The 57,671-nt window shown below is 73.7% G+C and carries 35 protein-coding genes and 2 pseudogenes (1 of these 37 running past the window's edge); 27 read left to right on the forward strand and 10 right to left on the reverse strand.

Annotated elements, in window-relative coordinates:
- Positions 1 to 94: 94 nt before the first annotated feature.
- Both AB0H83_RS41765 and AB0H83_RS41770 read right to left on the reverse strand, forming a co-directional pair.
- Positions 95 to 784 carry a hypothetical protein gene (locus AB0H83_RS41765; RefSeq protein ID WP_360105916.1) on the reverse strand — a complete coding sequence of 230 codons (690 nt, stop codon included), beginning with the start codon at positions 782 to 784 and terminating at the stop codon, positions 95 to 97.
- A 26-nt stretch (positions 785 to 810) separates the two neighbouring features.
- The gene (locus tag AB0H83_RS41770; protein WP_360105919.1) at positions 811 to 1,173 is read right to left on the reverse strand and encodes a hypothetical protein; all 363 of its coding nucleotides are present in this window, start codon (positions 1,171 to 1,173) and stop codon (positions 811 to 813) included.
- A 190-nt stretch (positions 1,174 to 1,363) separates the two neighbouring features.
- Between AB0H83_RS41770 and AB0H83_RS41775 the strand changes: the two genes are divergently transcribed.
- On the forward strand, positions 1,364 to 5,089 hold the full coding sequence (locus AB0H83_RS41775; RefSeq protein ID WP_360105922.1) for a hypothetical protein: 3,726 nt from the start codon (positions 1,364 to 1,366) through the stop codon (positions 5,087 to 5,089).
- A gap of 316 nt (positions 5,090 to 5,405) precedes the next feature.
- Here the strand turns inward: AB0H83_RS41775 and AB0H83_RS41780 are convergent, their stop codons facing one another.
- Positions 5,406 to 5,735, reverse strand: coding sequence for a hypothetical protein (locus tag AB0H83_RS41780; RefSeq protein ID WP_360105925.1), 330 nt, complete (start codon positions 5,733 to 5,735; stop codon positions 5,406 to 5,408).
- A 108-nt stretch (positions 5,736 to 5,843) separates the two neighbouring features.
- On the opposite strand from AB0H83_RS41780, the gene AB0H83_RS41785 reads away from it, so the two are divergent.
- From AB0H83_RS41785 to AB0H83_RS41795, 3 genes are all read left to right on the forward strand, one after another.
- The gene (locus tag AB0H83_RS41785; RefSeq protein ID WP_360105928.1) at positions 5,844 to 6,704 is read left to right on the forward strand and encodes a GntR family transcriptional regulator; all 861 of its coding nucleotides are present in this window, start codon (positions 5,844 to 5,846) and stop codon (positions 6,702 to 6,704) included.
- Complete coding sequence (locus AB0H83_RS41790; RefSeq protein WP_360105931.1) at positions 6,701 to 7,501, forward strand: GntR family transcriptional regulator; 801 nt, start codon at positions 6,701 to 6,703, stop codon at positions 7,499 to 7,501. The genes AB0H83_RS41785 and AB0H83_RS41790 overlap by 4 nt, the downstream gene beginning before the upstream one ends.
- A gap of 324 nt (positions 7,502 to 7,825) precedes the next feature.
- Positions 7,826 to 12,043, forward strand: coding sequence for a hypothetical protein (locus tag AB0H83_RS41795; RefSeq protein ID WP_360105934.1), 4,218 nt, complete (start codon positions 7,826 to 7,828; stop codon positions 12,041 to 12,043).
- Positions 12,044 to 12,050: 7 nt separating this feature from the next.
- Here AB0H83_RS41795 and AB0H83_RS41800 read toward each other — a convergent pair whose 3' ends face one another.
- A complete protein-coding gene (locus AB0H83_RS41800; RefSeq protein ID WP_360105937.1) occupies positions 12,051 to 12,368 on the reverse strand; it encodes a transcriptional regulator in 318 nt (105 codons plus the stop codon).
- The gene (locus AB0H83_RS41805) at positions 12,365 to 12,844 is read right to left on the reverse strand and encodes a hypothetical protein (RefSeq protein ID WP_360105940.1); all 480 of its coding nucleotides are present in this window, start codon (positions 12,842 to 12,844) and stop codon (positions 12,365 to 12,367) included. Before AB0H83_RS41805 ends, AB0H83_RS41800 begins: the two co-directional genes overlap by 4 nt.
- A 159-nt stretch (positions 12,845 to 13,003) precedes the next feature.
- On the opposite strand from AB0H83_RS41805, the gene AB0H83_RS41810 reads away from it, so the two are divergent.
- A complete protein-coding gene (locus AB0H83_RS41810) occupies positions 13,004 to 13,657 on the forward strand; it encodes a hemerythrin domain-containing protein (protein ID WP_360105943.1) in 654 nt (217 codons plus the stop codon).
- Here the strand turns inward: AB0H83_RS41810 and AB0H83_RS41815 are convergent.
- Complete coding sequence (locus AB0H83_RS41815) at positions 13,623 to 16,106, reverse strand: helix-turn-helix domain-containing protein (protein ID WP_360105946.1); 2,484 nt, start codon at positions 16,104 to 16,106, stop codon at positions 13,623 to 13,625. The two genes, AB0H83_RS41810 and AB0H83_RS41815, sit on opposite strands and share 35 nt — an antisense overlap.
- Positions 16,107 to 16,245: 139 nt before the next feature.
- Here AB0H83_RS41815 and AB0H83_RS41820 point away from each other — a divergent pair, with 139 nt between their 5' ends.
- The 10 genes and pseudogenes from AB0H83_RS41820 to AB0H83_RS41865 all read left to right on the forward strand — a co-directional run bounded on the left by AB0H83_RS41820 (position 16,246) and on the right by AB0H83_RS41865 (position 23,120).
- Entirely contained in the window at positions 16,246 to 16,662 is a 417-nt protein-coding gene (locus AB0H83_RS41820; protein WP_360105949.1) for a hypothetical protein, read from the forward strand.
- Between the two features lie 51 nt (positions 16,663 to 16,713).
- Complete coding sequence (locus AB0H83_RS41825; protein ID WP_360105952.1) at positions 16,714 to 17,154, forward strand: hypothetical protein; 441 nt, start codon at positions 16,714 to 16,716, stop codon at positions 17,152 to 17,154.
- A gap of 58 nt (positions 17,155 to 17,212) precedes the next feature.
- Positions 17,213 to 17,617, forward strand: coding sequence for a helix-turn-helix domain-containing protein (locus tag AB0H83_RS41830; RefSeq protein ID WP_360105955.1), 405 nt, complete (start codon positions 17,213 to 17,215; stop codon positions 17,615 to 17,617).
- A pseudogene (locus AB0H83_RS41835) lies at positions 17,614 to 17,742 on the forward strand (hypothetical protein); the annotation flags it as partial. The gene AB0H83_RS41830 and the pseudogene AB0H83_RS41835, both read left to right, overlap by 4 nt.
- Positions 17,743 to 17,812: 70 nt before the next feature.
- A pseudogene (locus tag AB0H83_RS41840) lies at positions 17,813 to 17,962 on the forward strand (RICIN domain-containing protein); the annotation flags it as partial.
- 155 nt (positions 17,963 to 18,117) lie between these two features.
- Positions 18,118 to 18,849 carry a response regulator transcription factor gene (locus AB0H83_RS41845; RefSeq protein ID WP_360105958.1) on the forward strand — a complete coding sequence of 244 codons (732 nt, stop codon included), beginning with the start codon at positions 18,118 to 18,120 and terminating at the stop codon, positions 18,847 to 18,849.
- Complete coding sequence (locus tag AB0H83_RS41850; RefSeq protein ID WP_360105961.1) at positions 18,850 to 19,869, forward strand: HAMP domain-containing sensor histidine kinase; 1,020 nt, start codon at positions 18,850 to 18,852, stop codon at positions 19,867 to 19,869. It abuts the gene before it with no gap.
- Between the two features lie 252 nt (positions 19,870 to 20,121).
- Complete coding sequence (locus tag AB0H83_RS41855; protein WP_360105964.1) at positions 20,122 to 21,372, forward strand: hypothetical protein; 1,251 nt, start codon at positions 20,122 to 20,124, stop codon at positions 21,370 to 21,372.
- Positions 21,373 to 21,506: 134 nt separating this feature from the next.
- A complete protein-coding gene (locus tag AB0H83_RS41860; RefSeq protein ID WP_360105967.1) occupies positions 21,507 to 22,142 on the forward strand; it encodes a hypothetical protein in 636 nt (211 codons plus the stop codon).
- A complete protein-coding gene (locus AB0H83_RS41865) occupies positions 22,143 to 23,120 on the forward strand; it encodes a hypothetical protein (RefSeq protein WP_360105970.1) in 978 nt (325 codons plus the stop codon).
- 10 nt (positions 23,121 to 23,130) lie between these two features.
- Here the strand turns inward: AB0H83_RS41865 and AB0H83_RS41870 are convergent, their stop codons facing one another.
- From AB0H83_RS41870 to AB0H83_RS41880, 3 genes are all read right to left on the reverse strand, one after another.
- On the reverse strand, positions 23,131 to 26,175 hold the full coding sequence (locus AB0H83_RS41870) for an AAA family ATPase (protein ID WP_360105973.1): 3,045 nt from the start codon (positions 26,173 to 26,175) through the stop codon (positions 23,131 to 23,133).
- Positions 26,176 to 26,189: 14 nt separating this feature from the next.
- Positions 26,190 to 28,658, reverse strand: a complete 2,469-nt coding sequence (locus AB0H83_RS41875) for a hypothetical protein (protein ID WP_360105976.1) — start codon at positions 28,656 to 28,658, stop codon at positions 26,190 to 26,192.
- A gap of 70 nt (positions 28,659 to 28,728) precedes the next feature.
- Complete coding sequence (locus AB0H83_RS41880) at positions 28,729 to 29,880, reverse strand: hypothetical protein (RefSeq protein WP_360105979.1); 1,152 nt, start codon at positions 29,878 to 29,880, stop codon at positions 28,729 to 28,731.
- 260 nt (positions 29,881 to 30,140) lie between these two features.
- On the opposite strand from AB0H83_RS41880, the gene AB0H83_RS41885 reads away from it, so the two are divergent.
- The 3 genes from AB0H83_RS41885 to AB0H83_RS41895 are packed head-to-tail and all read left to right on the forward strand — an operon-like array spanning position 30,141 to position 32,637.
- Entirely contained in the window at positions 30,141 to 30,830 is a 690-nt protein-coding gene (locus AB0H83_RS41885) for a response regulator transcription factor (RefSeq protein WP_360105982.1), read from the forward strand.
- A gap of 11 nt (positions 30,831 to 30,841) precedes the next feature.
- Positions 30,842 to 31,465, forward strand: coding sequence for a helix-turn-helix transcriptional regulator (locus AB0H83_RS41890; protein WP_360105985.1), 624 nt, complete (start codon positions 30,842 to 30,844; stop codon positions 31,463 to 31,465).
- Between the two features lie 11 nt (positions 31,466 to 31,476).
- Positions 31,477 to 32,637, forward strand: coding sequence for a S8 family serine peptidase (locus tag AB0H83_RS41895; protein WP_360105988.1), 1,161 nt, complete (start codon positions 31,477 to 31,479; stop codon positions 32,635 to 32,637).
- A gap of 12 nt (positions 32,638 to 32,649) precedes the next feature.
- On the opposite strand, the gene eccCa is transcribed toward AB0H83_RS41895, so the two are convergent.
- The gene (eccCa, locus tag AB0H83_RS41900) at positions 32,650 to 36,615 is read right to left on the reverse strand and encodes a type VII secretion protein EccCa (RefSeq protein ID WP_360105991.1); all 3,966 of its coding nucleotides are present in this window, start codon (positions 36,613 to 36,615) and stop codon (positions 32,650 to 32,652) included.
- Positions 36,616 to 36,777: 162 nt separating this feature from the next.
- Between eccCa and eccD the strand changes: the two genes are divergently transcribed.
- The 9 genes from eccD to AB0H83_RS41945 form a co-directional block, all read left to right on the forward strand.
- Positions 36,778 to 38,193, forward strand: a complete 1,416-nt coding sequence (eccD, locus tag AB0H83_RS41905) for a type VII secretion integral membrane protein EccD (protein WP_360105994.1) — start codon at positions 36,778 to 36,780, stop codon at positions 38,191 to 38,193.
- A 6-nt stretch (positions 38,194 to 38,199) separates the two neighbouring features.
- Entirely contained in the window at positions 38,200 to 39,600 is a 1,401-nt protein-coding gene (eccB, locus tag AB0H83_RS41910) for a type VII secretion protein EccB (protein WP_360105997.1), read from the forward strand.
- Between the two features lie 78 nt (positions 39,601 to 39,678).
- A complete protein-coding gene (locus tag AB0H83_RS41915; protein WP_360106000.1) occupies positions 39,679 to 40,014 on the forward strand; it encodes a WXG100 family type VII secretion target in 336 nt (111 codons plus the stop codon).
- Between the two features lie 37 nt (positions 40,015 to 40,051).
- Positions 40,052 to 40,348 carry a WXG100 family type VII secretion target gene (locus AB0H83_RS41920; RefSeq protein ID WP_360106003.1) on the forward strand — a complete coding sequence of 99 codons (297 nt, stop codon included), beginning with the start codon at positions 40,052 to 40,054 and terminating at the stop codon, positions 40,346 to 40,348.
- 127 nt (positions 40,349 to 40,475) lie between these two features.
- Positions 40,476 to 40,877, forward strand: coding sequence for a hypothetical protein (locus AB0H83_RS41925; protein ID WP_360106006.1), 402 nt, complete (start codon positions 40,476 to 40,478; stop codon positions 40,875 to 40,877).
- Positions 40,878 to 40,905: 28 nt separating this feature from the next.
- Entirely contained in the window at positions 40,906 to 42,684 is a 1,779-nt protein-coding gene (locus AB0H83_RS41930; RefSeq protein WP_360106009.1) for a hypothetical protein, read from the forward strand.
- Positions 42,685 to 42,707: 23 nt separating this feature from the next.
- Complete coding sequence (locus AB0H83_RS41935; RefSeq protein WP_360106012.1) at positions 42,708 to 43,148, forward strand: YbaB/EbfC family nucleoid-associated protein; 441 nt, start codon at positions 42,708 to 42,710, stop codon at positions 43,146 to 43,148.
- A complete protein-coding gene (locus tag AB0H83_RS41940) occupies positions 43,133 to 43,474 on the forward strand; it encodes a hypothetical protein (protein WP_360106014.1) in 342 nt (113 codons plus the stop codon). The genes AB0H83_RS41935 and AB0H83_RS41940 overlap by 16 nt, the downstream gene beginning before the upstream one ends.
- 18 nt (positions 43,475 to 43,492) lie before the next feature.
- Positions 43,493 to 57,671, forward strand: the 5' portion of a protein-coding gene (locus AB0H83_RS41945) for a hypothetical protein (protein ID WP_360106017.1). Its footprint extends 3,191 nt past the window's final position; only the first 14,179 of its 17,370 coding nucleotides appear in the window; its start codon is at positions 43,493 to 43,495; the stop codon falls past the right edge of the window.

Below are 57,671 nucleotides of genomic sequence, written 5' to 3' on the forward strand. Positions count from 1 at the left end.
GGTTCGTCCGGGAGAACTCGCTCGGCCTGGTGTTCGGGGTGCTGTTCGCGCTCGCCCTGATCGGGCGCCGCGGCGCACGGGGACCGGCCGGTGATCAGGCGACGACGCCGGCGCCGAAGAGGGCCTGCACGCCGTAGTACGCCGAACCGAACTGGAAGCTGCCGCTCTCGTTGAAGTTGACGCCGGTGATCCGGCCCCAGGCGCAGCTGCGCATCTGGATGTTGTTCCAGCTGTGCGTGGTGCGCCAGGTGTCGCTCGTCGTCGTCGACCACTGTTGCGTGCCCTTGCCCGGCGAGAAGGAACCGCCGGGCGGGTAGCTGATCGTGATCGACACGCCGATCGAGTCGGTGTCCCAGGTGTCGGTCTGGGTCACGCTCGTCGCGTTGAACGGCTTGGACCCGGTCCAGGACACCGTCGAGGAGCTGTTGCGGTAGTTGACCTGGCACGGCACGCCGTACGGCAGCGGCCGGGTGACGTCGGCGGTGGTGCTGCCGTACGCGTTGATGTTCCCGGTCGTGCCGCCCGGCGGGGTGATGCTCCTCGACGCGCTCGGCGTGAGCGCGCAGTTCGTCACGCAGAGCGCCTGCGTGCCGACCGAGGGGCCCGGCGCGGCCGGCTTGTCGCCGGTCCACGACGGGTCCGCCTTCGTCACCTGACCGCCGGCCTGCTGCGCCACGACGACCTGGCCGTCCGGCACCGCCGCCGACGCCGGCGCGCCGAGCGTGGCGGCGAACACCAGCGCCAGCGTCACGACCGCGCCGTAGGCGGCCGACCGCACTGTCATTCGTTGGGACAAGGTCACTCCAATCATCACTTGCAGACCACTGCGGCCTGGTACCTGTGCGTGCACATCAACGTGCCGCGGTAGTACGTCTTGACGCCGCCGAAGCGGTACGAGGTGCCCAGCGTGCACTTGGCCGTGGAACCGGTGCGGTCGCCCGCCCACCGGTACAGGCCGAAGTACTCCGTGCTGCCGCTGGACTGCGCGGCGCAGTTCACGAAGCCGCGGTACTGCCAGTCCGGTCCGTTGCCGTCACACCAGCCCCCGTATTGCTGCGGATGGCACTGCCCGATCCAGCCCTGGTCGGCGTGCGCGGCTGGCGCGCCACCCATCACCGCCAGCGTGGCGGCCGCGACCGTTGCCAGGCACATCGCTGCGATCCGTCGACGCATCACCACTCCCTTCGTTGTTGTCGGCCGGGGTCCACCGTGGACGGCCGGCGCGTTGACCGACAGGCCACCGGGCGCCGGACAAACAACGCCGGACAACCGGGCGCCCCCGGCGCGCGGCGGCGGCCCGCGCGCGGCGATACTTCCCTGACCCCGGTCGATGACCGGGCGGCAGGCGCGTGAAGGGGGAAGCGTGGGCCGTCCCGAGAAACCCGTCGATCCGCAGGCCGGGCCGGTGCAGCGGCTGGCCTGGCAGCTGCGCCAGCTGCGGGAGGGTGCCGGGAGCCCGAGCTACCGGGCCCTGGCCCGCCGCGCGCACTACTCGGCGAGCACCCTCGCGGACGCCGCGAAGGGCGACCGGCTGCCGTCGCTGGAGGTGACCCTCGCCTACGCCGAGGCGTGCGGCGGCGACCCCGGGCAGTGGCGGGCGCTGTGGTCGGCCGCCGCCGAGCCGCCGGCGCCGCGACCGGCCGAGGAGCACTGCCCGTACCAGGGGCTGCGGGCCTTCCAGCCGGAGCACGCCGAGTGGTTCTTCGGCCGCTCGGCCCTGGTCGAGCGGCTGCTGGACAAGGTGGAGCGGCTACCGGTGGTCGGGGTGTACGGCGCGTCCGGCAGCGGTAAGTCCTCGCTGCTGCGCGCCGGGCTGCTCGGTGCCGTCGCCGCCGACGAACGGCTGGCGGCCCGGTGGCGCACGATGCTGCTGACCCCGACCGAGCACCCCCTGGAGGCGTTGTCCGACCTGGTCGCGAAGTTGTCCGGCGCCGACCGGCAGCGGGCCGGCGCCGAACTGGCGGCCGATCCGGCCACCTTGGACATCGCCGTGCGCGGCGCGCTCGCCGCCGGCCCGCCGGACACCCGGGCGCTGCTGGTCGTGGACCAGTTCGAGGAGGTGTTCACCCTCTGCGCCGACCGGCAGGAGCGCCGCCGGTTCGTCGCCGCGCTGCTGGACGCCGCGCTGGGCGAGGGGCGGCGCACCACCGTCGTGCTCGGGGTGCGCGCGGACTTCCTCGCCCACCTCAGCCAGGACACCACGCTGCTGGACGCGCTGCACGACGAGGCGCACCTGCTCGTCGGGCCGCTGACCGGCGCGGAGCTTCGCGACGTCGTCACCCGCCCGGCGGCACGGGCCGGCACCGGCGTGGAGCCGGACCTGGTCGGCGCGCTGCTCGCCGACGCCGCCGACGAGCCCGGCGCGCTGCCGCTGGTCTCGCACGCGCTGCTGGAGACGTGGCAGCGCCGGGACGGCGCGGCGCTCACCCTCGCCGCGTACCACGACAGCGGCGGCGTGCGGGGCGCCATCGCGCAGACCGCCGAGCGGGTCCACGCCGGGTTCGACGCGGCGGGGCGGCAGGCGGCCCGGCGCATCTTCCTGCGGCTCACCGCGCTCGGCGACGGCACCGAGGACACCCGCCGCCCGATCGCCCGCGCCGAGCTCGACGGCGTCGCCGGCGCCGACGTCACCGCCCGGGTCCTCGACGAGCTGGCCGAGGCGCGGCTCGTGGTGCTCGGCGACGGCACCGTCGAGGTCGCCCACGAGGCGCTCATCCGGGCCTGGCCGCGGCTGCACCGCTGGCTCACCGACGACCGGGCCGGGCTGCTCGCCCACCGGCGGCTCACCGACGCCGCGCACACGTGGGCGTCGCTGCGCCGCGACCCGGGTGCCCTGCTGCGCGGCGTCCAGCTCGCCGCCGCCCGCGGCCTCGCCGAGGACCGCCCCGGCGAGCTCAACGACCTGGAGTCGGCGTACCTGCGCGCCAGCGAGGACCTCGCCGAGGCCGAGCAGCTCGGCGCCCGCCGCCAGGCGCGGCTGCTCAAGCGGCTCGTCGCCGGCATGGCCGGGCTGCTGGTCCTGGCGCTGCTCGGCGGCGGGATCGCGGTCCGGCAGCGGCAGGACGCCCGGCGGCAGCAGCTGGCGGCGCTGGCCGAGGAGGTGTCGCTGCGGGCCCGGTCGCTGCTGCCCACCGACCCGGAGCTGGCCGGCCTGCTCGCCGCCGAGGCCGAGCGGCTGCACCCGGACGTGGAGACGCGCGGCGGCGTGCTGAGCGCGGCGGCGGCGCCACGGCGCACCGAGCTCAACGCCGGCGGGCCGTCGGTGTACGGCGTCGCGTTCAACCCGGACCACACGCTGCTGGCCGCCGCGGCCGGCGACGGCACCGTCGGGCTGTGGGACCCGGTCCGCGGCACGCGGGTCGCCGCCCTGCCCGGGCACCCCGGCCGGGCCGCGGGCGTCGCGTTCAACGGCGACGGCACCCGCCTCGCCTCCGTCGGCGTCGACGGGGCGAAGGGCACGGTCATCATCTGGGACGTGCCGGCCCGGCAGCCCGTCGGCCGGTACGAGGAGACCGACCCCGGCTCCTCCGTCGCGTTCAGCGCCGACGGCACCCGGCTCGCCACGACCACCACGACCGGCGGCATCGTGCTGCGCGACCTGCGGGCCGGGACCCGTACCGTGCTCGCCGCCCGGGCCCGGCCCGTGACGTCGCTGACGTTCAGCGCCGACGGCACGCTGCTCGCCTCCGCCGACGGGCACGACGCGCCGAAGGTGTGGGACGTGGCCTCGGGCACCCTCGTCGCCGAGCTCGCCGCCGAGCGCGTGGTCTCCGTCGCGTTCGACGCCACCGGGTACGTCCTGGCCGGCTCCGCCGACGACCGCGGCGTGCGGCTGTGGGACCTCACCGGCCGCCGCCCGGTGCCGCTGCCGCCGCTGCCCCTCGCGGGCCGCTACGCGTGGACCATCTCCGCGCCGGCCGGGGACCGCATCGCCGTCGCCGACGAGAACGGCGCCGTCACCGTCTGGGACCACCGCCGCGGCGTGCCCCTGCAGACGTTCCAGGACCGGGGCCGCACCGAGACGGTGTCCGTCACGCTCAGCCCGGACGGCACGTTCCTGGCCTCCGCCGGCTTCAACGGCACCATCGTCGTGCACGACCTCGCCGGTACGCCGTTCGGCGGGTTCACCGCCGAGGTGAAGGACGTGAAGGCCAGTCCCGACGGCACGCTCGTCGCCTCGGCCGGCAGCGACGGCACGGTCCGGCTGTGGGATCCCGCCGGCCGCCCGGCCGGCACCCTCGGCGGCCACCCCGACGAGGTCCAGGCCGTCGCGTTCAGCCCCGACGGGCGCCTGCTGGCCAGCGTCACCCGTACCAACCTGGTCACCGTCTGGGACGTCCAGCGGCAGCAGCCGGTGGCGCCGCGGCTGACCACGACCGGCGCGGGCGTCTCCACCGACGTGGCCTTCGACGCCACCGGCACGGTGCTCGCCGCCGCCACGCTCGGCCAGTCGCTGTGGGACGTGCGCGACCTGGCCCGGCCCGCCGACATCACCGCGCGGTTCGGCGCCCGCATCGTCACCTCGCTGGCCTTCAGCCCCGACGGCCGCCACCTGTACGGTGCGAGCGCCGGCGGCTACCTCAACGTCTGGGACGTCGCCACGGGCCGGCAACTGCGCCGCGCCGGCACCGGGCAGAGCGCCGTGCAGGACATCGCGGTCAGCCCCGACGGCACGGTCCTGGCGACGGCCGGCGACAGCCGCACCGTGAAGCTGTGGGACGCCGCCTCCGGCGCGGAGCTGGCCACCCTCGGCGGGCACACGGCGCCGGTGCAGGTCCTCACGTTCAGCCGGGACGGCGGCCGGCTCGCCTCCGCCGGCGACGACCACACCGTCGTCGTGTGGGACCTCACCACCCGCCGGCCGCTCGTCACGCTCTCCGGCCACGGGGCACGGGTGCGCGGGCTCGCCTTCACCGCCGCCGGCACCCTGATCTCCGGCGCCGAGGACGGCCGGCTCGTCAGCTGGTCCTTCGACGCGGCCGCCGCCCGCGCCCGGCTGTGCGCGGGGCGGGCCCTCACCCGCGAGGAGTGGGCGACCCACCTGCCGTCGGTGCCGTACCGCCCGACCTGCGGCACCCCGCCCCGCTAATGCCCTGGTCACGCCCGTTCGTGGTGTCGGCCGGGACGCTGTTGACGTGCGCCGGGGCACGACACCATCCCGGCGGCCGGCCTGGCTCGATCCGCCGCCCGGCAAGGCGTCGGGCCGGCGCGCCGCGGGTCGCGGGTCGCGGCCGATCCCGTGCCGGCCGCGACCGGCTCGCTTCGACCTTGCCCTGTTGATCGAAGTCGTGTCGTGGTCGCCCGGATGGCCGGGCCGCGACTTGGATCACCGCAACCGTCCGGCTGGTGGGGCGGCGAGCGCCGGATCCCGTGCCGGCCAGGCCCGGCCGCGGCCGGGGGCATCGTCACGGGCCGCGGAGCATGTCGCAGGCGTCGAAGACGCCCAGCACGACGAGGCCGATGAGGGCCGGCACCACCCAGGTGATCTCCCAGCGGATCTCACGCTCGGTCCGCCGCGCGACGCGGAGCACGACGAACGGCACCACGACGGCGAACACCAGCGCGGACAGATCCACGGCGATCGCCGCCGCGGTGTCGTGCCCGAGGGCGAACTCGACCAGGAGCAGCAGCCAGATGACCGGCGTGCACACCCACGCCGTCAGCGCGGCGTGCAGCGCCACGGTCAGCGACGCGCGCCGCCAGGACCACGGCAGCGGATCGCGTCCGACGGCCACGCGGGCAACGGTAGCCACCGTACGCAAGTCCGCCCGCCACGCGCCGGACGGGACCCGCCGCGCGCCGGACTAGACTCTGCGCACCGGTACGGCGGGGGAGGCAAGGGCGTGGCACGTGTGGCGGCGGGCGTTGTCGCTGAGGTGTGCCGGCGCATCGCCGCCGGGCAACTGCGGCCGGGTGAGCCAGTGCCGTCCGCGAAGGACCTCGCGGGTGAGCTGGGCGTCACGGCCGGCGCCGCCGGTCACGCGCTGGTGATGCTGCGGCAGGACGGCCTGGTCGAGGACTCGCCGGGCGGGCCCGTGGTCACCGGGCGGGCTCCCGGGCTCGCGTCCGGGGCGCGGGCGGGCGTCCGGCGGCGCGGCTCGGCGCGGGCGGACGAGCGGCTCGTGGCGTTGACGGTACGCACGGCGATCGAGCTGGCCGACGCCCACGGGCTCGGCGAGACGTCCATGCGGCGCGTCGCCGGCGAGCTGGACATGGACTTCACGGCGGTGCGCAAGCACGTGCCGGACCGGGCGCGGCTGGAGCTGCTGATGGCCGACGCCGTCTTCGCCGAGCACCCGCCGCCGGAGCCGGTCGCCGGCGCGGACCCGCGGGCGCGGCTGGAGGCGCTGTGCCGCGCGCAGCTGAGCATGTACCGCAGCCACCGCTGGCTCGCCCAGGCCGTGTCGTTCAAGGAGCCGCAGCTCGGCCCGCACGTCGCCGCGCACCTCGGGTCGGCGGTGCGCGCCCTGGAGGGCGAGGAACCGCAGACCGCGCGGCGTCTCGCCGTGACCGCCGCGAACTTCGTCCGCGGGCACGCGATGCGGCTGGCCCAGCAGGAACAGGAGCAGGCCCAGAAGCAGGCCCAGGACGAGGAGCAGGCGCAGGACGAGGACGGCGCGCTGTTCGAGTTCGGCCTGCAGCGGCTGCTGGACGGCTTCGCGCGGCCGGTCCCGGCCCGTGGCGGCAGCAGGGGGCGGCAGTGACGCTGACGGCGGCGGACATCGTGGCGCTGCTGCGCCAGCGCATCGTCACTGGCGAGCTGGAGACGGACGACGAGCTGTCCTTCAGGGACATCATGGGCGAGTGGGACGTCTCGATGCACATCGCGTTCAAGGCGCTGCGGCTGATGCGCGACGAGGGCCTCATGATGAAGGTCCCCGGCATCCACGGCCTGGTCGTCACCGAGGACGCCTTCGACATCGCCCTGACCTGGCGGCCGGCGCCACCGCCGCCGGTCGTGTCGGAGGCCGCGGCCCGGGTGGTCCGCACCGCGATCGAGCTGGCCGACGCCGAAGGGCTCGCCAACGTGTCCATGCGGCGTATCGGCGAGCAGCTCGGCATCGCCACGATGACCGCGCACCGGCACGCGGGCAGCCGCGCCGGCCTGGAGACCATGATGGCCGACGCGGTCTTCGCCGGGCACCCGCCGCCGCAGTCACCGCCCGTCGGCTGGCGGGCCCGCCTGGAGCTGCTGTGCCGCGCGCAGTGGCAGATGTACCGCGACCGCCCGTGGCTGGCCAGGACGGTGTCGTTCCAGCCGTCGAAACGCAACCCGCACGTCGTCGCGCACACCGCGTGGGCGGCGGGCGTGCTGGAGGGCCACGGCGTGGCCACGCGGACCGCGGCGCAGGTCGCCGCGACCGCCGCCGACTTCGTGCGCGGGACCGCGATGGACCTGGAGCGGGAGCCCGTGGACGCCGACGAGGACACCGCGCTGTTCGAGTTCGGCCTGCGCCGCCTCCTGGACGGCTTCGCCCCGCTGGTCCCGCCGCACCTGTGAACCCGCGGTCCCGCCGCACCCGTGAACCTGCGGTCCCGCCGCGCCCGTGAGCCCCGCGGGCCCGCCGGCGGCGCGGCCTTCAGACGTATAGGTGTATTCAAATTACCGCGGAGGACGGCAGCTCGGTACTCCGCCGGCCCGGGTTCGATGACGCACGTGCGATATGGCGACGGCGGCTGACCGGAGGATGGGGCGGTGCCCGTTCGGCGCCGGGTTGACGGCCACCCGCACGGTCTTCGATGCGCCGGTTCCTGCGCGGCGGCCCGGCCGGTGACAATGGCGGTCCGAGGTGGGCGTCGCACGGTCGAAGGAGTAGCCCCGGCGGTGGGTATCGACCCGGCACGGTTGGCGGAGGTCGTGGTCACGTGCGCTGGCGGGGTGCGCCGCCGCGGCTCCGGCTATCGGGTCACCGGCACCGGCGTGCTGACCGCGGGGCACGTCCTGGCCGGTGCCGTCGCCGTCGAGGTGCGGTTCGACGCGGGGCTGCCGTCGGCCTGGACCGTGCAGGCCTCGGCATGGGAGGCATTCACCGGCGTCGACCTGGCCGTGGTGACCTGGGTCGCCGCCGACGCGACCGTGGTGGCGCCGGTGCTGCTCGGGGCCGTCGGCGACCGCGCCGCCGTCCTCGACGTGCAGGTGGCGGGCTTTCCCCGGTGGAAGCTGCGCGGCCCGGGGCCGTCCCTGCACCGTGAGCCGGCGCACGAGCCGGGTGCCGTCGCGGTGCTCGCCAACCGGCGCGAGGGCACCCTGCAGATCACTGTCGCGCCGCCGGCGCCGGCCGGCGACCCGGGTACGTCGCCGTGGGAGGGCATGTCCGGCGGTCCGGTGTTCGCCGGGGACCGGCTGGTCGCGGTCGTCACCAGCCATCACCCGGCCGAAGGGGCGAACCGGCTCACCGCGACGCGCCTGGACCGCCTGGACCCGGCCCAGCGCCTGCGGATCGGTGTCCCGCCGGCCGGCGCGCCCGTGGACGTCGTGCCGGCGACGCCCGCGGAGCACGTGCACTCCGCCTACCACGAGCAGATCCGCGACATCGCCCCCGCAGCGGGGCTGCTCGACCGGGCCGGCGAGCTCGACGAGCTGACCGCGTTCTGCGCCGGCGACGAGCGGTACCTGTGGCTGCAGGCGGGCCCGTGGGCGGGCAAGACGGCGCTGCTGTCCACGTTCGTCCTGCATCCCCCGGCCGGCGTCCAGGTCGTGTCGTTCTTCGTCACCGCGCGGCTGGCCGGGGAGACCGACAGCACCGCCTTCACCGAGGCGCTGCTGGAGCAGCTCAGCGCGATCACCGGCGAACCACCGCCGGCCACGCCGTCGGCCACCGGCCGCGACGCCCACCGCCGCCGGCTGCTCGCGTCCGCCGCCCGGCAGGCCGCCGCCGACGGCCACCGCCTGGTGCTCGTCGTGGACGGCATCGACGAGGACACGGGCACCGGGTCCTCGTCGGCGGTGCCGAGCATCGCGTCGCGGCTGCCCAAACACGACGTGAAGGTTGTGCTCGCGGGCCGCCCGCACCCGCCTGTCCCGGCCGACGTCGCCGCCGATCATCCGCTGCGCAGCTGCCGGGTCCTGCGGCTGCGTCCCTCCGCATGGGCCCTGGAGGTCGGCCGCGACGCGCAACGGGAGCTGGGCCGGCTGCTGGCCGCGGGCGGGCTGCGCCGCGACGTCGTCGGGCTGATCAGTGCCAGCGGCGGCGGCCTCGCCCTCGACGACCTGGAGCAGCTCACCGGCCGTCCCCGGTTCGAGGTCCGGGAGCTGCTCGGCGGGGTGTTCGGGCGCACCGTCCACGGCCGGGCCGACCCCGGCACCGACGACCCGCGGCAGGTGTACCTGTTCGCGCACGAGACCCTGCGGGTGGAGGCCGAGGACGCGTTCGGCCCCGCCCAGCTCGCGGCGTACCGCGAACGGCTGCACGGGTGGGCCGGCCACTGGCGCGCGGCAGGCTGGCCGGACGACAGCCCGCCGTACCTGCTGCGCGCCTACTTCAGGATCCTGCGGCCGCCCGGGGATCTGCCGCGCATGATCACGTTGGCGACGGACCACGCGCGGCACGACCGGATGCTGCAGTGGTCCGGCGGCGACAGCACCGCACTCGCGGAGATCACCGCAGCGCAGGAGGCGGTGCTGCGCCAGGCGGACCCGGACCCGGCGATGATGGCGCTGCTCGCCGTGCACCGCGACATCCTCGTACACCGCTCCGACAGCATCACCCCGGAGCTCGCGGCGCTCTGGGCGAAACTCGGCCAGGTGCGCCGGGCGGAGGCCCTGGCCCGGTCGGTCCCGCAGCTCCAGCGGCGCGACGAGGCGATGCGCGCTGTGGCGCGGGAGGCCGCGGCGGCCGGCGCGGCGGAGGCGGCGGCCGGCATCGCCCGCTCGATCACCGACCCCCGGACCCGGTTCCACGCCGTGCTGGAGGTGGCGTCGGCGGCGTCCGGACCTCTGGCCGTATCCATGGTCGACGACGCGGAGCGGCTCTGCCGCGCGATGACGGACGTCGCGGAACGCCGGGAGGCCAACCTGCTGATCCTGCGGGCGGCGGCCGCCGGCGGACACCTGACCCAGGTGATCTCGGCCGCCCACCTGATCGGCCCGGCGGACGCGCGGATCGCCGCGCTGTCCGAAGCGGTCGAAGTGGCCGCCTGGTCGGGCGACCTCGAGTTCGCCGAGCGGCTCGCGCGGTCGATCCCGGCCCTGTGGCGACTGGCGCTCGCCCCCGGCGCGTCCAGCGCCCCACCGGAGCGGCACCGCGCTCCCGGGCGGGCGCTGGAGCCGTTCCGGACCTGGGTGCCCGGCCCGGGCACCGCGGCGTTGCTGACCGTGCTGCGCATCGCGGCGTTCACCGGCGACCTGGACCGGGCGGAGCGGCTGGCCCGCGCCGTGCAGGACCCGGGGGCCGCCGACGCCGCGCTGCTCGACGTCGTCCACCTTCACGCCGCCAACGGGACCCGGGACTCCGCGGAGGCGGTGGCGGGCCTGATCCGCGACGGCATCGCACGCGCCGCGGCGCGGGAGGCGACCGACGGCACGGGCATGCGGATCGGGGCGGTCAGGCCTGAGCTGTGGCGGTGGTTACCGTCGATGTTTCCATCGACGAGACAGTGGTTCCGCCGCCTCGTCGAGGTGCTCATTGCCGGCATGATCGCTCATCCACTCGTCAGGACCGCCGACATACCGCTCGGTGACCTGCTCGCGGACGTCCAGGAGGCGCAGCGGCTGGTCGAGTCGATCCGCGCCGCCCCGGCGCTGGACCGGGTCCAGCGGATCGCGATGCTCGGGTTCCTGGCGGACTACGCCGCCGGATCCGCCCGGGCGGACGTCGGCCGGATGATGGCCGAGGCGCAGGCCGCGGAACGGGTCGCTCCCGACGTCGCGTGGCAGTCGGACGTGCTGACCACGGTGGTCCGGGCGACCCTGGCCGCCGGCGACCTCGGCCTCGCGACGCACGCCGCGCTGGCGGTCGCCGACCCGGGCCGCCGGGACGCCGCCGCCGTCATGGTCCTGAGGGCCGCGGCGGACGCCGGGGACCTGCCGCGGCTGCTCGCGCTCGCCGACGTGGTCGGCGCCGGCCACGCGACGGATCCGATGCTGTCGCTGCTGCGCGACGCCGTGGCCCGCGGCGACACCCCGGCCGCGGCATGGTTCGCCGCCGGCCTGTACCCGCTCACGGACGACCATGGCGGCCGGATCGAGTGGCTCTGCACCGCGGCTGGCGAGGCGGCGGCCGCCGGCGACCAGGAGACCGCCGGGACGCTCAGGGACGCGGCGATCACCATGGTGCGGGCCGTCGACGATCCGCAGCGCCGGGACTGGGCGTTGCCCGCGGTCGTCCGGGCGGTGCTCACGACCGGCGACATCGACCTGGCGGAGCGGGTGGCCGGCCTCGCCACCCACCCGGACCGGCAGGCGGCGGTGGCGGCCGACATCGTGCGCGCTGCCGCCCGGGCACACGACTTCGAGCGCGCGGAGCGGAGCGCGGCCGGTATCGCGGATCCGTACCGGCAGGCTGACGCCCTCGCCGACCTCGCCGGGCTGCTGGCTGTCGCCGAGCAGTGGGACGACGCCCTCGCGGTCGCCCACCGCATCCGCTTCCCGATCGTCCGCTCGACCGCGCTGACGGGCATCGTGTGGGCGGCGGCCCGCGCCCGGCGCCTGACGTTCGCCGCCGAGGTCGCCGGCGCCGTCCCCGACCCGGACCAGCGCGCCTGGGCCCTGCGGTGCGTCGCCATGGCGGCGGTCCCTCCCGCGGCGGCCGACCGGCCGGCGGCCGCCGCGCCGCGCTTTTACCTGGGCAGGGCGCCGGCGGCTGCCGAGCCGACGCCGGCCGAGGCCGAGGCCGCCGCCCGCGGGCGCGCGGACCCGGCCGAGCGCGCCGCGGCGCTCCTCGCCGCGGCGCTGCGGGTCACCGGGCCGCACGCGAGGCGCCTCACCGTGGAGGCGATCCGCGACGGCGGCGGCATCGCACTGCTGGAGGCGCTGGCCGCCGTCCACCCGGCCGCCGTGCGCGCCGCTGCGGCCGAACTCGTCGCCGTGCTCGCCGCCGGCTGAGCCGGACCTACGCCGGGCCGGGGAGGATGGTCTCGCCGGCCCGGGCGACGATCTGCTGCAGCGCGGCGACGTGTTGGCTGAAGGCGCCGCGGCCGGCCGGGGTGAGCCGGACCGTGGTGCGGGGGCGTTTGCCGACGAAGCCCTTGCGCACCTCCGCGTAGCCGGCCTCCTCAAGGGTGCTCAGCTGCTTGGACAGGGCGGAGTCGGACAGGTCGACGGTCTCCTTCAGGTACCGGAACTCGGCCCAGTCGGTGGCGGCGAGCAGCGACACGATGGCGAGCCGGGTCGGTGCGTGGATGAGCTCGTCGAACCGGGCGGCGGTCACCGCAGCGCCTTCGCGGCGGTGTCGCTCATGATGCGCTGCAGCCGGCGGCCCAGGAGCGGGCCGAGCAGCGCCATCGCGACGGCGACGGCGACGTTGGCGACCGTGCCGGGCATCGGGGCGCCGGCGGCGCGCAGGGCGAAGGCGAGGCCGATGCCGAGGGCGACGAGCGCCGCGACGAAGCCGCCGATGGCGAGGCCGCCGCGGGCGCCGAGCAGGTCGTTGCGCAGCTGGAGCGGGCGTTTGCGGATGGAGACGACGATGATCGCGCCCAGGCCGGCGGCGAAGGCGACGGCGCCGGTGGCGACCATGGCGGGGTGGCCGGTCTCCACGGCGGCGGTGAAGGCGACGTTGAGGGCGCCGAGGCCGGGCCAGAACCAGCCGGGGAAAGGCGGGGTGATGAACACCTGCTCCTGGTGCAGGCGGACCTGTTCGAGCGCGGCGGCGGCCTCGTTGGGCCTGATCTCTGCGGCGTTCACAGTTTCCTCCTGGATGAGTACTTGCCTACTAGGAAAGTAGCGTGCACTTTCCCGGTAGGCAAGTACTGTGGGCCGAGTGTGCCGGTGCTGTGGGTGGGGCGGGGCGGCACGGGTCAGCAGGCTGGACGCACCAGATCCGTCCAGCCACGAGGAGCCGACGTGACCACCCTCACCCGCCCCGACGTCCACGAGATGGTCGTCGTCCACCGCGCCTTCCGGCGGGAGTTTCCCGCTGTCGCCGCCCTCGTCCGGGGTATCCCCGCCGGCGACACCCGCCGCGCGAAGGTCGTCGCGGACCACCTGCGCCTGTGCACCGCAGGCCTGGAGATGCACCACACCGGCGAGGACGTCGTGCTCTGGCCGCTGCTGCTGGAGCGGGCCGCGCCGTCGACCGGGCTCGTCGAGACGATGCAGGCCCAGCACCACGGCATCGACGCGCACGTCGCGGCCATCATCCCCGTGCTCGCCGCCTGGGAGGCCGCCCCGACGGCGGCGGCCGGCGAGCACCTCGCGACCCTCTGCACGCGGTTCACGGCGGCCCTGCTGGAGCACCTCGACCTGGAGGAGCGCGAGATCCTGCCGCTGGCCTCGCGCCACGTCACCGCCGCCGAATGGAACCGGATGGGGCAGCACGGTAAGGACTCGATGACCGCGAGCCAGCTGCCGATCATGTTCGGCCTGGTGCTCCAGGACGCCGACGCCGAGGAACGCGCCCGGATGCTGGGCAACCTGCCGCTGCCGGTCCGGCTGCTGCTGAGGACCGCCGGCGCGTGGCAGTTCAGCCGGTACGTGCACCGCCTGCGCGCGTCGTGACCACCGCGGCACGGGCCTGGATCTCGGTGCCGCTCGCGGCGCGCCCGGCGTCCCACTCGCGGGTGAACCGCGGCTCGCCGAGGGCGGCCCGGGTGGCGTCCAGCCCGCGGTCGGACAGTGCCCGCGACACGGGGAACGTGGGGTCGACGGCGTCGGCCGCCGAGATCGAGGCGCCCGCCCCGAAGAGCCAGGCCGCGGACCCCGGGTCGCCGACCCGCTGGGCGAGGCTCGCCAGGGCGGGCAGCGCGTAACCGAGGGTCCAGCTCATCCGGGCGGCGAGCGACACGGCCACCGCCTCACCGAGCAGCGTCGCGGTCGCCGGCTCGTCGCCGAGCAGCTCGGTGAGCGTGGCGTGCACGTTGAGCGCGGTGGCCAGGGTGAACGCGTTGCCCGCCGCGCGGGCCGCGCGCACCACCTCCGGCAGGTGCCGCCCGGCCGTTGCCAGGTCGTCCGCGACGAGGGCGAGCTGGCACTGCGCGAGCCGGGTGTGCACGGCCACCCAGCGGCGGCCGGCGGTCTCCGCCTGCGCCAGGGCGCGGGCCAGCAGTGCCTCGGCGTCGTCGAGGGCACCGGCGAACACCGCCGCCTGCCCGGCCAGGGCCAGCACCTCGCACGTCACGGCCGGCTCCGCCACCCGGTCGGCCAGGGCCACCGCGTCACCGGCGTCGCGCCGCATCCCGGCCGTGTCGCCGGCCAGCAGCCGCAGCCCGAGCCGGCCGGCCAGGGCGCGGCAGCGCGCGGCGTCGGAGGCGCCGGGGCCGACCCGCTCAAGCCACGCGAGCCCCTCCCGCGCGTGGCCGCGCAGCGCGAGGTACAGCCAGACGCTGCCGGCGAGCTCGGCGGCGTCGCCGTCCCGGTCGAGCTCGAGCAGCCGCAGGAACGCCGAGCGCAGGTTGGCGTGGTCGGCGTCGAGCCGGTCGAGCACCGCGCCGAGGTCCGGCCCGTCGAGCCGCGCGGCCGACGCGGTGGCCAGCGCGTGGAAGTGCGCGGCGTGCCGGTCGGCGGTCGCGGTGGCCGGCCCCGACGCGTGCAGCCGCCGCATCGCGAACTGCCGCACCGGCTCGAGCAACCGGAACCGTGGCTGCCGGTCGGGCGACGGCGCCCGCAGTACCAGCGAATGCTCGACGAGCACGCCGAGGGCGGGCAGCACGTCGGTGCCCTCCGCGGTGACGGCCTCGACCGAGTCGAGGAAGCACCCGCCGCTGAACACGGCGAGCCGCTCGAACAGGGCGACCTCCTCCGGCTCGAGCAGATCCATGCTCCACTCCAGTACCGCGGCCATCGTGCGGTGCCGCTCGGGCAGGTCGCGCGGGCCCGCGCCGGGACCCTGCCGCTCCAGCCGGGTGAGCAGCGCCCACGGGGAGAGCAGCCGCAGGCCGGGCGCCGCCAGCTCGACCGCGAGGGGCAGCCCGTCGAGCCGCCGGACGATCGCCGCGAGGGCGGGCGCGTCGGCGCCGGTGACGGCCGTGGGGGACCCGGCGGCCGCGGCCCGATCCAGGAGCAGGGCGACCGCGGGCGAGGCGGCGACCGCGTCCACGTCGTCGGCGGCCGGCGTGCTGAGCGGCCCCAGCACGTACTCGTGCTCGGCGCGGACCCGCAGCGGCGCCCGGCTGGTCGCCACCACGACGAGGTCCGGGCAGCGCGCCACGAGCTCGGCGAGCACCGGCGCCGCCCTGGTCAGCTGCTCCAGGTTGTCGAGCACCAGCAGCATCCGCAGGCCGGTCAGGTGCGGCACCAGCGCGTCGAGGGGTTCGACGCCGACCGCGTCGGGCAGCCCGAGCGCCGCGGCGATCGCCGGCACGGCCAGCTTCGGCTCCCGTACCGCCGAAAGATCGACGACCTGGGCACCGCCGGGGAACCCCGGCGTGGCGAGGCGCAGCACGTGCATCGCGAGCCGGGTCTTGCCCACCCCGCCCGGCCCGGTGACCGTCACGAGCCGGCGTTCTCCCGAGCCGACGAGGGCCAGCAGCTCGGCGACCTCCCGATCGCGGCCGATGAGCGGCGTCGTCGGGCTCGCGGTGGCGTGGCGGGGACCGCCGGCGCCGCCCTCGGTGACCCGGGTGGCTGCGTCCGCCGGTGCGGCATCCTGGCCGGGGAGTGCGGTGTTCTGGCCGGGCGCTGTGGCGTTCTGGCCCGGTAGTGCGGCGTATTGGCCGGGCACTGCGGTGCTCAGGCCGGGTGGTGCGGCGTTCTGGCCGGGTGGTGCGGCGGTCCGGGCGGGCACCGCGGCGACGAGCGCTGCCCGGTCGCCGTCGTCAAGGCCGAGCCCGTCGGCGAGGGCGCGCACGGTGTGCGGGTAGGGCCGGCGCCGCTCGCCGCGCTCAAGGGCGCCGATCGCCTTCGCCGTGAGGCCGGCCCGCTCGGCGAGCTCCTCCTGGGTCAGCGACCTCGACTCGCGCAGGCGGCGCAGCACGACGGCGAAGTCACCCGCTGCCGGTCCCGCCTCCACGGCTCAGATGCTAGCCCTCACCTCGGGCCGGCGGCCTGCTGTGGTGCCGGTGTGGGCCCGCTGTGGGTGGGCCGGCGCGCGTCCCGGCCCGAAGCTGGTCGTCGACGGCGTCCCGGCCGTCACGACGAGAGGACGGGCCATGACCACACTCCACGACACCATCAGCGCCACCCGCACGGCAACCCACGGCCGGCACATCAGCAACCTGCTCGTCGCCGCCTTCACCCTGTCGGCCGGGCACACCGTGTACGCCCGCCTCGAGGGCATCGAGGACCCGACCTTCACCGTGACCACCCCACTGGCCTGGGCCTTCTACGCCGTGGGTTTCGGCTCGGCGGTGCTGGCCAGACGCCCCGGCCGCCCGGCCCAGGTGTCGCTGCTGGCCTACCTCACGGCGCTGTTGTGCATCTCCGTGTTCTACTACCCGACGACGTTCGGGCCGCAACAGCAGACGACGTTCGGCTGGTTCGAGAACGACGTCTATGTCGGCCTGCTCATCACGGCGACGTACCTCGCCGTACAACGCCTGCGCCGCACGGCACTCACCCCGCAGTGACCGCCGTCCGGGGTTAGGCTCGGCGGCGACGCAGTTCGCTGGAGGTGCTGCATGGCCGCCGCTGTCCACGGAGCCTCGTTCGATGATCTGGCCGCGTTCCTGCGGCGGGCCGAGCCGGGTGGTCATCCGGTCGACGAGGTGCGGGAGTGCGTGTGCCGGTCGTGTGCCGGGCGGCGGTTCCAGGTGCAGGTCGCGGCGATCACGTCCGCGGTTCGGCGCACGTGCCTGGACTGCGGGCAGCAGGCGTTCGTCGCCGACAGCGTGGAGTGGTGGGACGACGACGCCGAGGTCGGGTCCTGCGCCTGCCTCTGCGGGCAGGAGGCGTTCGCCGCGGCCGTCGGGTTCTCGTTGCACGAGCCGGACGAGCAGGGCGGCCGGGACGTGCGGTGGGTGGTCGTCGGGGCCCGATGCCTGGCCTGCGGGCTGCTCGGCCTCTACGAGGACTGGAAGGTCAGGTGGGGGCCGAGCGGCTACCTGCTCGACCAGGCCTGACCCCGGCCGGCCGCCGCGCGACCGCAGCGGTGGCGGCCGCTCTGGCAGAATCGGCGCCGTGACCCTCGGCGTGCGGTACACGACGCGCGATCTGCGCCGGCGTAACCGGGCGATGCTGCTCTCGCTGATCTACCACCAGGGCGCGGCGAGCCGGGTGGAGCTGATGCAGGCCTCGGGTCTGAGCTCCGGCTCGGTGAGCAACGTCGCCGGGGACCTGGTCGAGGCCGGGATGGTCGCCGAGGTCGGCCTGGCCGGCTCCGACGGTGGGCGCCCGCGGACCCTGCTGCAGGTGCGTCCCGGGTACGGCGACGTGGTCGGCGTCGTCATCGCCGAGACCAACATCCGGTGGGGCCGTTCGACTGGAAGCTGCGCCGCAAGGCCGCCACAACCGTCGCCGTCACGGAGCGGCACCTGCGGCCTGAGTCGGCCGTGCACAAGGTACAGGCGGGCATCGCGGCGGTGACCGCGGAGGCCGGGGTCGACCCGGAGCGGCTGCTCGGCGTCGGGATCGGGGTGCCGGGCGCGGTCCGGCCGGCCGGGGACGGCACCGCGGTGCACGCGCCGACGCTGGGGTGGTCCGGCGTGCGGCTGGACGAGATGCTGCGGGCGGTCACCGGGGTGCCGCTGTTCATCGACAACGTGGCCCGGCACCAACGCCCAGCGCTTCACCCTCACCGCCGCCGGCGACCTGGTCAACGCCGGCGCCAACAAGTGCGTCGACGTCGTCAATCGCGGCACCGCCAACGGCTCGCAGCTGCAGCTGTGGGACTGCACCGGCGGCACGAACCAGCGCTGGGCCAGAGCCTGACCCCAGCCGGCCGGACCGGGCGGTTCCCCGCGGCACCAGCCGTGCTGCGGGGAACCGCGCCTGCGCCCGAACTCGCGGGCCGGCCGCCTGGCGGCCGGCCGCTACGATGACTGCGCTGTGCGCACCGGTGCGCAGGACACGTGCGGGGCGGTCGGTTGAAGGTTTTGCTCGTCGAGGACGACCTGCGCTTCGCGCGGGTGCTGGGCACGGCGCTGCACCGGGCCGGATATGAGCTGACCCATGTCGGCACGGCCACGCAGGCGCTGGCCGCCGCGCCGGCCGACGTGGTGCTGCTGGACCTGAACCTGCCGGACTGGGACGGCCTGCACGTCTGCCGCCAGCTGCGGGCGCGCAGCGAGGTGGTGATCATCGTGTTGAGTGCCCGTTCCGACGAGGGTGAGCGTATCGCCGGGCTGCGGGCGGGGGCCGATGACTATCTGGTCAAGCCGTTCGGCTTCGGGGAGCTGCAGGCGCGCATCGAGGCGGTGCTGCGCCGGGCCCGGCCGCGCCCGGCCGGCGTGCGCGAGATCGGCACGCTGCGCGTCGACCTGGACCGCCACGAGGCGTTCGCCGGCGGTGACCGGCTGCCGTTGAACCGCAAGGAGTTCCAGCTGCTGGCGCTGCTGTCCGGCGAGCCGGGCACGGTGCTGCGCCGCGACCGGCTGATGATCGAGGTGTGGAACACGCCCTGGCCCGGGACGGCCCGTACGCTCGACGTGCACATCGCCCGGTTGCGGGCGAAGCTCGAGGGCGCCGCGCACGTCGAGGCGGTCCGGGGGGTCGGTTACCGGCTCGTGCCGGCGTCCGGTACCGGTGACGCGGGGCGGTCCGGCGCCGGTGACGCGGGGGCGTCCGGCGTCGACGAGCCGGACGCGGGGGCCCGATAGATGCTGCGGCGGATACTCGCGGTCCAACTGGCCCTGGTCGGGCTCGCCGCGGTGGGACTGGGCACGCCGCTGGTGTTGCTGCTGCTCTCCCGGCCGGGCGGGACACCGCCGGCCTGGTGGATCTCGCTGGCCTGGTTCGTGGTGCTGCTGGTGGCCGGCGCGGTGCTGGCGGCGCGCCGGCTGGCCGGCTGGCTGGGGACCCCGGTCGAGACGCTCGCCGCCGAGGCGCGCGCCTGGCGCGACGGCACGTCGCAGCGGTCGGTGCGTCCGTCCGGCCCGGCCGAGCTGCAGCGGCTCGCCGAGGCATTCAACGAGCTCGGCAGCCGGATGACGGTGCTGCTGGACCGGCAGCGGGCGTTCGTGTCCTACGCCAGCCACCAGCTGCGGACCCCGCTGGCGACGCTGCGGCTGGGCGTCGACAACCTCAGGCCGCGGCCCGGCACCGGCGACGAACAGCAGGAGGAGCACGACTTCCTGGTCGATGAGATCGACCGGATGACCCGCATCTGCGATTCGCTGCTGGCCTATGCCCGGGCCGAGGCGACCGCCGCGCACGCGGTCGAGCTCGACCTGTCGGCGCTGGTCGCCACCCGGGTGGAGATGTGGGAGCCGGCCGCCGCGCTGGCCGGCGTGCAGATCGCGCGCGGCGGCGCCGACGGGGTCGTCGCGTGGGCCGCGGAGGCCGCCGTCAGCCAGTGCCTGGACGCGTTGATCGACAACGCGGTGAAGTATGCGGGACCCGGGACGAAGATCGTGGTCGCCGCGTTCCGCCTGCCGGACGGCTGGGCGCAGCTCGACGTGATCGACAACGGGCCGGGGCTGGTCGGCGAGGAGCTGTCCAGCGCCAGGCAGGCGTTCTGGCGCCGAGCCGCCGATCAGAACCAGCTCGGCTCCGGGCTCGGCGTGACCATCGCCGAGACCCTGATCACCGCCTCCGGTGGCACGTTGACGCTGATGCCGGCCCGGCCGCGCGGGCTGCGCGCGCACATCCGCCTGCCGGCGGACGCCCGCCACCGCTGACGCGGGCCGCCGCCGCGCACCGGCGGTGATGCCCGCAGCCGGGTGTGTTGATCGGCCCGTATCCTGGTCCGGGTACACGGCCGGCGCATCGCCGAGCTGGCCGTCCACGGTGGAATGAGCGCTGGTGAGGCCGGTATGGCACGGTGGCTGGGGCGTCGGCGGGGCGCGGCGGCACCGACGGGATCGACGGCGGATCCGGTCGCGGGCACGGACGCCGGCCCGGCCGCGCACCGGCCGGTGGGGCGTCCGCCGATGTCGGAGTGGCTCAGCGACGGGGTGCTGCTGATCGGCCCCGACCCGCAGGGCACGGTCGCGGCCATCGCGATCGACCTGCCGGTCGAGCCGGCCGCGGTCACCGTGGTCAGCCTGCTGACCAGCGTCCGTGACCGGCGCTGGCTGACCGACGCGGTCGCTTCGGCGGTGCCGCCGGGTGCCACGGTCCGGCTCGCGATCTCCAACGCGGGGGCGCCGGAGGGTGACGGGCCCCCGCCCGCGCAGCGGCTGGCCGAGCGGCTGGGGGTCGACGTGATCGCGCCGGACAGCCGCGTGCTGCTGACGCCGGGCGGATCGGCCTTCGTGGTGCCGCCGGCAACGACAGCGGCAACTCCCACGGCGGCAACGACCGCGGCGGCAACGGCGGCGGCCGGGCAATGGCTGCGGTTCGGCGCGGACGGCTCGGTGGAGCCCGCCGGGGCGCGGTTTCCGGCGCCGTCGTGGGCGCCGGCGGTCACGGAAGTGGCCCGCGAGCGGGTGACCGGCGTGACGGTGCTCGAGGTCCCGGCCGGCCTGTGGGTGCGGCCGGCGGAGGAGGGCACGGCACCGCCCCTGGACGATCTCGCCTATTGCGTGCCGGCCGACCCCGACCTGTGCACGCTCATCGTCGGCGCCGCGGGCACCGCCCGCCTGGACCCGGGTGTGGTGGTCGAGGCCGTGGCCGGCCTGCCGCCGGCCGTGCAGGGCCGGCTGCTCGTGGCGCCCTACGGTTCGGGCACCCGGATCGCGGCCGCGGTGGCCGGCGCGCTCGCCCGCCGCTGGGGCCGGCCGGTCCACCTGGCCAACGGTGTACCGATGATCGGCTCCGACGGGGTGCGCCGCACCCTGGCGACCGACGAGGACGGCGCGCCGCTGTGGTGGCCGCTCAGCCGGCAGCTGCGCTGTGACCCCGACGGCCCACCGGTGCCGGTCGATCCGGCCGGAGCGCTGGCGGACCTGCCGGTCGTCACCGACCGGGTCTGGTCGCTGCGGGGGCCGTGGGTGGTCGAGCTGACCCACTTCGGGCTGTGGGTGCGGCCCGGCGACGCCCCCGCCGGCGCCGGGCAGCTGGCCCAGATCCCGTGGGATCCGCGCTGGCTCACCGTGGTGGCGGGAGCCCCCGGGCAGCCGTCCGACGGCGTCCGCACGGCCCTCGCCGAGCTGCTGGCCCGGCTTCCCGAACAGGCCCGGACCCGCATGCGGACCGTGTCGCCGGAGCTGCTGTCCCGGCTCACGTCGGGCAAACGATGACCGTCTACGTCAAATGTTCATCACATTCGGGCACGGCACGTGGTCCGGTGGCCCGATCGGCCGCGAGTCTGCGATGGGTCGGATGCGAGCAGCGGGAAGCGGGGATGAGCTGATTGGCGCGGACCGGCGCACCGGTGACGTTCGAAGCCGCGGCGATGTACGTCTGCGCGAACTCCTACCGCAGGACGGCCCGGGAGCGGCTGCCGGCCGGTGTGCTCGACGTGGCGGGTGAGGAGCCGGCCCGCCGCGGCGGCGTGCTCATCGCCGAGTTCAACCAGCCCGCACCGGCCGGGCTGCTGCGGGACCTGCTGGCCGCGGCGGCGGCCGGCGCGGTGTGGGTGGAGGCCGGCGGGCACGGCGTACGCCGGCGGCTGGTGCACTACCGGGTCCTCACCACTGCCGCCCAGCGCAGCCGGATGCTGGCCGGGCTGCGCGAGGCGTGGCGGGCGGGGGTCGGGCTGGTCAACGACGAACGCCCGGCCGGGGGCCAGGAGCTGATTGTGGAGCGGGCGACGCAGCTGTGGCGCGGCCTGCTCGCCGCGGGCGCGCCGGTACGGTCCGCGCGCGGGCTCTGCCTGCCGCTGCCGGCCGGTCCGCTGGCCGAGGTCGCCGTGAACGGGGCCCGGCATCTGGGGATCTCGGCCCGCGTCCGTCACACGACACAGTTCTCCGTGGTGACCGTCGACAATCAGGTGCAGGTCCTGTGGCTGACGCGGCTCATGCCGTACCGCCAAGGCCGGGCGACGGCAGACGGGAAAGGGACTCCGTAGGTGAGTGTCGATGACCCCGGGGAGCTGACCCCGATGCGTGCGATCGTCCTGCCCGGTATGGCCGGCACCGCCGAGCCTGATCCAGCGACCGGCGGTGCGCGACCGGCGGCGGTGATCGCGCCGGGCGCCGGGGACTCCGGCGGGGTCTCCGGCGAGGCCGGCCCGCCGCCGGACGTCCCGGGCCGGCCGGCGGACCGCCGCCGGCGTGGACTGCGCGCCGCCGCCGCGGCGGCGGGCGCCGGGCTGCTCATCGGCCCGCTGATCTACAGCTTCGCGACCGGTCCCGGGGGCGGGCGGTCATCGCCGGCGCCGTCGCTCGCCATGGCCCAGCCGGGGCCGGAGGAATCAGGCGCGACCCGTCCGGCGGGTGGGCCGTCCGGCACGGTGGCCGGATCCGCGGCGGCGCCGGCCTCGAACGGTGCCCGCACACCCGCGTCACCGGCGGGCGCGGCGGCGCAGCCGAACGGCACCACGGGCCCGGCGTCGCCCGCGTCCGCCGTCGTGCTGACCTCCGGGGCCGGCTGCGCCAACGACCTCCGGCAGAACTGGTACACCAGTGGCATGGACGGCACCTGGTCGGAGAAGGCCGGCGGGGCCGGCGGGTGCGGCGCGTCCGTGTCGATGCCGATGTCCGGCAGCCCGTCCACGGACACGGGCCCGTACGTGGTGTGGTGGTTCGAGACCAGCCCGGTGCTGACCGGCTCCTGTGCCGTGGCGGTCTACATCCCGTCCAGCGCGGACCCCAAGGACGTGGCCGGCCGGCCGGCGCACTACAAGGTCCTCGGCGGGCGCACCAGCAGCACGGTGCACGCCGAGTTCTCCATCGACCAGACCGCGAACCGGGGGCGTTGGGTCAGCGCGGGCACGTTCGCGGTGCGCAACGGCGCCATCTCGATCCACCTGGGCAACCGGGGGCTCAACCCCAACGGCGAGCGGCTCGGCGCGGCCCAGGTGCGGGTGTCCTGCCGGCCGTCCTGAGCACAGGCGGCTACGGCCGTACGTCCGCCGGGATCAGCGTCCGCAGGTCGTCGACGGTCGCGGCGCCTCCGAGCGACCGCAGGCGCCCGGCCTGGCGGGTGATCGCCTCGTCCAGCACCTGCCGGGCGTAGCGACCGTTGCCGAACGAACGGTCCCGCGGCACGCCCTCGAAGTGCCGCCGCAGCGCCGCCAGCACGTCACCGGAGCATTCGTAGCCGTTCGACCGGGCAAGGTGCTCGAAGATCGCCACCAGCTCGTCCGGGCTGTAGTGGGCGAAGTTGATCCGCCGGGTGAAGCGCGACGCGAGCCCGGCGTTGGCGGCCAGGAAGTGCTCCATGTCGTCGGTGTAGCCCGCGGCGATCACGACGACCTCGTCGCGGTGGTCCTCCATGAGCTTGACGAGCGTGTCGACGGCTTCCCGCCCGAAGTCGTTGCGGGCGTCCGGCGGAGCCAGCGTGTACGCCTCGTCGATGAAGAGCACCCCGCCCCGGGCCCGTTCGAAGACCTCCCGGGTGCGCTGGGCGGTGTGCCCGATGTACTCCCCGACGAGGTCCGCCCGGGCCACCTCGACCAGCTGCCCGGCCGGCAGCGCACCGAGTGCGGCGAGCAGTTGGCCGTACAGGCGGGCGACGGTCGTCTTGCCGGTGCCGGGCGGGCCCGCGAAGATCAGGTGGCGGCCGACGGACGGCGCGGGCAGTCCTGCCGCGAGCCGGGCCCGCACCGACGCGAGCAGGTCGATGAGCTCGCTGACCTCCTGCTTCACCGCGGCGAGCCCGACCATGGCGGTGAGCTTGGCGAGCAGCGTGTCGAGCTCGTCGTCGCGGGAGCCGGCCCCCTCCCGGTGACCCGCGCCGGCCTCGACGTCCTCGGGGACCAGCTGCGCCAGCTGGCGGTCGGTGGGTTCGGGCAGGTCCGCGAGCCGGAACGCCTGACGGCCGATCATCTCCTCGAACACCTGCCGGGCGACCCGGGCGTTGCCGAACGACTCCCCGCGCGGAAGGCGGTCGAAGTACTTCGTGAGCGCGGTGCTGGTCTCGTACTCCAGGCTGTAGTGGTGGGTGCGGCACAGCCGTTCGACGATGGTGGCCAGCTCCGCGGTCGAGTAGCTGTCGAACTCGATCGTCTTGGAGAACCGCGATGTCAGGCCCGGGTTGGCGGCGAGGAACGCGCGCATCTGCGCGGAGTACCCGGCGACGATGACCACGACGTCGTCGCGGTGGTCCTCCATGAGCTTGACCAGCGTGTCGACGGCCTCCCGGCCGAAGTCGTTGCCCTCGCCGGTGGTGAGGCTGTACGCCTCGTCGACGAAGAACACGCCGCCGAGCGCTGCGGTGAAGCGTTCCGTGGTCTTCACCGCGGTCCCGCCGACGTGCTCGGCGACGAGGTCGGCGCGGGCCACCTCGACGAGCTGCCCCGTGCGGAGGACCCCGAGCGCGGCGAGCAGCTGGCCGTAGAGGCGGGCCACGGTGGTCTTGCCGGTGCCGGGTGGCCCGGCGAAGATCAGGTGCCGGGACATCGGCGGGGCCAGCAGCCCGGCGGCGGCGCGGCGCTGCGCCACCCGGTGCAGCCGGATGAGGGTGGCGACCTCCCGCTTGACGCCCGCGAGACCGACGAGCGCGGCGAGCTCGGCCAGCAGCGGCTCGGTCGGGTCGAGGTCCTCCGGTGGCACCGCGCCCGCCGCGGCCGGCGCGACGGCCGCCGCCGGCCGCGGTGCGGGCCGCACGGCCGGCCCGGGGTCCGCCGGCGTGCGGGGGCCGGCGCCGGGGCGGGTGGCGCCGGGCAGGCCGGGCCCGGTGGCGTCCGTGACGTCCAGCGCGTCCGTGGCCACGCCGACCCGGATCGCCTCGCCGTGGTTGCCGAGCAGCTGCGTACGGCTCACCACCACCGGTCCGGTGGTCAGCACCTGCACCCCGTCGGCCTGGTTCTGCGACACCACGGAGTCGGCGATCGTGCCGGTCGAGCCGGCGTCGAGCCGGACGCCGGGGCCGCCGTTGCCGCGGATCGTGCTGTGCAGGATCTCCACGTGCCCCCCGCCGGCGACGCTGACCGCCGCTGCGGCCGAGCCGGTCACCGCGCTGTCGCGCAACGTCGCCCGCCCGCCGCCCACATGGACACCGACGTGGCAGCCGGTGAGCCGGGAGCCGGCGAGCACCGGTGCGGCGTCGTCGAGGACGAGCAGCCCGCACTCGGCGGCGCCGTCGAGGTCGACGTCGCTCAGCTCCGGCCGGGCCGCGCCGGCGACCACCAGGGCGCGCCGGGCGCCGTGCACCGCGAGCCGCTCGACGGTGCCCTGCGCGGTGCCGGCGAACACCACACCGAACGTGTCGACGCCGCGGACCTGACAGTCGGCGATCACCGCGGCGGCATCGGTGACCTGGATACCGGTGGCGGTCGGCCCGTGGACGGTGCTGTGCCGTGCCTCGAGCCGGCCGCCCTGCTCGACGACGATGCCGGGGCCGGCGGTGCCCGCGACGGTGCAGCCGTCGAGGAGGCCCAGTCCGCCCCGGGTGCTGACCACACCGGCGCCGGCCGTGTCGCCGATGGTGCAGCCGACCAGATGCGGGTCGGCGTCGCCGGAGATGACCACGGCGTTGCCGGCGATCGCGGTGAACATGACGCCGGTCAGCGTGCCGGCGGCTGCCCCTTCCGCCAGCAGGCCCGCGCCGGCGGAGTTGCTGACGGTGCCGTTGCGCATCTCCAGCCGGCCACCGCGCACGTGCGCGGCGACCACGGCCGCCGCTTCGACCGTGCAGTCGTGCAGCGTCAGCGTGCCGGCGGCGACCTGCACGACCGGGAAGCTTCCCGTGCCGCCCCGCAGGACGATGTCGCGCAGGACGCAGGTCCCGGCGCGCACGAACACCCCCACACCGTCCGTGGCGACGATCGTGACCGTGCCCGGCCCCTCCTCGGGGATCAGCGTGACGTCGGCCGCGAGGACGAGCGGCTCCCGGTACGTCCCCGGCTGGATCGCGATCGTCGTGCCCGGCCCGGCTTGAGCGATCGCGTGCGCGATCGACGGAAGGCATCCGGGATCGTCCTTGGCCACGGTCAACACGCCGAATCCCACGGTTACTGTCCCCAATCAGCAGCGGCGGCGGCAGCGCCGGCGTCGGTGGTGAAGAGCCGGCCGCCGTCGACCCCGATCGGCCAGGTCGCCGGGCCGGTGTCCGCGGTGTCCGCGGCGGCGTTTGCGGCGGTGCCGGCGTCGGCGATCTCGTCGGTGTCGGCGGTTTCGGCGGTGAGCAGGGCGCGGCGGAGCCGGTCCAGTCCTCGCTCGTCGGTGGCCCGGACGTCCTCGCCGGCCTCGGCGACCCGGCCGCCGCGCCGCACGACCTCCCGCAGGTACACCCTGGCCGGTGCCCCGCCGGCCTCCCCACGGGCCTCCCCGCCGGGTGCCCTGCCGGCCTCACCGCCGGGTGCCGGGCTGGGTGCCGGGCCCGATGCCGGGACGGCTTCCTCGACGGCGAGGACGCGGAACCGGGTGGCTGGCGCGAAGGTCGCGAGGTGCGGGAGGTGCCCGCCGGTCGCCGGCAGCCGCAGCGGGTCGAGGCGCCGGGCGTTGCCGGCCCAGATGACGTACTCGACGGCGGGACCGCGCGCCGCGACGCGGCGCACCAGGTCGGCGTCGACGAAGGCGGGCTCGATGAGCTCCATCCCGGCGCGGTACACCGCCAGCGTGTCCGGGTCGGCCCGTCCGAGCCGGAACACCGGCCCGAGGATCGTCGGCAGGCCGCGCAGCCCGAGCGTCGCCCACCACGACAGCACGCGGACCTCGTCGGTGACCGCCGGGCCGGCGGGTCGCCGCAGCGCGCCGTTGATCCGGTCCCGGCCGCCGCAGCAGTAGGCCCGCAGCGCCACCAGCGCGGCGGCCATGTCCTGCTGCTGATGCTTCCCGGCCATCCGCAGGCCCGGCTGCTCGGCCAGGATGCGGGTCACGATCCGGGCGTGCACGTCGTACTGCCCGCCCAGCAGCTCGCGCAGTGCGCTGCGGTCCGCCGGCGCGGTCCCGGCGGTGAGGTCGATCAGCGGGATCGCCGTGACCGGCCGGGCGACCGCGGCCGGCGGCGCCGGGCCTGCCGGTTGCGCCGGCGCCGCGCCGCCCGCCGGGGGCAACGCACCGGAGGGCAGCAGGTCGCCGCTCGTCGCGCCGATGGTCGCGGACCCGAACGGCCCGATGGGGACGAGGTACGGCGCGGCCACCGGCCACCGGCCCGCCCGGAGCAGCTCGACGCGTCCAGGGTCGAGCCCGATCGGCGCGGGCGCCGGAGCGGACGGCGCAGCCGGGCTGTGTGCGAGGGCGGGTGGCGCAACCGGGCTGTGCGCGGGGGTGGGTGCTGCGGCCGGGCTGTGTGCGCGGGCAGATGGTGTGACGGACGGGGCCGCGCCGGGCGCGGGCGGGACGGTGCGTACCTGCATCAGCGGGACGGCACGGGCAGGCATCAGCGGGCCGGCCGTACGGACCGTGCGGCCTCCGGTCGCGCCCCGGCGGGGCAGATAGCGGCGCGACCCCTTGCCGGTGACCAGGACACCGAGCCAGGTGACCGCGGTGCCGGGCGCCGCCGCGGTGACCGGCACGCCGAGCCGGTCGGCGAGCGCGCCGTAGAGCAGGTCACCGGCGGGTCCCTCCGGCCCGTCACCGGGATGGACGACCACCACCGGCCGGTGCCGCCAGCCCGGGCAGGCGCGGACGGCGGCGGCCAGCGAGATCGGATTGCCGAGGCGGCCGTCGATCCGGATGCCGGACCGGTCCGTGGAAACCTCCAGCACGTACCCGGCCAGGACCGGTGGCCAGCCGGTGGTGAGCGCGGCGCCGCCGGGGCCGGCCAGCGAACGACCCGCCCGCGTCGCCGTCCCCGGTGGGGTGGGCCGGCGGGCCGGTTCGGCCGGGGCGTGCGTGACGGTGCGCCGTCGGGCCGGCGGGCGGACGGGACGCCAGTCGGTGCGGTCACCGTGCACCGAGACGGTGCCGGCGGCACCCACCGCGACGACGAGCAGGCGGTCCGGCCCGCCCGGGTCGACGGCAGGCAGCTGGTACCGCACCGGAACCCCTGCCGGGGCTGCCACAGTCACCGTGCCGCATGCCGCACCGGCCGGTGCCGGACCCGGTGCCGGGTCCGGGTCAGGGTCCGGCGCAGGGTCCGGTGCCGGGCTCGTGGCGACGACCCGGCGGCCGAGACGCCGTGTCAGCTCGTCGGCGTGTGGCGGGCCGCCGCCGGTCCATGCGTGCCCGGCCGGGACCAGCCGCAGACCGCCGGGATAGTCGCTGAGGTACTGCCGCACGAGCCGGTCGAGCAGGCCGGCCAGATCCGCACGACCGGCGACCGGCGCCGAGATCAGCACCGACGTCAGGTCAGGCTCGGCGGGCAGCGTGAACGCGAGCGCGCGCAGCGGCCCGGCCGGTTCGGCGGCCTCGCGGATCAGCAACGCCAGCCCAGCCGTCTCGATCACCGCGCCGGCGGGCCCGGCGGCGAGCTGCGCGCCGATCTGGGCGACGGGCTGCGGGCCGAGCTGGAGAACGTCGCCGGCCAGCGCGCTCATCGCCGGTCAACGCCTCGCTGGTCAACGCCTCGCCGGCCGGCCCGGTCCAGCCGGGACGCCGCCCGCCAGCTCATGCCCCGCTCGGCGCTGCGGCCCCGCCGACGGCCCAGACCGGCTCCTGCTGCGGCGCCTGCAGCACCGCCATCGCCCGGTGCAGCGCGACGGAGTCCGGCACAGGGACCTGGTACCCCTGGTCACGGATGTGCGCGAGCAGGTCCGGGTCCGGCGCGAACCGGTGCGCAGCCAGGTAGTAGTGCACCGTGTCGGTCCAGATCCAGGTGCCGTCGGTGCGGAAGCTCATCGGCACCCGGCCGGTACGGTCAGGGTCCACGACGTCGTCCATCAGCGCCGTGGTGTACAGCAGGACCGTGCCGCCGAGCAGATACGCCTCGACCTGTTCGCGTTCGGTCTGGTCGGTGATCCTCGGACGGTCGGGCTCGAACCGGGGCCCGGTCAGCGGATCCACCCGGTCGAAGACCCGGGCGAGCCGGATCTCGGGCCGGTCGGACGACGCCCAGAGCAGCGCGGCGTACCCCCGGGCCAGCCGCTGGTACACGGGAAGGTCGTCGCCCTCGCCGCTGACCTCCACCTGCGGGCTGGTCTCACCGGCGGTGACGAGCGCCGACTGGAGCCGGTCGGTGAGCGCCGCCACCGGCGCGGCCCCGGTCTGCTCGTCGACCGCGTCCGCCAGCTCGGGCCGCACGGTTACCAGGTAGATGCGTTTCGGCTCGGGCCACCTGCTCCGCCCAGCCGGGAACCGCCAGGCCCGCCAGACGCCGATGATGTCCGGCTCCCGGCCGGCGGCAGCGACGGCGGCGCGGTCGATGTCGTCCGGGCCGGCCACCCCCTCGTACCCGCCGGTCAGGTCGAGGCTGGCCGGGATCGCGTCGCCGTGCTCGTGCAGCACCGCCGGGTTGGCCGGGGCCATCTCGAACGGCGGCACGTGCTCGGCGCCGGCCCGCTCGAGGTGCGCCAGCGCGTCGGAGTCCTCGCCGGCCACGTGGAGCGTCCGGGCGAGCAACGCAGCGTGCGCGTCGGTCACCGGTACACCACCCGACGCCGCGGCGTACGCGATGCCCTGCGCGGCCTCGGCGAGCTGCCCCTGCGCGACCCAGGTCCTCGCCTCGCTGATCAGGTCGTCCGGCATGCGGCCGGCGAGATCCAGCAGCAGCCGATGCCACTCGACCTGTGACGGCGGCGCGTCGGGGTCGTTCGGGGCCATCGTTGGTCCTCACTTCGCTCCGGCATTTCGCCTCGGCACTGCGGCCGGACGCTGACCGTGCCCATCGTGATGCACTCGTTGCGCCGCCGCCAAGGGATCGCGACCCGCCTTGCGCCGTGCGGCGGGGGACAAAACGAGGTACCCGCACCGGCCGGTGTCGCCGCCCAATGTTGCCGCTGAGTCCGCCTGGTGTGCGCAGCGCGCGTCGCGTGGACTGTGGCGGCGGTGCCGATCCCCTGTTGCGTGACGAGGTGACGATGATGACGAAGTCCGGGCTCGAGGTGGCGATCGTGGCGGAGGATCCGCTCGCGTTGGCGGGTCTGGTCCATCTGCTGTCGTGGGACACCTCGCTGCGGCTCGTGCGGCTCTCCCTGCCCCTCGACGAGGTGATGGCCGGTGCGCCGCTGACCGGGCCCGCGCCGGACGTGGTGGTGCTCTTCGACCGGATGCCGGGTGGCCGGGCGTTCCAGGCCACCCGCCGGCTCCGCGAGCACGTCGCCGTCCTGCTGGTCTGCGCCTTCGACGCCCTGCCGTGCCCGGTCGCCGCGATCCAGGCCGGCGCGAGCGGCCTCGTGAGCACCGGCAGCGGCGGGGTGGATCTGCGCCGTGCCGTCCGGGCGGTCGCGGCGGGCGGGGTCTACATCGGCACCGGCGTGGCCGGCGCGGTCCGCGGGCGGATCACCGAGGCGACCACCAGCAGCACGGTACCGGCCGCGGTGCCCGCGCTGGCGCCCCGCGAGGCAGAGACGCTGCGGTGGATCGCTGACGGCTACACCCACGCGCAGGCCGCCCGCCGGATGCGGGTGTCGCCGGGAACGGTCAACACGTACGCCAAGCGCCTCCGGCTGAAGCTCAACGCGCGCAACAAGGCACAGCTCACCCGAAGGGCCGTGGAACTGGGGTACCTCAGCCGCCCGGAGCACCCGTCCCGGCTGCGGCCGGTCGGTTGAGCGTCCAGGGGATGCCGCGGGGCACGACACCCGGCGGGCCGTCCGAGGTCGTGCTGGCCGCCGCCGATCCGGCCGCGGAGCTGATCCTGCGGGTCCTGGGGGTCCTGCGGGAGCAGGGTGTCGCCGCCCGTACCGTGCCGGAGCTGGACGCCGCGACGGCGGGCGGCCGGGTCGTGGTCGTGGCGTCCAGCCTCGGCACAGACCGGGCGGGCGTGGCCGAGGTGACGGCGGCGGTGGCCACCGGCGCCGCGGCGGTCGTGGCGGTCGTCGGACCGGGCGCCGACGTCGCCGGGCTGCTGGGGGCCGGCGCGCTCGTGGTCGTGCCCGCCGGCGAGGTGGCCAGCGAACTGCCGGTCGGTCTCGAGGCCGCCGCCGCGGGTGCCGTGTACGTCGCGCCCGGCTGCACCGGCACGCTGCGCTCCGCGCTGAACCTCGAGGCGGCTGAGACGCTGACCCAGCGTGAGCTGGAGACCCTGCGGTGGGTCGCCGCCGGCTGCACCCACCGTGAGGTCGCCGAGCGGATGCGGGTCGCCGAGGCGACGGTGAACACCTACCTGAAGCGGCTGCGCTCGAAGCTCAACGTGACGAACAAGGCCGAGCTGACCCGCGTGGCGTTGCGCCTCGGACTGATCTGACAGGAGGCCGGATGCGACGGCGAGGCTGGTCGATGGCAGCGGCGGTCGTGACCGGACTGCTCGCGGTGCCGCTGCCCGCGGCCGCGGGGCAGGCGGAGCCGGTACCGGGGGAGCTGCCGGCCCTGCCGAATCCGGCCGGCGGCTGCGTGCCGGCGTCCTCAACGGTGCAGCGGGGCCAGGGCTGGGCGCAGGCGAGGATGGCGGCACCGACCGTCTGGCCGCTCACCGCCGGGGACGGCGTGACGGTCGCGGTGCTGGACACGGGGGTGAGCCCGGCGGCGCCCGCGCTCGCCGGTGCCGTCCTGGCCGGCGTCGACGTGGTCGGCCCCGGCCGCGGCGACAGCGACTGCCTGGGGCGAGGGTCATTCCTCGCCGGGCTCGTGGCCGGCCGGCCGGTCGCCGGCACGGACTTCGCCGGTGTGGCGCCGGCCGCGACGATCCTGCCGGTCCGGGTCACCGACGCGCGGGGCAAGCTCACCGCCGACACGATCGCCGCCGGCCTGCGAGCCGCCGTCACCGGCGGAGCGCGGGTCGTCCTGATCGCCACCTCGGTCCCCGCGTCGAGCGTGGCCCTGCGCGACGCGGTGGACCTCGCCGTATCCAGGGACGTGGTCGTGGTCGCCGCGGTGGCCGCCGGCAGCGGTACGGCCGCACCTCCGGTGGACGCCGGCTACCCGGCGAGGTACGCGCCGGTGCTCGCCGTCGCCGGGGTCTCGCCCGGCGGCGGCCTGGTGGAGCGCTCCGCGCCGGCCGACCTGGTGGCGCCCGGCGACGACGCGGTCAGCGTCGGGCCCTCCGGCACCGGGCACTACACCGGCAGCGGCAACGGCGTGGCCGCCGCGTATGTCGCCGGTGCGGCCGCACTGGTGCGCTCGTACCATCCCGCGCTGCCCGCGGCGGAGGTGGCGCGGCGGCTGACCGCGACCGCGGCTCCGCTGACCGCCGCCGGCACCGGCGCCGGGCTGGTCGACGGGTACGACGCGGTCGCGGCGGTCGAGGTCGGGGCGGCGCCCGGCGTACCGCCCGCAGGGTCGGTCGCGCTGCCGGGGGTACCGGCGCGGCCGGCGGCGCCCGGGCGGGCGCTGACGGTGACGGCGCTGCTGCTGATCGCCGTCACCGTCACCGTCGTCGCGGTCACCGTCACGCGGATCCGGCGGCGCCTGCCCGGTTGACCGGCGGCGGGCTCACCCCGTCGTCGTGGTGACCGGCGCGACCGCCGGGCACAACGCGGTGTGGATCAGCCGGCTGCTGCGGCGGGTGCAGAGCAACGCCCGCCCCGGCGGCAGGATCCGCGGCTTCGCCCCGCCGATGAGCGGACCCTCCGACGGCGGGCAGGACAGGGCGACGTCGGGGCTGTTCGTCTCCTGCAGCCGGCGCAGCAACGGGTCCATCGACATCCGCATCGCGCCGGCCGCGCCCCGGGTCAGCACCAGGTGCATCCCGATGTCCGTGCCGTGCTGCAGCAGCGGCACGAACGGCTGCAGCGGGCTGTCGTGCCCGGACAGCAGGTCGTAGTCGTCGACCAGGATGAACAGGACCGGGCCGTGCCACCAGTCGCGGCGGCGCAGCCGGTCCGCGGTGATGTCCGCGCCGGGTATCCGCGGCTTGAGCCCGAGCACGGCGTCGGCGACGGTCTCCCGGGTGGCGTCGTGGGAGACCGAGTAGCCGAGCCGGTACCCGGCCGGGATGTCGTCGAAGAGCTCCCGACGGTAGTTCACCACCAGGATCCGCGCCTGCTCCGGGGTGTACCGCACGGTGATCGCCTGCGCCAGCAGGCGCAGCAGGTTCGTCTTGCCGGTCTCGTTGTCGCCCAGGATCGTCAGGTGCGGCACCTCGGCGAAGTCGTGCCACACCGGTCGCAGGCCGTCCTCGTCGAGCCCGATCGCCACGCGGAGGTCGCCCTCCGGCGGCGGGAGCTGCGCGAGCGGCACGACCGACGGCAGGGTCCGCACCCGGGGCGCGGTCGGGCCGGGCCAGCACTCGTTCACCAGCTCGACGAGCGCCCGTACGCCGTCGGTGACGTCCGCGGAGCCGCTGTCGCCGTCGATGCGCGGTACCGCGCCGAGGAAGTGCAGCTTGTCGCCGGTGATCCCGCGTCCGGGGACGGACGGCACCGTCGCGGCCGTGCGCATGTCGATCGCCGAGTCGACCGGGTCGCCGAGCCGCAGCTCCAGCCGGGTGCCGATCTGGTCGCGCATCCCGTGGTACACCTCGGACCAGCGGGCGGCGGTGAGCAGGAGGTGGACGCCGAAGTTCAACCCCCGCGCGGCGATCTCCCGGATCGCGGCCTCGGCCTTGTCGAAGTCCTGGCGCAGCGTGAACCAGCCGTCCACGACGAGGAAGACGTCGCCGTACGGGTCGTCGGTGACCGACCCGTCGGCCCGCATCCGGCGGTACACGGCGATGCTGTCGATGCCGAGCTCGGCGAAGCGGCGCTCCCGGGCGGCGATCAGGTTGACCACCTCCGTCACGGTCCGGCCGACCCGGTCGGTGTCCAGGCGGCCGGTGACGCTGCCGACGTGCGGCAGGTTCGCCAGCGCCGCCAGCGTGCCACCACCGAAGTCCAGGCAGTAGAACTGCACCTCGCGTGGGGTGTGGGTGAGCGCCAGCCCGCAGATCAGGGTGCGCAGCAGCGTGCTCTTGCCGCTCTGCGGGCCTCCGGTGATGCCCAGGTGGCCGCCGACCCCGCCGAGGTCGACCGTGAACAGCTCGCGGAGCTGCTCGAACGGCCGGTCGACAAAACCGATCGGGGTCACCAAGGCGCCGTTGCCGGGCCAGCCGGGTGCGTGCAGCCCGAGGTCAGGGTCCGGACTCAGCCCGGGCAGGAGCAGGTCCAGGGTCGGCGGGGTGGACAGCGGGGGCAGCCAGACCTGATGGGCGGGCGGCCCGGCACCGACGAGCTGGTCGACGACCGCCGACAGGACGCTGCGCTTGGGATCCTGCGCGACCGGCTCCTGCGGCTGCGCCGCCACGACCGGTTCCCGGTGCGGCACGTGCTGCGCGACGTACGGCACCACCTGCCGCCGCACGACGTCCTGCGCGATCCGGGCGCTCCTGGGCCGGTACGGCCCTGAGACGTACGCCGCCTTGAACCGCACCAGCGTGGAGACGTCGAGCCGCAGGTATCCGTTGCCGGGTGCCGAGGGCAGCTCGTAGGCGTCCGGCACCCCGATCACGGAACGGGACTCGATCGCGGAGAAGGTCCGCAGGCCGATGCGGTAGGACAGGTGCGACTCCAGCTGCCCGATCCGGCCGTCGTCGAGCCGCTGGCTGGCCAGCAGCAGGTGTACCCCGAGCGAACGGCCGAGCCGGCCGATCATGACGAACAGCTCGACGAACTCGTGGTGTGCCGCCAGCAGCTCGCTGAACTCGTCGACGACGACCACGAGGCTCGGCAGCGGATCCAGCGCCGCGCCCTGCGCCCTGGCCCGCTCGTAGTCCAGGGCGGAGCTGTAGTTGCCGGCCTTGCGCAGCAGCTCCTGGCGGCGGACCAGCTCGCCGTGCAGCGCGTCGCGCATCCGGCTGACCAGCGCGGCCTCCTCGGACAGGTTGGTGATCACGGCCGAGACGTGCGGCAGCCGGTCCAGCCCGAGGAACGTGGCGCCGCCCTTGAAGTCGACCAGCACCATGTTCAGCGTCTCCGATGAGTGGGTCATCGTCAGGGCGAGCACCAGCGTGCGCAGCAGTTCGCTCTTGCCGGAGCCGGTGGCGCCGATGAGCAGCCCGTGCGGGCCGGAGCCGCCCTGCGCCGGCTCCTTGAGATCCAGGTCGATCGGCAGTCCGTCGGCGCCGACCCCGATCGGGACCCGCAACCGGTCGCCTTCGCTGCGGCCGTGCCAGAGCGCCCCGAGGTCCAGCCGGCCCAGGTCGTCGACGTTGAGCAGGGTCCCCAGGTCGAAGTCGGTGGCGAGCGCGTCGGCCGCCACCTCGGTCGAGACGCTGAGCCGGTACGGGGACAGTACCCGCGCCAGGGACAGCGCCGCGACCGTGCCGAGCCGGTCGGCGTGGGCCAGCGGGGTGCGGACCTCCCGGCCGACCCGGTCGACCCTGACGATGGTCAGGTCACCCTCGGCGGCGTCGATCCGCAGGACGTGCTTGGACGGCGGCACGGCCGGGCCGCCCACATCGAGCAGGAGCGCGTTGCGGTATCCGGCGGCGACGGCCCGGTGGTTCGGCGGGATCCGCCCGCCGTCGCAGAGGATCACGATGTACGGCTCGTCGTGGCTGGGCACGGCGTCGGACTCGTACCGGGCGCGCGCGACGAAGTGCTCGCCGAGCAGCGTCAGCACGTCGTCGATGGAGTCCGCGACGAGCCGGGCCGCGCCGGCCGCGTCCTGCGCCTGCGTGCTCTGCGAATGCGGCAGCCACTTCAGCCAGTCCCACCCGGCCGCGGCGTCGCCGCCGACGCACGCGGCCACCAGCAGTTCCTCCGGCGGGTGGAACGTGACGAGCTGGGCCAGCAGCGCGCGGGCCGTGCCGCGGGCCAGGTCCAGGTCGCCGGTGAACCGGATCTGGGTGAAGCCGCGGACGAACAACGCGACCGGCTGATCGGCGAGCGTGGCGTACGCCTTGATGAACCGGCGCAGCGTCTTGGCCGCCAGCGGTTCGAGATCCTCGACCGGTTTGGTCTGCATCGGTGCGATCCGCACGGCCAGCCGCTGCTCGCCGGTGCCGACGCGGACCTCCCCGAAGTCCGGGTGGGCGGGCCGGCGTTCCCATCGCCGGCTCGTCATCGCCAGCGACCACAGCGACGCGGGGTCGGGGTGGCGCCAGGCCAGCGCGTCGCGTTGTTTCGCCGCGAGCTGGCGGATGCGGCGGCGCTGCTGGGACAGGTACCGCAGGTAGTCCCGGCGGTCCCCGGCCATCCGGTTGGTCCGGTCACCGGAGCCGCCGATCATCTGACCGCTCATCATGGCCACCATCGCCACCGTCATCAGCCCCGCCATCAGCCACGACGTCGCGCTGGAGGAGCGGGTGAACATCAGCACCATGACGCCGGACATCAACGCCATCGGTAGCAGCATCAGCAGCATCCGCAGGCCGCCCCGCTGCACCTCGGGGATGACCGGCGGTTCCTGCAGGCTCAGCTCGCCGTGGGGCAGCTCGGGCCCGTTGCGCCGGGGCGGCCGCCGGAACAGCTGGGTACTCACGCACTCGCCTCGTTTCTGGGATGGCCGGTCGTGCACTCGTCGGATACAACGCCGTGCGGGCCCGCCGCGGCCTACACCCCGGCCGGTGCCGGAGGTCCCCAGTCCGGGGACTCCGGGCCGTCCCACCGAACCGGACCCGGTGCGGCGGTCGTCGTGTGCAGCGTGACGGTCGCGACGACGAGCGAGATGTGCCGGCTGGCGGTGTACGGGCCGCAGCGGCGCATCGACATCGCCGTGCCCGTCCACGTGCCGATCGCGGATCTGCTCCCCACGCTGCTCCGCCAGCTGCAACCGGCGGACCAGGCGCCGGAGTCGGGACTCGCCGACTCCGGCCTGGAGCACGGCGGCTGGGTGCTGCAACGGCTGGGCGAGCCGCCGTTCGACGAGAACCTGAGCCTCGCCGAGGCCGGGCTGCACGACGGGGACACCGTGCATCTGCGCCCCCGGTCCGACCAGATCCCGCCGATCCACTTCGACGACCTCATCGACGGCGTGGCGACCACGGTGCGTGGCCGGGCACCCCGCTGGCTGGCGGCGTTCACCCGCGCGGCGGCCCTCGCCGGGCTCGGTCTGGTCCTGGCGGCCGGGTGGGTGCTGCTGGCGCTGCCCGGTCCGGCGGCCGCGCGGATCGCCGTCGCCGGTGTCGCCGCCGTGCTGGTGCTGCTGTCCGCGCTGGCGGTGCGGGTCACCGGCGACCGGATCGCCGCCGCCGTCCTCGCCGCAGGCGCCGCCGGGTTCGCCGCGGTGGCCGGCCTGCTCAGCCCGGATGTCGCGGCCGGTTCGCCGGCGCTGCGCCTGGCGGCGCCGAACCTGCTGGCCGGGTCGGCCGCCGTGCTTGCCGTCGCGGTGCTGACCGTGGTGGTCGTTGACGTGGTCCGGGCGGCCGCCGCCGGTCTCGCGGTCGCCGCCACCGGAGTCGCGGCCGGGGCGCTGCTCGCCGTCGTGACGCCGATCGGGTACCCCGCGGCGGCCGCGACGCTCGCCGTCGTCGCGACGCTCGCCGTGACCGCCGTGCCGATGACGGCGTTCCGGCTGGCCGGCCTGCGGTTGCCGCCGCTGCCGACCGAGCCCGACCACATCCAGGAGGACCTCGATCCGATTCCCAGCGACGAGATCCTCAGCGGTGCGGCCCGGGCCGACCGGGTCATGCTCGCGCTGTACGGGGGGCTCGCGGCCACCACCGCGCTCGGCACGGTCGCGGCGGCGTGGCAGCCCGGTTGGGCCCCGGCCACCCTGGCGGTCCTGGTCGCGCTGGCGCAGCTGCTGGGTGCCCGCCCGATGGCGAACGCCTGGCACCGGATGACCGCGCTCGTGCCGGCGACGGCGGGGCTGGTCGCGGTGGTCGTCGCGCTCGCCGCCGGCGCGGACCCCATGACCCGGCTCGTAATCGCCGCCGTCGGCGTGCCGGTGGCCGCCGCGGTCATGTACGGGGGCGCGCTGCGGCTGCCGGGCCTGCGGCTCAACCCGTACTGGGGGCGCACCGGCGACATCGTGCAATGGATGGCGACGTGCGCCGCGGTCCCGGTGCTGTTCGCCGTGCTCGACCTGTACCGGCTCGCGCGGGGACTGCGCGGGTAAGCCATGATGCAGTCCCGCAGTGACCAGATCAAGGCGCAGTCCGCGTTGCACATGCGGCTGACCTGTGCGTTGGTGGCCGCCGACCCCGACGCGCTGGAGCACCCCAACCGGCGCACCGTCGTCGGCACGGTCGCGGGAGTACTGATCGGGTGCCTCGTGGTCGTCGGGTTCGCGGTCTACGGCTACTTCGTGCCCGGCGGTTCGTCGGCGTGGCGCAAGCCCCTGGTGCTCATCGTCGAGCGGGAGACCGGCTCGCGGTACCTCTACCTCGACGGCGAACTGCGACCGGTGCTCAACTACACCTCGGCCCGGCTGCTGCTCGGCCCGGCGCCGAAGGTCCAGACCGTGTCCCGCCGGTCCCTCGCCGGGGCCCGGCACGGCCAGCCGATCGGGATCGTCGGCGCACCGGACGCGCTGCCGACGGTGCCGCTGCGGACGCTGTCCTGGACCCTCTGCGCCGAGCAGACCGCCGACGGGGCCGGCGCCGGCCGGACCGGCAACGTGCTGACCGTGACGGCCGACCGGCCGGGATCGCCGCTGGCCGCCGACCGGGCGATCGTCGCCACGACCCCGACCGGGACCTATCTCGTCTGGTCCGGCCGGCGGTTCCGGTTGCACCAGCCGTGGCTGGTGAAGGTGCTCGGGTACGAGGGCCTCGGCGTGGCGGTCACCGCGCCCTGGCTCGACGTGGTGCCCGCCGGTCCGGACGTCGACTCCATCGAGGTTTCGGGCCGCGGCCAGCCGGGACCGGACCTGGACGGCCGGCCCGCGCGGGTCGGGCAGGTGTTCGTGGTCCGCAACGCCGGCACGACCGAGCGGTACTACCTGCTGCGCGCCGACGGGCTCAGCCCGCTGACCGCGACCGGAGCGGCGATCGTCCTCGGCGACCCGGCAACGGCGGCGGCATATCCGGCACAGAGCCCGGCGGCGCTGCCGCTGAGCCCCACGACGCTCGCCACCGCCAGGACCACGGCCGCGCCGGCGGTCCTGGCGGCCCTGCCCGCGCGGCCACCGTCGGTCGCTGCCGTCGCCGACGGCCAGGTGCCGTGCGTGCGGCTGCCCTCCCCGTCCGGCCCACCGGACACGCCCGTGGAGATCCTGACCACCGCGCCGGACCCGGCCGCCCGTCCGGTCCGGCCGGCGCCGGACCTGGCCGGGCTGCGTGGTGACGTCCGGGTGCGCATCGACGCCGGCGGCGGAGGCCTGGTCACGCTCGCCCGGGCCGGACAGGCGAGCGGCCCGAGCCTGCACCTGCTCACCGACGCCGGGGTGGGCTATCCGGTGGCCGGTGCCGCGGTGGCGCAGTCACTGGGTTTCCCGGCGGCCACCGCGGTGGCGGTGCCGGCGGCGCTGCTGGAACTGCTGCCGACCGGCCCGGTGCTGGACCCGGCGCGGGTGCGGGGGTGAGGCCGGCGCGTCACCGGGCCGACCCGGCCGACCGCGGCTGGCGATGACGATCCACAAGGAAAGGACAGCGGAGGAACCATGACCATGCCAGGCCAGATCGTATCGACGACCGATGCCACCACGGCACTCATCCAGCAGTTCGAACAGACCGTCGCCCAGCAGCGGCAGGCCCGCACCGCGATGGAGAGCTGCGAGGCGGCGCTGAACACACAGTGGGGCGGTCAGGCGTCCGGTGCGTACCGCAACGCGCTGGCCGTCTGGGCCCAGAACCTCGACCAGGTCCGTGCCGCTCTGCTCGAGTTGCAGACCGCGATGGGCCAGCACGCGAGGACGAACGACACTGCCGAGGACGACGCTCTGACGTCGGTCAACATCGTGGCTCAGCAGGCCGCCGTGTCGGCCTCGTGGACCTGAGCCGAGAACACCTGAGTCCAGGAAAGAGGACGACACCATGGCCGACTACTCAGTCAACCCGAACGGTCTGCTCGACACGGCCGACGAACTGCAGATCATCCAGAACCAGCTGAGGTCGTCGCTGGACGCCCTGGGGACCGCCGTGCAGAACTTCCAGAACTCGAACCACGGCGAGTCCATCGTCGGCTTCTCCGCCGCGCAGGCGAAGTGGGACGGCGCGATGGTGCGGATGCAGGGTGCGCTGGACACCGCCAGGACCCAACTGATCCAGATCCAGGGCAGTTACAAGCTCGCCGACAACCGGTCCGCGGCCATGTTCAACGGCATGGTCTGACCGGTCCGGTCTGACCGGAACTCGTTCCTGATCCGCAGCAAAGGGCAGCGCCGGCCGCGGCGACGTCTCCGGGCAACGGCCGCGGCCGGCTCGCTGCCCCGCCAACCGCGAGCACGAGGAGGCCGCCGTGGCACCGCCCGAAAAGATTGTCATCAATGACGACTTCATCAAGAAGGTCGCCAACAATCTCTCCACCTTCGAGACGGAACTGGGCAGGGTGCTGAACGGTTCCGGCCCGCCGTACCTCAACAGCTTGACCGTCGCCGCCGGGGCGGACGGGTACGCCCAGGGAACGGCCCTGGAATCCGCGGTGTCCAGCGCCGGCACGGCCGTCCACACGCACCTGAGCTCGCTCCGGACGAGCCTGCTCAACCAGTGGACGAACCTGGACCGGATGCTGGAAGTGACCGACGAGGTCGAGGCACTGAACACGCAGGAGCCGTCGTCGATCGTCGAGTGGCTGGACACCGGCCTGTTCACCCCACCGGCCACACCCACCCCGCCCGTCGTCCCACCCGCCAAGCAATGACGGCCGGCGTGCGCGGAGGTGACCGCTGATGGCCGAGACGAACTGGGACGTCGTCCTCACGAAGATTCTGGGCGCCACGAACATCGACCGGAACAAGGTGACGGAGAAGAGCTGGCTGACGCACGGTGGCGTGCAATATGAAGACGGCAACCCGGCGGCCCGCCCGGACGACCCCAACGTGGCCCGCTTCTGGCGCTACAGAACGGCGGTCGGGTCCAAAGGCGGCCCCGTCATCACCAGCTACCGGGTCACCAGAGGGGTCGCGAACTACTTCTTCAACGGCGCCGGCGAGGACCACAAGACGTACTGGACCAGCAGCTGGAACGCGATCTACGCCTGGCCGATCGTCCAGCTCGACAAGTTGACGTTCGATGCGGCCCACGGGGCGTTCCTGCGTGCCGAGGAGTACCTCACCAATACCTCGCGTCTGGTGCAGGAGCTGATCGGCGAGATCGACACCGAGACGTCGGGGTTCAAGGGATCGGCAGCGGAGGCGTTCACGGTCGTCCTGCGCAACATCCGCGTGTCGATGGACAGCCTCGCGGCCGACATGAAACAGCGCGGGGGCAAGACCTGGTCCGCCCTGCTCGCCGACAACTCCGCCGCGATCGTGCAGTTCACCGAGGATCTGCGAAACGCGGCGAAGAGCTACGAATCGGGCCGGGCGATGCCTTACGAGCGGCCGGACCAGATCATCCAGGCCATTCTGAACGACGTCAAAGCCAAAGCCGCGGTGGACGCGGACTCCACCGCCCCCCTGACGGCGGAATGGAACATCACGGTCACGATCGAGGGCCAGCCGCCGAAGACGGTGGACATCAACTCTCCCGCCGGCTGGGCCACGCTCGACACCCTCGCCAAGGACGTCTGGCGCGCGTCGCTGCAACACCACCTCGACAGCAAGATGCCCGGCGCCACCACCGCGCTGGACACCAGCTTCAACACCTCCACGATCGAGCTGACCGGGGGGCTGACAACACTGCACCTCGACTCGATGGACCCGCCGGAGACCGGTTCCGGCGGCGAGAACGGCGGCGCCGGTGGTTCCGGCGGCGGTGGTGGCGAACTGGACCTCGGTGGTGCCGGCGGGGGCGGCGGCGCTGGTGCCGGTGGCCTGGATCTCGGTGGTGCCGGCGGGGGCGGCGGCGCTGGTGCCGGTGGCCTGGACCTCGGCGGTCCCGGTGGTTCCGGCATCGGGGGCGTGGGCGGATCGGGTCTGCCGGACTTTGGCAGTGGATCGGGTCTGCCGGACTTCGGGGACGGCGAGGGCGTGTCACCGCTGTTCCCGCCGCTCGGATCGATCCCGGTCTCCCCGATTCCTGGACGCTCCGGCGGCGCCTTGCTCACGGGCGGCGGATCCGGGGCCGGGTATGCGGGCTCCGACGACGACTCGGCGCTGCTGTCCTCGCTGACGCCGACCGCGATCGACGGACAGGACGTCGGCATGCTGGGCGGTGCGCCAGCGCCGGGCTCGGGCAGCGGTGGTTCGATCGGCCAGCTCATCGAGATGCCATCGGCCGGCGGCGTCGCCGGCTCCGGCAACGGCATGGGCGGCATGCCGTTCATCCCACCGATGGGCGGCATGGGTGGCATGGGCCAGGGCGGCCAGTCGAAGGAGCGCGAGCGCACGACCTGGCTGGCCGAGGACGAAGAGGTCTGGGGCACCGACCCGGACTGCATGCCGGCCGTGGTCGGCCGCGACGACACCGACACCGGCACCGTCGCCCCGCGGGTGCCCACCGCGCCGTACGGCCCGACGACGTCCCGGCCGGGCACGACCCGCACCACCCGCCGTGGCGGCGGCTGACCCAGGAGGAGGTTGAACGACACATGACGATTCCGCTGCACAACCAGGTGGAGCACGCAATGGCCCAGCTCCGGGCCACCCAGGACGCGCTGGACGCCGTCCAGCGCGAGCTCTCCGAGACGACAACGAGCAGCACCTCCCGCAACCGGGCGGTGACCGTCACGGTCGACGGCCGCGGTGAGATCACGGCGATCACGTTCCCGACCGGCGCGCACCGGTCGATGGCGCCGGCCGAGCTGGGTGAGCTGCTGGTCGAGACGATCCGGGAGGCACGGCAGGCGGCGTCACAGACGGCGGTGTCGCTCTTCACGCCGTTGATGCCCTCGGGGACCAACCTGGGGGCGCTGCTCGACGGCGACCTCGACCTCGACGGCATGATCGCCGAGGCCCTCCAGGCGGCGACCGCCCCGTTGCCCGGCGAGCAGTCCGGGCCGCAGGAGGGGCCGCCATGCCTGACGACGTGATCGCGGCGAGCACCACAGACATGCGGGCCAAGGTCCCCGAACTCGGCCAGGCGGCGACGATCGCGACCCGCATCGGCAACACGCTGAACACGGCGCTGGCGTCGAACGAGCCGCTCGCGGACTGGACCGACGACGAGGTGACCGCGCAGTACCTGCCCGAGCACGAACAGACCAAGAAGTTCGTGGGTCAGGTCTTCGAACTGCTGCCCCCCGCGGTCGGCGGCGATCAGGAGCGTACCCGCGCCCTGATCGAGCTGCTGGAGCAGGTCGAGGCGGAGAACCAGGAGCAGGCCGAGCACGCGAGCTCGCTGATCGTCCACACGTAACACCCGCCGTCGGAAAGGGTGAGTCCGGTAGCAATCCAGCCGTCACGCGAGGTCGCCGACTTTCTCAAGGTCATCACCGGCGAGGAGGTGCCGGGCCTCAACGAGGACCGGCTCTTCGCCGTGGCCCAGGCGTACCATGACGCCGCTACCGGGCTCACCGACGAACTCGCCCCGGTCGTGGTGGCGGCGGTCAACGGCGTCCGGCAGAACTTCAGCGGCGCGGGTGAGCGGGCATTCGCCTCCTCGATGGCGAAGTTCGTCAGCGAGGAGCCCCGCTACCTCTACGTGGCGGCGGAGGAGTTGAACAAGGCGGGGGAGGCCGCTCGCAAGACCGCGCTGCAGGTCCAGTATGTCAAGCTGATCATCATCCTGACCATCGTCGAGCTGATGATCGAGCTTGCCGTCGCGGCCGCGATGGCGTTCATCAACCCGGCGTTCATGGCGTGGTTCGCGGCACGGTCCGCGATCGTCCGGTTCTTCGTCCGCACCATCATCGGCCGGTTGATCCTGGCCGCGACGACCAACATGGTCATGGGCATCGCTTTCCAGGCCGCGATGGACTTTCTCGCCCAGCGGATCCAGATCGACATCCTGCACACCCGCCGACCCGACGAGTGGGACTGGGATGCGACGAGGCAGTCGGTGGAGGTCGGTGCGCTAAGCGGCGCGCTCTCCTTCGTCGGCGGCGCCGTCGGCGACGCCGTCGTGAAGGGGCTGCTCAAACGGCCTCCTTCCAACCTGTTCGGGCGAAACCGCGCCGGTTCGGTGATCGACACACCGGAGCCGATCCCGACGCCGAGGGCCGGCGGCGGGCCCCGCACGCCGTTCGTCGAGTTGCTCACCAAGCACGGGGTGGGCGAGCGCACCGCCAAACGGGTCGAGGACATGGTCGATATCACCAACGAAGCCCTCCTCGAGTACGTCACCGAGGGCCTCTACGGCGTCTTGAAGGGTGAGGGCTGGGACGCGAGCGGGTTCGCACTCACCTCCGGGCTCGTATCGGGGATCGCGGAACAGTCGGGGCACAAGATCGGCAAGTCGCTGGGCATGTCGTACCCGGAGTTCCGGGAACGGGTCCGGCAGTCGCTGCGGCTGGATCCGACCACCGGTGCATACGTCGGCTCGGGCAGTCCACCGCCGACCGGCGACGAGACGGCCTGGCTGCTCGGGGACACGGACAGCGACGACGACACGGCCAGCGAGTACGACTCGGACAATGACTCGTTGTTCTCGAACGAGTCGGACGAGTCCGACTGGCCGTCGGATCCGGCGCCGTCGGTGGTGGACCCGGCGAAACTGGGCACGTCGGACGTGACGCCGGTGCCGAGCGGCGAGGCGCCGTCGACGTCCGGGCAATCCGGGCAGGGCGGCCCCAACCCGGGCCACGCAGTGGCCACCGTCCCCGATGGCGGTCCCAACCCGGCATCCATGCCCGGTCAAGGCGTGTCCGGTCAAGGCGCGTCCGAGCCGGTGCAGAGCACGGTCAATTCGGCCACCACCGGTAGTGCATCGAGCACGTCGACGTCGCTGGGGGGCGAGCAATCGCAGCCGTCCTCGACCGAGTCGCCGGCACCCCCGTCCGGCCAGGTCCCGTCCGAGGTCGCCGACCAGGTCACCTCGACCGAGTCGCCGGCAACCGTGTCCTCGCCCGACGCATCGCCGGATGCCGGCTCGCTGGAGTCCGACTCACCGACCCTGGACGATCAGGGCCCGCCACCGCGGTCCGGTTCGGACACGTCGCCGGTGGACGGTACGGGTGTCGCTCAGCCGGACTCGGGCCTCGGCCCGTCCGGCGACACGGCATCCGGCAGCGTGGCAACGGCCGGGTTCGCCACAGCCGGGCCGGTGTTCTTTCCCGTGCCGAGTTTCGACCAAGATCTCGCCAAGGGCTGGCGGAGGACCAAGTTCGGGTCCAGCGTGCTCATCCCGTCGACGCGGGAGGGTGAGACGCCCGAGCAGGCGCAGAAACGGTGGGAGTCGGAGGTCCAGGTCGCGCGGGCGGTGCCGGTTGTTGAGGGAACCGTTTTCCTGCACGTCCACAGGACGGGTGACGGGTTCGCGGTCGGCGACAAGCCGCTGGACCCGGCCGAGTTCGCCGACTGGCTCGTGAAGGAGAAGCTTGTCGAGGGTAAGCAGCGTGTGGTGCTTGCCTCGTGCCGCGCCGGAACGGTTCAGGGGGACGCCACGCCGGCGGACGGTCCGGCGTCCGGGTCGCCTGCCGCACGGTTGACCGCTGAGCTGTACAACCGTGGTGTCGATGTCAAGGTGGTGGCGTCGGACGCGGACGTCTACGCAAGCCCGAGCGGTCTGCTGTACAGCTTCACCTCCGGCTTCGACACCACCACCGGACAGCCGGTCCTCGCCGGCGCGCAGGCGGGCAGGTGGAAGGAACTCGCGGTCCGCAACCAGACGACCGGCGCCAGCGCCACCGTTCCTGGGACGACGCAGAACGTCACTGCCAAGGCCGTCAAGGAGTCATCCCTCAACCCGTTCGTCCCGCTGTCGCGCACGCTGTCGCACATCCTGGTCGGCGAACTCCCGCCCGACGGCACGGACCTGAACACGATGGTTCGATGGGTCGAAAACGACACGGCTCCCATACAGGCGAAGCCCGTGGTGGACGTCGCACTGGATACGTTGGCTGAAGGGCTGCCTCATGGTTTTGTGCTGAGCCGTGCGTCGGGTGCGGTGATCTTGCATCGGGCCGGTGTGGAGCCGTCGGCGGAGGCGCGTGCGTTTGCGCGGCCACTGGATTCCGTGCTGACGGTAATGATCGATCCTTCGGTGGCGGATCTGGCCACGGCGGATGCGGCCCGGTTGGCGGGGGTCGCGAAGTTCCTGGCGACGGTGCCGGGCACGTCGGGCGGCATCGTCGTGCGTTTCGCGGGCGGGACCAAGGTCGACGTGGCGCGGCTGCTCCAGGTGAGTGAAGGATTGTTCGCCGGGGTGCCGCAGCTGGGTGTGTTGGCTGTGACGCGGAATCAGGTGATCGAGGCGCCGCAGACGATGGACAGCCGGGTGGTGCCGCTCGACGTCACCGGTGAGGTGACGTTCGCTTCGCTCGCGGTGGAGTACGCGGTTTCGTCGGTGCCGCTGCCATCGGTGACCCCGTTCGGACTTCAACGTACCGACCTCGGTCTTGTTGCTGAGCCGACATACGGCCTGGCAGAGGGCTGGCAGGCCGTGTATGAGCAGGGGATCGTCCGGGTCGTCCCGCCGGGCGTGGTCCAGACGGGGGTGCCGCTTCCGCGTCCGGACGCGGTGCTCGTGGTGGAGGCCGGCCCCGGCGTCGAGGTTCCGCAGGCGGTGCGGGACTGGGTGGGCCGTGTCGTGCGTGGGCTGCCGCCGGGGGATCGGGCGCGTGTCATCATGCCGTCCGGGTTCGCGCCCGAGCAACTGGCCGGTGCGTCGGTCGACGGGGTGATGGTGACGGACGGCAGCGAGGTCGGCCTGCCGGGTGTGGTGCTGGTCCATAACGGTTCCCTGCCGCCAGAGCAGTTGACGGAGTCGACGCGGTTCCCCTCGGGTTCGAAGCGCTTGTCGATCGTCGTGGACGCGTCCGTGCCGGAGGCGCAACTGGTCCAGGTGTTGGACACGCTGCTGGAGGAGGCGCCGGATGCGGAGGTCCGTCTGTCGGGGCCGACGCGACAGCCGCCGGAGGCGTTTGCCGAGCTGGCGCAGCGGTTGTTCAAGGACCGGAGCACTGCTGTGCTCACCATTGCCGCCGGGTCGGTGGAGGGCCGGCCGCCGGTGTCGCAGCAGTGGACGCCGCTGGACGATCAGGGTTCGGTGACGTTCGCGCCGCTGGCCACGTGGTACGCCTTCCAGGCCGGCGAGCCTTCCGAGCCGCGTACGCCCTACGGCCTGAAGCCGGCCGACAAGCCGGGTTGGTATCACGTGGGCGAGTGGCGGGCGGGCCAGGTCGGTGACGACGTGTTCGTGGTCCCGCGCGGGTCGGTCAGTGCTGTCGGCACCCAGGCCACCGCCGGGGCGGTGGGGCGGATCAGGCTGGGTGTGCCCGGAGTCGACGCACCGTTCGAGGCGGTCATGCTGGCGGCGCGGATGAAGGCCGGCAACGAGGTCGCGGGGATCGAGACCCGGGGCAGTGATGCGAAGAGCGAGGCGCCCGCTTCGGTGACCGGTTCGGGTTCGGGGTCGGCGCCGAAGCGGCCGCGGCGCACGGAGCCGCAGCGGGCGGCGTTGAGTCTTGCGGTTCCGCGGGCAGGGTTGCCGGTCGCGGGTGTGGTGCGGAGCATGCGCATCCGGCTGGCCGAGTTGGGCGAAGTCGTGCAGCAGTCGGAGTGGCTGGCGTTGGAGAAGAAGCTGCTCACCAATTACCGGCAGGTGGTGAGCGCTGGACTACCGGTGACGCTGGGTGGGGTGGAGTTCCTGGTGCGCCTGGACCCGCGCAATGCGGTGCAGGTGTCGGACGCAGGGAACGTGGGTGCGTCGTATGACTCGATCGTGCCGCGTGAGCAGCAGCGGCCGGTGGACGAACTGGCCGGGCGGAAGAAGCCGGAGGACGGTGCGTTCCACGCGAACGAGTCGGTGCAGGGCTCGTTCCAGGTCGGCGCCTATTCCCAGAACTGGGAGGGCCGGACGACAACCACCAACGTGAGTCTCGGGCTCGGCTTCCTGTTCCAGCTAGCCACCGGCGGGCTCCCGGCTGTTCGGGTCAACCCGGGAGTGAGCGGTGTTGCGAATCAGTCGAACCGCAGCATGGGATGGGTCGGGGACGCGGAGAAGGCGCGTGTCCTGGACACCCGGGAGACTTCGACGCTGTTCGCGTATACGGATCCGGGTTGGCAGGTGAAGCTGCGCACCGACGCGGGGCAGCGCTGGGACGACGAGAACATCGAGCTGCTGGAACCGCAGGACGGTGCCGACGGTGCGCAGCCGCTGTTGCTGTGGGTGCAGGACCATCATCTGGGTACGGTGCCGGAGCAGGTGACGGCCAAGAACCTGCTGGACGGCAACGAGAATCGGATCCCGGAACACTTCTACGCGTCGTACTTCACGCGACTGGAGAAGGTCTACGACAACATCCTGGACGTGCTCAGGAAAGCCAAGGTCGACGTGTCGATCGGTGGTGGCGTGCGTGAGGAACTCGCGGCGCTGCTGTGGAACCTGGAAGCACGCTTCGACGAGGCGGTCAACGGCCAGGAGGGGGCCGGGTTCCTGAACGGCGGCTACACCTTCACGTTGCACCACAACGGCGACGAGGTCGCCGTGGTGACGGTGCACAGCGAACGGGGTGAAGTCGGTGAAAGGGTCGGCGAGACCAGCGACAAGGCGCACATCGAGATGGTCCGGACCGAGATCGCGGGCCAGAGCGACGGACACGCCCTGACACAGGTGACCGGACTGTCGGCAGAGGTGGGTGTCACCACGCCGAAGCCGCCGGCCCAAGGCTACGACGGCATGATCCTCGGCGCAGGCTTCGCCGGTACGGAGTGGAACCGGACGAGCGGGCTGGGCAACACCAAGGTCGGCCTGAACGTCGTGGTGACGAGGTACGTCGGGGACACGACGGGTACGGAGCTCAAGGTCAAGCACACTGCGTACGTGGCGGTGCGCGCCCGGCCGGACAAGCTGTACAAGACCGATCCGGTCCCTGGCGAGGTGCTGCTGCGGCTGCCCGAGCCGCACGCGTTCGAGTACGGGTTCCCGGTCGACAAGGACGCGCTCCTGCCCGGCCACGCCCCCGACCCCGACGACGGCAAGGTGCCGTATGACCCGAAGGCGATGCGGCGCAAGGGTGTGCGCCCGGGCGCTCCCGTGGGGCCGTTGCCCAGGCACGTCCTTCACGGTGGCCCCGGGCTGAGTCTGCCCATGATGGACCGCACGCCGCTCAAGGACGTCCGGAACCGGGTGGTGGGGCGGTTGCAGCAGGCCGGTTTCCTTCCGCCGGACCTGACCAGCCCGTTCTCCGTCCAGACCTCGTCGTCGGGCCAGCTGCCGAACACGGCGCTGGTGAACAGCCGGATCGAAAACCTGAAGGTCGTGCAGAAGTTCCTCTCCGGCGACTCGTTCGATGCTCACTACAATCAACTGCAGCAGGACGGCCTGCCGTTCTGGCTCATGCTGCGGGACGGGGTCGGCGAGCCGCGCCAGGTCCGGGTGACGGTCTTCCACAAGACGGAGCTGACCGACGAGGTGGACTCCCGCGGCGACTCGATCTACGCGGTGGAGACCACCGGTGAGTTCCACACCGTGAACCTCACGATGGGCCTTGACATCGTGAGCCTGCACGACGACGGCGGTGAGAAGGTCAGCGGCGGTTTCAAGGTCCTCTTCTCGGCGAGTGAGCATCTGCCGCAGGAGCTCAAGGACGTCCTGGAATCCGTCAACTTCGCAGTGTCGATCTCGCGGGCCAAGGGCTTCTCGGAACGGGTCACCTTCGTCCTGAACCGGCCGGAGCTGCTGGAGTATTCCGGTCCCGTGGGAAAGTTCGAGCTGCCCGGCGAAGTCTCCGTCCGGCTCGATTTCGCCGAGCTCCAGGGCACGCAACCGGATTCGTGGACGTCGACTCCGGTCGGCGTCACGTCCACGGTGCATCTGCTGCCGCACCTCAACACCGGAAAGACGACCCTGGCCAAGCAGCCGAAGCCCACCCCGCCACAAGCGTTCTACCGGGCGGTCTTCGCCTACGCCACGACCGCCGGCCTCACGGAGGCGGCCCGGAGACTCCTCGGCAAGGTCCTGACGGGCCCGGGCAAGCCCGCCGACAGGGCAGTGACCACGTTCGCCAGTCACGCCATGGTCCTGGCTCACTTGAAGGAGGCGATCCTCCAGCAGCAGGGCGGATACACCCTCGAGAGCACGGTCAGCCCCGGGATTCTCAAGGACCTGCACGGGCTGCTCAACGTGAACGTCGAGGTAGGCCCGTCGGAATACGTCGGCGTGACCGATGCCGGGAGTGGGTTCGCGCACGGAGTGATCGAGCTGGGTCTGTCCGAGGTGGTCGTGTCCAAGAGCAAGGGGACCTCGTGGGCGGTTGAGCTACCGGCCGGATTTGACAACGTTCTCCCGCCCGGCGATCTGACCATGGCCCCGGGGGTCTCCGGCAAGCTCGGGTGGGGCCATGGCCAAGGGGAATCGCAGAAGATCACCGGCGGGTCGGAGAACATCAACCTCAGCTTCGGCCGGGTCGTGGCGTTGCAGGCGCGCGTCACCTACACACTGGCGGGCGCGCTCGAGCACTATTCCAAGCTGTTGCCCAGCTCGTTCGACGTGCCGCCGCAGCAGGTCGTCGAGGGTGACGTGGGGTATCTGCTGACCGAGCCGGACGCTTTGGCGGCCTACGGCCGGGGAATGGTGCCGCTCGGCGACGAGTATCTGTCCGACGCGATGCTGCGCTGGAGCACCGGGCAGCTGGTGTTGCCGGGTGATGTCGTGGCCGGGGTGCTGACGCGGTGGCACACGGAGTCGCAGCCCGAGGTGCCGCAACCCAAGGCCGGGGTCGAGGACAGCGGAGGGCTGGACGAGGCCGTCCGCCTCATGCAGATCCAGCACTGGGCGACGCAGCTGCACCAGCGGACCTCGGACGACGAAACGGACGACGTCGTGCTCCGCCTCAGCGCCGAGGCGCTGGAGAACTTCCGCACGGCATTCGGCATCGACCTCAGCAACCGGAAGAGCCCGCACCACGACAAGTATCTTCCGCCCTACCTGACGCAGGCCGCGCCGCAACTGGGACACCTCACGACCCAGGAGATCACCCCGCGGGACACGAACGGCGACTCGTTCCTCACCATCGTCCGTGGGCTGATCGAAGACGAGGCGCCCGGTCTGCTGTCCAAGGAACCCGGCACGTGGAGCGGCGCAGGCCCGACGGTGTGGTGGCGGCGGTGGGTCGACGGCCGCTGGGCCATGGGCCGGCTGCAGGGCGGCGTCCAGATGCTGCAGAGTCTCTTCGCGGGCACCCGCATGCACCAGCTCCTCGACGCGATGCTGCAGCCCGGCGGCATGTCGCTGTACCTGACCAACGAGGTCGGCTGGTTCCTGGCCGACGTCGTCAAGCTCGAATTTGCGGCCCGGTTCATGGCGCCACCCGAGTTCACGTACTTCCGTCCGAACGGAGGGGAGGAGATCTACACACATAACTACAAAGGTGGTACGACAAGCGTTTCGAGGGACTTCACCGTCGCCATGAAGTCGTCCGCCGGGACCGGCTTCGACCCCGGCATGTCGGCCTCGGGCGCTGTCGAGGTGAGCAGCGGTCATCACAAGGCGACCACCCGCGCCGAGCAGGAGACCGAGGAACGCACGTTCTACTCGTGGAAGGGACACTACGAGCTGAACGGCACGGTTGAGTTCACCTTCGCCGCGCGGCGGCTCGGGATGCCCAACCGGCCGCTGAACAATGCCCTGACGACGGCGCACCGGTGGTGGAAGGGGTACCGGCCGGCATTGCCGCGCAAGGTCGTGGCCGACGTTGTGCTGGGGGTGTCGAAAGGGCTGGCCGAGATGGCCCAGAAGTTCGGCCCGGACCTGCCGCCCGATTTCGTGAAGGTGGAGCTGCCGGGTGATGCGTTCATCGCCGCGACGTCGGTGAACGCCGTGCCCGAAGGGCAGCTCCTGCTCAAACAGGTGTTCGACCGCAGGAACCCGCTGGCCCGGTTCCTGTTCCCGGACCGTACCGGCGCCACGGGCATCCGGCCGAACGCCTCGCTGGACGTCAGATTGTCGCGGGGCGTGCTGACCTGGCACCTGTCCGAGGCGACCACCGGCCAGGGATACGAACTGGGCCAGGTGGGGCGGCCCGGCCACTCCAGCAACCGTGCCGGGTTCCGGCTCACAGGGCCGCTCACCGACCTGCGGATCCTCGGCACGATCGACGGGCCCGACAACACGACCGGCACCGGACGCTACAGCAAGTACCAGGCCAACACCGTCAACAGCGGCAGGAACGACCGGTGGCGCGCGAACCTCAGCCTGGGCTTCAGCCACACCGAAACGGACGTCTCGCCGACGATGCCGGACATCAGCGCGCCGGCCCTCGGCACCAGTTTCGGCTCCCCGATGGCCGACGGCAGCAGCTACAACTCCGCGAACCGGCCGGAGAATCACATCAAGCAGCAAGGGCCGACCGTCCTGGCGGTCCTCCGCGGCGTGTTCAGGCTCGAGGCGAAACGGAAGGACGAGCCGATCCTGTGGCCGTTCCCGACCCGCGAAAGCGAATACAGCAGCGAGCCGATCACCGGGGACGTCTTCGTCCAGCTCTTCGCCGACGAGGCGGAACTGCTCCAGCGCAGACTCGCCGAGGCCCGGGCCACAGCGTTGCCCGCCCTCCAGCCCGCGCCGCGGGTGCCCGGCGACGCGCCCGCCTTCAACCTCTACGAGCAGCTGGAGAACGTGGGCGCGGAAGGCCACAACGCCACGCAGGCCGCCCGTGAGGTCGCCACGCGGATTCTCGGCAAGGTCCGGCAGAAGCCCCGGGGCAAGGACGCCGGCACACGCTGGCCGTCGTGGCGGCGCCGGGCCCCGCACACGCCCACGTCGACGTTCGTGCTCAACGCCGACCGCGATGACGAACTGCGCAGGGCCTACGCGGCCACCCTCGAATGGGCCGAAACGGAGCTCGGCGCGACCGAGGCCCAGGTCGCGTCCTGGCGCGTGGACGACACGGACGTGGCTGCCATGCAGCAAAGCATCAGCGATGTATACGCGTTTTACAACAATGCCGTCGGAGCTGCCATCACAGCCGGCGAGCCCTGGCCCACGTTGCCCGCGGTGGTGCCGGTCCTGGGGCTGGACCCGATGCACACCACCCGGATCATCGCCCACGAGACCGGCCGGGTCGTCGAGCTGCGCGTCACCGAACTGGACGGCACGGAAAGCGTCTGGCTTCTGGACCCCGACGGCCGGGTGTGGCGGCGGGTCGGCGCCGACGAGCCCGCTCACTTCACCCAGGTCGATCCCATCACCCTGGACGTGTTGTCCCAGGATCCTGGCAGATGGTTGACCGAGGAGGAACTCGGTCCCGTACCCAACTTGAACGAGCTGCTCGGCAAGGCGTTCGACGACGGCCGGGCCGGTTCGCGGGCAGTCGACTGGGTGGTTCGCCAGATTCAGCACACCAGCGCCGGAACCGCGCCGGTCACAGTGCTCGCGGACCGGGCGCACGCTGTGGAGACGGTCTATCGGGCCGTCGTCACGTGGGCCGCCGGCGACCCGGCGCTGTCCCTGGACGCCGGGCTCCGCGCCGACGTCGACGACTGGAACACCGCACTGGGCGACGGCGTGCCGGACGCGGCCGAGATGGAGCAGCGGCTCCACCGCTTCCGGACCGCTCAGCCTCCGCCCGCTTTGCTCGCCATGGCGGCGCTGCTCAACGACCCCGTCACCACGGCCCGGCAGATCGCCGTGGCCATGCGCCGCACCGTCGAGCTGCATCTCACCGAGCTGGACGGCACGGACAGCGTCTGGCAGGTCAACTCCGCCGGCCGGGTGCAGATGGTCAGCGACGATGCCACAGCCATGGGCAACGACACCGGCCTCAACCTGTACGGGCTGCTGACAGTCGCAGCCGCCGAGGCCCGCGCCTCGGCTCTGCTCGAACCGCCCGCCAAAGACGCCGGGCGGACAGTGGCCAACCGGGTGGTCGACCACATCAGACGCAGCCCCACCGGCACCGGCCCGCTGACGATGGTCGCGAGCGAGCGGGACGCGTTGCGCACGGTCTACCGGGCCGCCCTCAAGTCGGCGTCGGCTCAAGCCGATCCGTCCTGGGGACCCGATGACCCACTGACCGTGGGCGAGATGCAGGAACGCCTCGAAGCGATCTCCAACACCCTGACCGAGGACCTGGACCCGGACGCCTTGGAGGCCGATCAACGGCTGTCCGAGCTGGCCGTCCTCGAGGATCTGCTCTACCAGGACCCGGTCACCATCGCACGGCAGATCGCCTACGACATCGACCGCCCCGTCGACCTGCACCTCACCCGTCTCGACGGCGAGACCGTGACCAAGCGTATCGACCCCACCGGCCGGGTGTGGCGGATCGGCGACGACGGCGTCGCGCGGTACGAGACCGGTCCCGAGACCGACCTGTACCGGCTGCTCGGCACGGCGATCGAGATGGGGGTCGACGCCACGGAGGCGGTCGAGCAGGCAGTCGACGAGCTCGTTACCCGCGCCCTGGTCGCCAACCAGGTGGAAACGTCCTACCGCGCCGCCCTCACCGCGGTCCGGGACCATGTGGACAGCGCACGGGCCAGGGGCACACTACCGTGGCGCGGACGACCGGGGCCGCTGCTGCCCGGACAAGCGCGGGCGGGCGAAATCCCGCCGATGCTCGACATCGCCACCAGCATCGACCGCTGGCACCGTGACCTGACCGTCGGCGACGTGCCGAGCGTGACCGAGATGCGCGAGCGCCTCGACCGCATCCGCGCCGCCGCCCTCGACGAGTCCTACCGGGCCGCCCTCGCCGCGGCCCGCAAACGCGTCCATACCGACCGGGCCGCGGGCAAGCTCACCGGCGGCGTCGTGAAGGACATCATCGACTGGCACAGTGACCTGACCGCCGGCGACGTTCCGGACGTGGCCGAGATGCGCCGGCGCCTCGACCGGATCGGCGTGAACGCCACGGACACCACAGCCGGTCAGCTCCTGTCCGAGCTGGACCTCATCGAGGGACTCGTGCGCCGCGTGGACGCCGCCGGCATCGCCGGGCGCATCGCCTCGAAGACCGGACAAGCCGTCACTCTGCATTCGACCGACCTGTCCGGCAAGACAGCAGTCGTTCGATACGTCGTGCCCGCAGACGCGTCGTCGGCCGTGGTGATCCGGGGGGCCAAGCGGCCGGAGGAGACATCCCAGCAGGAGCAGCAGCGGTGGGAAGAGGAGGCCAAGTTCGCGGAAGCGGTGTCGGCCGCGGTGTCGGCCGCAGACCCGGGCACGAACACGGTTGTCGTGCAGGTCCACGAGAGGGAGGGCAGGTTCGAGGTCGGTGACGAGCTGCTGAGCCCGGCCGAGTTCGCCGACTGGCTCGTCGCCAAGGCCAAGGTGGCTCTCGCCGGCAGGACGCGCGTGGTGCTTGCCTCGTGCCGTGCTGGGGCCGGTCAGGGCGACTCCACATCGGTGGACGGCACGGCACGACGGCCGGTTGCTGCCGAGGTGGCCGACAAGCTGGCGAAACTTGGCATCACCGAGGTGCTGGCGGCGGACGGAACGGTCTTTTCGCCCGGGGACGGCCGCCCGGTCCTGCTCAGCGTGGCTACGGCCGTCACCACCGACGGGCGGATGACCCTTGCCGGTGCACAGCGGGGCGCATGGAAACTGTTCTCGGTCGGCATCAGCCCGACTGCCAGCAGTTCCACCGCCGTCCCCGCGACCACGCAGGCCGCTTCCGTCGAGGTCGTCCAGGCCACCCTGCCGGCTGGCCATCCGCTGGCGCGGGTGCTGATCGGCGAGGCTCCCGCCCAGGATGCGGACCTGACGAAGATGCTCTGGTGGGGAACGCGCTCCACCCCACCGGCGGATGACCTCATCCTGCCCGACGATGGGGACGATTTAGAGCATGGGGTTGAGGTCGATGCCCAGCCTCCGGCCCAACCGACTCAGGGCAAGCCGGTTCCGTGGTTCGTCCGGGACGAGGGTCTGCCCGGCGACGGGTACGTTTCCGAGGTCATCGGCGAGGCCGCCGGCGTCGACGCGGCGGCCAGGGCCGGTCAGTTCCGGATCAACCTGCCCCCGGTCGAGGACGCCACTGTCACCGCCGCCGACCAGTCCCGGTGGCTGGGTAATGTCATCGATGCGTTCGGCTTGAACGCCGAGCTGCCGGCGCCGGTGCGGACGCCGAGTGGTGTGGTCGTGGTGCCGTCGGTGATGCCTGGTGAGACGCCGGAGCAAGCGCAGGCACGTACTACCGCCGAGCTTGAAATGGCGAGGACGCAGCTGCCGCTGCCGGAAGGCACGGCTGGGATCCATGTCCACCCGGTCGGCGACGGGTTCCGGGTCGGCAACACGGTGCTGGACGCGCAGTCGTTCATCGAGTACCTCGGCGACGTCCTGGACGGTCAGCGTCAGGTGGTCCTGATCTCCTGTGACGCCGGGTCCAAGCCGCAGGCTGCGCCGATTTCCCTGGCCGGGAAGGTGGCCGCGGAGCTGCGTGATCGGGGCATCTCGGTCGTGGCGCCGCGTGGGGTCGCGTTCCTGGCTCCGGCGCTCGGCGGGCGGGTCGTGGCCGCCAGGACGAAGGCCTTCACCGACGACGGCAGGCCGGTGCTCACCGATGCGGGGCCGGGCAGTTGGAGGCGGTTCCGGGCCGCGAAGCAGGATCCGGACGGCCCTACCCGGGTCACCGTGACCGCATTGGATCCGGACGACGACAACGACCAACAGCTCAGCAACGTCCTCACCACCGAACTTCCAGGCCCCGGCACCGACCTGACCGGCGCGGTGTTCTGGACGCAGGAGAACTCGGCACCGGGATCGGCGGTGCAATTCGGCTCGACGGTAACCCCGCACGACGATGCCGCTGGGCCATCTGGTGTGCATGGTGCCGGTCAGGTCGATGTTTCCTCACCGGTGGAGTCGGTGCCGTATCAGTTGTTGATCAGGGATTCGGGATGGCCGGGTAAGGCGTCGAGTTTTGAGCATGAGGTTGGTGACCGTCTGTTGGCGTCGTCGGGGATGCGCCGGGTCGCGCTGGCGTTCTTCGATGCCGGGGTAGCCAGGATGTCTGATGCCACGTTGATGCTGCCGACGGGTGGGTCGCGGTCGGTTGAGCGGTTCCGGACGGAGGCGTCGACCGGTGAGCTGATCGGTGCGGTGATCGGTGGACGGGGGCGGGGGTTCGCCGGATTGCCCGAGGCCGATCTGCCGTCCAGTCTTCATGGCTGGTTCGATGGTCCGTCCGATGCGGGGTCTGCGACGCTGGCGTCGTGGCGGCGGGATGCGCGGGATCGGCGCGGCTTTCTGGTCGGTGACGGTTCGGGTGCGAGGGTCAGGGAGGTTGCGCAGGCGTTGCAGGCGATGGCATCGCTGGCTGAGGGAATCCTTGGCGAGGCGGGGTTGTCGGTCGCGCCGGGTGGGCAGGCGACGCCGGCTTCGGTGCTGGCGACGGATCTGGTGTTGGCGTGGGCGGCGGGAACGGGGGAGTTGAGCACGGCCGAGGTGGTGAAGGTCGCCTTGCTGGTGGGGGTGCCGCTCTCGGAGCGGTTGATGGCTTCAGCGCCGCCGCTGCATA

It is taken from the genome of Dactylosporangium sp. NPDC050688 (assembly GCF_040654515.1).
In the GTDB taxonomy this organism is placed as follows: Bacteria; Actinomycetota; Actinomycetes; order Mycobacteriales; family Micromonosporaceae; genus Dactylosporangium.

Coding starts and splice junctions, on each gene's coding strand:
- AB0H83_RS41765 (WP_360105916.1), bottom strand. CDS start 784: ATGACAGTGCGGTCGGCCGCCTACGGCGCGGTCGTGACGCTGGCGCTG.
- AB0H83_RS41770 (WP_360105919.1), bottom strand. CDS start 1,173: ATGCGTCGACGGATCGCAGCGATGTGCCTGGCAACGGTCGCGGCCGCC.
- AB0H83_RS41820 (WP_360105949.1), top strand. CDS start 16,246: ATGACCACACTCCACGACACCATCAGCGCCACCCGCACGGCAACCCAC.
- AB0H83_RS41825 (WP_360105952.1), top strand. CDS start 16,714: ATGGCCGCCGCTGTCCACGGAGCCTCGTTCGATGATCTGGCCGCGTTC.
- AB0H83_RS41850 (WP_360105961.1), top strand. CDS start 18,850: ATGCTGCGGCGGATACTCGCGGTCCAACTGGCCCTGGTCGGGCTCGCC.
- AB0H83_RS41855 (WP_360105964.1), top strand. CDS start 20,122: ATGTCGGAGTGGCTCAGCGACGGGGTGCTGCTGATCGGCCCCGACCCG.
- AB0H83_RS41875 (WP_360105976.1), bottom strand. CDS start 28,658: ATGAGCGCGCTGGCCGGCGACGTTCTCCAGCTCGGCCCGCAGCCCGTC.
- AB0H83_RS41880 (WP_360105979.1), bottom strand. CDS start 29,880: ATGGCCCCGAACGACCCCGACGCGCCGCCGTCACAGGTCGAGTGGCAT.
- AB0H83_RS41885 (WP_360105982.1), top strand. CDS start 30,141: ATGACGAAGTCCGGGCTCGAGGTGGCGATCGTGGCGGAGGATCCGCTC.
- AB0H83_RS41890 (WP_360105985.1), top strand. CDS start 30,842: ATGCCGCGGGGCACGACACCCGGCGGGCCGTCCGAGGTCGTGCTGGCC.
- AB0H83_RS41895 (WP_360105988.1), top strand. CDS start 31,477: ATGCGACGGCGAGGCTGGTCGATGGCAGCGGCGGTCGTGACCGGACTG.
- eccB (WP_360105997.1), top strand. CDS start 38,200: ATGCAGTCCCGCAGTGACCAGATCAAGGCGCAGTCCGCGTTGCACATG.
- AB0H83_RS41915 (WP_360106000.1), top strand. CDS start 39,679: ATGACCATGCCAGGCCAGATCGTATCGACGACCGATGCCACCACGGCA.
- AB0H83_RS41920 (WP_360106003.1), top strand. CDS start 40,052: ATGGCCGACTACTCAGTCAACCCGAACGGTCTGCTCGACACGGCCGAC.
- AB0H83_RS41930 (WP_360106009.1), top strand. CDS start 40,906: ATGGCCGAGACGAACTGGGACGTCGTCCTCACGAAGATTCTGGGCGCC.
- AB0H83_RS41935 (WP_360106012.1), top strand. CDS start 42,708: ATGACGATTCCGCTGCACAACCAGGTGGAGCACGCAATGGCCCAGCTC.
- AB0H83_RS41940 (WP_360106014.1), top strand. CDS start 43,133: ATGCCTGACGACGTGATCGCGGCGAGCACCACAGACATGCGGGCCAAG.